Annotated in this window: 48 protein-coding genes and 1 pseudogene (1 of these 49 running past the window's edge); 23 read left to right on the forward strand and 26 right to left on the reverse strand. The window is 67.9% G+C overall.

All coding sequences use genetic code 11. The features are described from left to right. The coding region (gene groEL / locus Q0D93_RS10615) for a chaperonin GroEL (protein ID WP_294393815.1) at nucleotides 1-876 on the forward strand (876 nt) is incomplete at its 5' end. 70 nt (nucleotides 877-946) lie between these two features. Here the strand turns inward: groEL and Q0D93_RS10620 are convergent. Together Q0D93_RS10620 and Q0D93_RS10625 are read right to left on the reverse strand one after the other, a co-directional pair. Continuing rightward, nucleotides 947-1,113 (reverse strand): annotated as a pseudogene (locus tag Q0D93_RS10620) (aldo/keto reductase); the annotation flags it as partial. Nucleotides 1,114-1,461: 348 nt separating this feature from the next. After that, nucleotides 1,462-2,511: a glucose 1-dehydrogenase gene (locus Q0D93_RS10625; protein ID WP_366510275.1), complete on the reverse strand. Its 1,050-nt coding sequence runs from the start codon at nucleotides 2,509-2,511 to the stop codon at nucleotides 1,462-1,464. A gap of 127 nt (nucleotides 2,512-2,638) precedes the next feature. On the opposite strand from Q0D93_RS10625, the gene Q0D93_RS10635 reads away from it, so the two are divergent. Continuing rightward, on the forward strand, nucleotides 2,639-5,731 hold the full coding sequence (locus Q0D93_RS10635; protein ID WP_294393818.1) for a PAS domain-containing protein: 3,093 nt from the start codon (nucleotides 2,639-2,641) through the stop codon (nucleotides 5,729-5,731). A gap of 19 nt (nucleotides 5,732-5,750) precedes the next feature. Further along, nucleotides 5,751-6,104: a response regulator gene (locus tag Q0D93_RS10640; protein ID WP_294393967.1), complete on the forward strand. Its 354-nt coding sequence runs from the start codon at nucleotides 5,751-5,753 to the stop codon at nucleotides 6,102-6,104. A 97-nt stretch (nucleotides 6,105-6,201) separates the two neighbouring features. Here Q0D93_RS10640 and Q0D93_RS14890 read toward each other — a convergent pair whose 3' ends face one another. The 6 genes from Q0D93_RS14890 to Q0D93_RS10665 form a co-directional block, all read right to left on the reverse strand. Then, nucleotides 6,202-6,291 carry a hypothetical protein gene (locus Q0D93_RS14890; RefSeq protein WP_366510276.1) on the reverse strand — a complete coding sequence of 30 codons (90 nt, stop codon included), beginning with the start codon at nucleotides 6,289-6,291 and terminating at the stop codon, nucleotides 6,202-6,204. Nucleotides 6,292-6,506: 215 nt separating this feature from the next. Next, the gene (locus tag Q0D93_RS10645; RefSeq protein WP_294393822.1) at nucleotides 6,507-8,135 is read right to left on the reverse strand and encodes an alpha-D-glucose phosphate-specific phosphoglucomutase; all 1,629 of its coding nucleotides are present in this window, start codon (nucleotides 8,133-8,135) and stop codon (nucleotides 6,507-6,509) included. A 193-nt stretch (nucleotides 8,136-8,328) separates the two neighbouring features. Continuing rightward, nucleotides 8,329-8,673, reverse strand: a complete 345-nt coding sequence (locus Q0D93_RS10650) for a hypothetical protein (RefSeq protein ID WP_294393825.1) — start codon at nucleotides 8,671-8,673, stop codon at nucleotides 8,329-8,331. A gap of 60 nt (nucleotides 8,674-8,733) precedes the next feature. Next, complete coding sequence (locus tag Q0D93_RS10655) at nucleotides 8,734-9,171, reverse strand: GreA/GreB family elongation factor (RefSeq protein ID WP_294393828.1); 438 nt, start codon at nucleotides 9,169-9,171, stop codon at nucleotides 8,734-8,736. A gap of 57 nt (nucleotides 9,172-9,228) precedes the next feature. Further along, nucleotides 9,229-9,513: a hypothetical protein gene (locus tag Q0D93_RS10660; RefSeq protein ID WP_294393832.1), complete on the reverse strand. Its 285-nt coding sequence runs from the start codon at nucleotides 9,511-9,513 to the stop codon at nucleotides 9,229-9,231. Continuing rightward, entirely contained in the window at nucleotides 9,510-10,505 is a 996-nt protein-coding gene (locus tag Q0D93_RS10665; protein ID WP_294393834.1) for an MlaA family lipoprotein, read from the reverse strand. The genes Q0D93_RS10660 and Q0D93_RS10665 overlap by 4 nt, the downstream gene beginning before the upstream one ends. Nucleotides 10,506-10,587: 82 nt before the next feature. On the opposite strand from Q0D93_RS10665, the gene Q0D93_RS10670 reads away from it, so the two are divergent. The 5 genes from Q0D93_RS10670 to Q0D93_RS10690 all read left to right on the forward strand — a co-directional run bounded on the left by Q0D93_RS10670 (nucleotide 10,588) and on the right by Q0D93_RS10690 (nucleotide 18,458). After that, nucleotides 10,588-11,544 (forward strand): metalloregulator ArsR/SmtB family transcription factor, encoded by a 957-nt coding sequence (locus tag Q0D93_RS10670; protein ID WP_294393837.1) that lies wholly within the window; start codon nucleotides 10,588-10,590, stop codon nucleotides 11,542-11,544. Beyond that, nucleotides 11,541-13,574, forward strand: coding sequence for a thioredoxin family protein (locus Q0D93_RS10675; protein ID WP_294393841.1), 2,034 nt, complete (start codon nucleotides 11,541-11,543; stop codon nucleotides 13,572-13,574). Before Q0D93_RS10670 ends, Q0D93_RS10675 begins: the two co-directional genes overlap by 4 nt. A 207-nt stretch (nucleotides 13,575-13,781) precedes the next feature. Next, nucleotides 13,782-15,587: a DUF885 family protein gene (locus tag Q0D93_RS10680; RefSeq protein WP_294393844.1), complete on the forward strand. Its 1,806-nt coding sequence runs from the start codon at nucleotides 13,782-13,784 to the stop codon at nucleotides 15,585-15,587. Nucleotides 15,588-15,803: 216 nt separating this feature from the next. Further along, a complete protein-coding gene (locus tag Q0D93_RS10685; protein ID WP_294393847.1) occupies nucleotides 15,804-17,045 on the forward strand; it encodes an epoxide hydrolase family protein in 1,242 nt (413 codons plus the stop codon). Between the two features lie 258 nt (nucleotides 17,046-17,303). After that, on the forward strand, nucleotides 17,304-18,458 hold the full coding sequence (locus Q0D93_RS10690; protein ID WP_294393849.1) for a glycosyltransferase: 1,155 nt from the start codon (nucleotides 17,304-17,306) through the stop codon (nucleotides 18,456-18,458). Here the strand turns inward: Q0D93_RS10690 and Q0D93_RS10695 are convergent. The 4 genes from Q0D93_RS10695 to rplM form a co-directional block, all read right to left on the reverse strand. Further along, nucleotides 18,430-19,182, reverse strand: coding sequence for a fatty acid desaturase (locus tag Q0D93_RS10695; protein WP_294393850.1), 753 nt, complete (start codon nucleotides 19,180-19,182; stop codon nucleotides 18,430-18,432). The two genes, Q0D93_RS10690 and Q0D93_RS10695, sit on opposite strands and share 29 nt — an antisense overlap. A gap of 102 nt (nucleotides 19,183-19,284) precedes the next feature. Further along, nucleotides 19,285-20,271, reverse strand: a complete 987-nt coding sequence (locus Q0D93_RS10700; protein ID WP_294393852.1) for a phosphatase PAP2 family protein — start codon at nucleotides 20,269-20,271, stop codon at nucleotides 19,285-19,287. A 330-nt stretch (nucleotides 20,272-20,601) separates the two neighbouring features. Next, a complete protein-coding gene (gene rpsI, locus Q0D93_RS10705; RefSeq protein ID WP_294393855.1) occupies nucleotides 20,602-21,171 on the reverse strand; it encodes a 30S ribosomal protein S9 in 570 nt (189 codons plus the stop codon). Beyond that, entirely contained in the window at nucleotides 21,171-21,650 is a 480-nt protein-coding gene (rplM, locus tag Q0D93_RS10710) for a 50S ribosomal protein L13 (protein ID WP_294393860.1), read from the reverse strand. The genes rpsI and rplM overlap by 1 nt, the downstream gene beginning before the upstream one ends. A gap of 215 nt (nucleotides 21,651-21,865) precedes the next feature. On the opposite strand from rplM, the gene Q0D93_RS10715 reads away from it, so the two are divergent. The 11 genes from Q0D93_RS10715 to Q0D93_RS10765 all read left to right on the forward strand — a co-directional run bounded on the left by Q0D93_RS10715 (nucleotide 21,866) and on the right by Q0D93_RS10765 (nucleotide 35,580). Further along, nucleotides 21,866-22,780, forward strand: a complete 915-nt coding sequence (locus tag Q0D93_RS10715; RefSeq protein ID WP_294393863.1) for a sulfite exporter TauE/SafE family protein — start codon at nucleotides 21,866-21,868, stop codon at nucleotides 22,778-22,780. After that, entirely contained in the window at nucleotides 22,777-23,532 is a 756-nt protein-coding gene (locus Q0D93_RS10720; protein WP_294393866.1) for a TIGR02186 family protein, read from the forward strand. The genes Q0D93_RS10715 and Q0D93_RS10720 overlap by 4 nt, the downstream gene beginning before the upstream one ends. A 47-nt stretch (nucleotides 23,533-23,579) precedes the next feature. After that, complete coding sequence (locus Q0D93_RS10725; RefSeq protein WP_294393872.1) at nucleotides 23,580-25,193, forward strand: DUF87 domain-containing protein; 1,614 nt, start codon at nucleotides 23,580-23,582, stop codon at nucleotides 25,191-25,193. A 66-nt stretch (nucleotides 25,194-25,259) separates the two neighbouring features. Then, on the forward strand, nucleotides 25,260-25,946 hold the full coding sequence (gene rpiA / locus Q0D93_RS10730) for a ribose-5-phosphate isomerase RpiA (protein ID WP_294393876.1): 687 nt from the start codon (nucleotides 25,260-25,262) through the stop codon (nucleotides 25,944-25,946). A 113-nt stretch (nucleotides 25,947-26,059) separates the two neighbouring features. After that, nucleotides 26,060-28,126, forward strand: a complete 2,067-nt coding sequence (gene tkt, locus Q0D93_RS10735) for a transketolase (protein WP_294393880.1) — start codon at nucleotides 26,060-26,062, stop codon at nucleotides 28,124-28,126. Nucleotides 28,127-28,130: 4 nt separating this feature from the next. Then, complete coding sequence (locus Q0D93_RS10740; RefSeq protein ID WP_294393883.1) at nucleotides 28,131-30,935, forward strand: bifunctional transaldolase/phosoglucose isomerase; 2,805 nt, start codon at nucleotides 28,131-28,133, stop codon at nucleotides 30,933-30,935. Between the two features lie 17 nt (nucleotides 30,936-30,952). Then, the gene (gene gnd, locus Q0D93_RS10745) at nucleotides 30,953-31,930 is read left to right on the forward strand and encodes a phosphogluconate dehydrogenase (NAD(+)-dependent, decarboxylating) (protein ID WP_294393885.1); all 978 of its coding nucleotides are present in this window, start codon (nucleotides 30,953-30,955) and stop codon (nucleotides 31,928-31,930) included. After that, nucleotides 31,927-33,354: a glucose-6-phosphate dehydrogenase gene (gene zwf / locus Q0D93_RS10750; RefSeq protein WP_294393887.1), complete on the forward strand. Its 1,428-nt coding sequence runs from the start codon at nucleotides 31,927-31,929 to the stop codon at nucleotides 33,352-33,354. The genes gnd and zwf overlap by 4 nt, the downstream gene beginning before the upstream one ends. After that, nucleotides 33,351-34,166 carry a Cof-type HAD-IIB family hydrolase gene (locus Q0D93_RS10755; protein WP_294393889.1) on the forward strand — a complete coding sequence of 272 codons (816 nt, stop codon included), beginning with the start codon at nucleotides 33,351-33,353 and terminating at the stop codon, nucleotides 34,164-34,166. The genes zwf and Q0D93_RS10755 overlap by 4 nt, the downstream gene beginning before the upstream one ends. Beyond that, entirely contained in the window at nucleotides 34,163-34,912 is a 750-nt protein-coding gene (locus Q0D93_RS10760; protein WP_294393892.1) for an HAD-IIB family hydrolase, read from the forward strand. Before Q0D93_RS10755 ends, Q0D93_RS10760 begins: the two co-directional genes overlap by 4 nt. Beyond that, the gene (locus tag Q0D93_RS10765; RefSeq protein ID WP_294393894.1) at nucleotides 34,909-35,580 is read left to right on the forward strand and encodes a phosphorylase; all 672 of its coding nucleotides are present in this window, start codon (nucleotides 34,909-34,911) and stop codon (nucleotides 35,578-35,580) included. Before Q0D93_RS10760 ends, Q0D93_RS10765 begins: the two co-directional genes overlap by 4 nt. Nucleotides 35,581-35,592: 12 nt before the next feature. On the opposite strand, the gene Q0D93_RS10770 is transcribed toward Q0D93_RS10765, so the two are convergent. Next, complete coding sequence (locus Q0D93_RS10770) at nucleotides 35,593-36,384, reverse strand: arginyltransferase (RefSeq protein WP_294393896.1); 792 nt, start codon at nucleotides 36,382-36,384, stop codon at nucleotides 35,593-35,595. A gap of 130 nt (nucleotides 36,385-36,514) precedes the next feature. Next, nucleotides 36,515-37,759 carry a threonine ammonia-lyase gene (locus Q0D93_RS10775; RefSeq protein WP_294393899.1) on the reverse strand — a complete coding sequence of 415 codons (1,245 nt, stop codon included), beginning with the start codon at nucleotides 37,757-37,759 and terminating at the stop codon, nucleotides 36,515-36,517. 108 nt (nucleotides 37,760-37,867) lie between these two features. Here Q0D93_RS10775 and Q0D93_RS10780 point away from each other — a divergent pair, with 108 nt between their 5' ends. From Q0D93_RS10780 to Q0D93_RS10790, 3 genes are all read left to right on the forward strand, one after another. After that, entirely contained in the window at nucleotides 37,868-39,583 is a 1,716-nt protein-coding gene (locus Q0D93_RS10780; protein WP_294393901.1) for an amidohydrolase, read from the forward strand. A 67-nt stretch (nucleotides 39,584-39,650) separates the two neighbouring features. After that, the gene (locus tag Q0D93_RS10785) at nucleotides 39,651-41,531 is read left to right on the forward strand and encodes an ABC-F family ATP-binding cassette domain-containing protein (RefSeq protein WP_294393902.1); all 1,881 of its coding nucleotides are present in this window, start codon (nucleotides 39,651-39,653) and stop codon (nucleotides 41,529-41,531) included. A 282-nt stretch (nucleotides 41,532-41,813) separates the two neighbouring features. After that, entirely contained in the window at nucleotides 41,814-42,560 is a 747-nt protein-coding gene (locus Q0D93_RS10790) for a ParA family protein (protein WP_294393904.1), read from the forward strand. 232 nt (nucleotides 42,561-42,792) lie between these two features. On the opposite strand, the gene Q0D93_RS10795 is transcribed toward Q0D93_RS10790, so the two are convergent. The 12 genes from Q0D93_RS10795 to Q0D93_RS10850 form a co-directional block, all read right to left on the reverse strand. After that, on the reverse strand, nucleotides 42,793-43,854 hold the full coding sequence (locus Q0D93_RS10795) for a carotenoid 1,2-hydratase (RefSeq protein WP_294393910.1): 1,062 nt from the start codon (nucleotides 43,852-43,854) through the stop codon (nucleotides 42,793-42,795). Beyond that, nucleotides 43,854-46,370 (reverse strand): ABC transporter permease, encoded by a 2,517-nt coding sequence (locus tag Q0D93_RS10800; protein ID WP_294393913.1) that lies wholly within the window; start codon nucleotides 46,368-46,370, stop codon nucleotides 43,854-43,856. The genes Q0D93_RS10795 and Q0D93_RS10800 overlap by 1 nt, the downstream gene beginning before the upstream one ends. Next, nucleotides 46,363-47,037 (reverse strand): ABC transporter ATP-binding protein, encoded by a 675-nt coding sequence (locus tag Q0D93_RS10805; protein ID WP_294393915.1) that lies wholly within the window; start codon nucleotides 47,035-47,037, stop codon nucleotides 46,363-46,365. Before Q0D93_RS10805 ends, Q0D93_RS10800 begins: the two co-directional genes overlap by 8 nt. Before the next feature lie 61 nt (nucleotides 47,038-47,098). Further along, complete coding sequence (locus Q0D93_RS10810) at nucleotides 47,099-47,647, reverse strand: TspO/MBR family protein (RefSeq protein ID WP_294393920.1); 549 nt, start codon at nucleotides 47,645-47,647, stop codon at nucleotides 47,099-47,101. Then, complete coding sequence (locus Q0D93_RS10815) at nucleotides 47,644-47,886, reverse strand: glutaredoxin domain-containing protein (RefSeq protein ID WP_294393922.1); 243 nt, start codon at nucleotides 47,884-47,886, stop codon at nucleotides 47,644-47,646. The genes Q0D93_RS10810 and Q0D93_RS10815 overlap by 4 nt, the downstream gene beginning before the upstream one ends. A gap of 76 nt (nucleotides 47,887-47,962) precedes the next feature. Further along, nucleotides 47,963-48,913 (reverse strand): N(4)-(beta-N-acetylglucosaminyl)-L-asparaginase, encoded by a 951-nt coding sequence (locus Q0D93_RS10820; RefSeq protein WP_294393972.1) that lies wholly within the window; start codon nucleotides 48,911-48,913, stop codon nucleotides 47,963-47,965. Between the two features lie 578 nt (nucleotides 48,914-49,491). Further along, nucleotides 49,492-49,677 (reverse strand): YbdD/YjiX family protein, encoded by a 186-nt coding sequence (locus Q0D93_RS10825; protein ID WP_294393924.1) that lies wholly within the window; start codon nucleotides 49,675-49,677, stop codon nucleotides 49,492-49,494. Beyond that, nucleotides 49,674-51,719 carry a carbon starvation CstA family protein gene (locus tag Q0D93_RS10830; RefSeq protein WP_294393973.1) on the reverse strand — a complete coding sequence of 682 codons (2,046 nt, stop codon included), beginning with the start codon at nucleotides 51,717-51,719 and terminating at the stop codon, nucleotides 49,674-49,676. Before Q0D93_RS10830 ends, Q0D93_RS10825 begins: the two co-directional genes overlap by 4 nt. A gap of 129 nt (nucleotides 51,720-51,848) precedes the next feature. Then, nucleotides 51,849-53,987, reverse strand: a complete 2,139-nt coding sequence (locus Q0D93_RS10835; protein WP_294393926.1) for a TonB-dependent receptor — start codon at nucleotides 53,985-53,987, stop codon at nucleotides 51,849-51,851. A 167-nt stretch (nucleotides 53,988-54,154) separates the two neighbouring features. Further along, a complete protein-coding gene (locus Q0D93_RS10840) occupies nucleotides 54,155-55,171 on the reverse strand; it encodes an LLM class flavin-dependent oxidoreductase (protein ID WP_294393929.1) in 1,017 nt (338 codons plus the stop codon). Beyond that, the gene (locus Q0D93_RS10845) at nucleotides 55,171-56,079 is read right to left on the reverse strand and encodes an alpha-L-glutamate ligase (RefSeq protein ID WP_294393932.1); all 909 of its coding nucleotides are present in this window, start codon (nucleotides 56,077-56,079) and stop codon (nucleotides 55,171-55,173) included. Before Q0D93_RS10845 ends, Q0D93_RS10840 begins: the two co-directional genes overlap by 1 nt. Nucleotides 56,080-56,230: 151 nt before the next feature. Next, nucleotides 56,231-57,175, reverse strand: coding sequence for an alpha/beta hydrolase (locus Q0D93_RS10850; RefSeq protein ID WP_294393935.1), 945 nt, complete (start codon nucleotides 57,173-57,175; stop codon nucleotides 56,231-56,233). 223 nt (nucleotides 57,176-57,398) lie between these two features. Here Q0D93_RS10850 and Q0D93_RS10855 point away from each other — a divergent pair, with 223 nt between their 5' ends. Next, nucleotides 57,399-57,671: the 5' portion of an NAD(P)-dependent alcohol dehydrogenase gene (locus Q0D93_RS10855; protein ID WP_294393939.1), read on the forward strand. The gene runs 834 nt beyond the window's last position; 273 of the gene's 1,107 nt are visible here — the first part of the coding sequence; it begins with the start codon at nucleotides 57,399-57,401; the stop codon falls past the right edge of the window.

Raw genomic sequence — 57,671 nt, forward strand, 5'->3', positions numbered from 1 at the left:
CTGGCCACGCTCGTCGTCAACAAGCTGCGCGGCGGCCTGAAGGTCGCGGCCGTCAAGGCGCCGGGCTTCGGCGATCGTCGCAAGGCGATGCTGGAAGACATCGCGATCCTGACCCAGGGCGAGGTGATCTCCGAGGATCTCGGCATCAAGCTGGAGAGCGTCACGCTCAACATGCTCGGCACCGCCAAGCGCGTGTCGATCGACAAGGACAACACCACCATCGTCGACGGTGCGGGTGAAGCCGATGCGATCCAGGGCCGCGTTGGCGCGATCCGTCAGCAGATCGAGAACACCACCAGCGACTATGATCGTGAGAAGCTCCAGGAGCGTCTCGCCAAGCTCGCCGGCGGCGTGGCCGTGATCAAGGTCGGCGGTGCGTCCGAGGTCGAGGTGAAGGAGCGCAAGGATCGCGTCGACGACGCTCTCCACGCGACCCGCGCGGCGGTCGAAGAGGGCATCGTTCCCGGCGGCGGCACGGCCCTGCTCTATGCCTCCAAGGTTCTGGAAGGCATCACCGGCGCCAATGACGACCAGACGCGCGGCATCGACATCGTCCGTCGCTCGCTGACCGCGCTGGTTCGCCAGATCGCGACCAATGCCGGCCATGACGGCGCGGTGGTTTCGGGCAAGCTGCTGGAAGGCAACGACCCGACCATGGGCTTCAACGCCCAGACCGACACGTACGAGAACCTGGTCCAGGCCGGCGTGATCGACCCGACCAAGGTCGTCCGCACCGCGCTCCAGAACGCAGCATCGGTCGCTGGCCTGCTGATCACCACCGAAGCGGCGGTGAGCGAGCTTCCGGCCGACGACAAGGCTCCGGCGGGCGGCATGCCCGGCGGCGGCATGGGCGGCATGGGCGGGATGGACTTCTAAGTCCAACCTTCTCCACACGAAGATCGGGCCGGGGGATCATGTCCTCCGGCCCTTTTCGTATGCGCTTCACATTCTTGAGCGCGCGCCCCACGATCTCCTCCGACGTGCCGTTCGGATAGACGTTGGCGGCGTCGAAGAAGTTGATCCTGCTTCCACCGCCTTACGCAGGATCGGCCTGCTGGCCTCCTCGTCGAGGGTCCAGGCATGATTTCCACGATCGGGGATGCCGTAGGTCATGCAACCGAGGCACAGACGTCACACGTCAAGGCCGGTGCTGCCGAGTTTTACATAATCCGTCATTGTTCTCGCCCGCTCTACTCATGGCCTTAACCAACCGACTGCGGTGACGTCGCAAGCCGCGCCACGAGCAACGATGCATCTGGCCGGCCTGCGGCGACCACGGCAGATCAAACCCGAGAACGGCACCTGAACACATGTCGGTGTCGGCGCCCATTCGGGCCGCTCCGAGTGACCGGTAGTGGGTCGGGCCGGCCGGCACCTGATTTCCTGTTCAAGCCGGAGCTGCCGCGCCTTCCCCTTGTCCCCTCGCGTCCTTGCAACATACTCTTGTCGCGGAGACTGCCTTCACTGTGGCGGCTGACCATTGGAGGCCATCAGCCCACCATCCACCGGCAGGTTCACGCCCGTCACCATGCGCGCGTCGTCGCTGGCCAGGAACGCCATCACCGCCGCGATATCCTCCGGGCGCGCCGGCGTGCCGAGCGGCATGCGCTCCTTGAACTTGGCCATCAGCTCCGGCTCCGCCTGCATGTCCTTGGTCATGCCGCTGTCCGTAAAGCTGGGATTGACCGCGTTGACGCGCACACCGTCCTTTGCGGCGTCCAGCGCCATCGCTCGCGTCATGTTGCTCACCGCACCTTTCGAGGTGTTGTAGGCGAACATGTTCCAGTCGCCACCCAGTCCGGAGACGGAAGACGTCATGACGATGCAACCTCGCGTCTTCACCAGCTCCGGCATGGCGGCCTTCGCCATGTGGAAATAACCGCCAACATTGACGGCCAAGACATGGTCGAAATCCTCTTCACTGGTCTGGACGATGTCACCCTGCGTCGCGATGCCGGCATTGTTGACCAGGATGTCGAGCCTGCCAAACCGGTCCACCGCCGCCTTGACGGCCGTGACCGCCGCATCTTTGCTCGACGTGTCGCCCGGCTGAACCGAAAGGCGATCCTGGGGCAGCTCGGCTGAGGCTTCCTCCAGCTCAGCCCGATCGAGGTCGACGACAACGACGTTCGCGCCCTCGTCCGCAAAGCGACGTGCGGCCGCCCGGCCGATGCCGGACGCAGCACCGGTGACGAGCACCGTCTTTCCCTCAAACCGGGCCATGGCAGCATCCTCGCATTGTGTACGCAACACCAACGGCGGTATCCGGCCCGAGTTGCACGTCAGCACTGAAAGCCGTCCGTTGCGACTGGCTCCGGCAGTGCCAGGCGGGCTACCGGCTAGCGGCGCATGCCTGTTCAGGCGTTTGCCGGTCGGCTCGTCGGCGAGGATCAACTCGGGATCAACGACGATCGCCCGGGCGATGGCAGCGCGCTGCTGCTGGCCGCCGGATAGTTGATGTGGATAGGCTGTCGCAAGGCCATATTCAGCATCGGGACGGCCGATCGACAAGCGCCAACAATCCACCGCCCTTCCTGTAGTGTCGGCAGGATCGCATCGGAACTTGCACGTCACGGCGACCTTACAGGCACACGCGCGTTGACGCTTTATGTCAGATTGGCCTCACGGAACTGGTGAAATGGTCCGCCGCGTCCGGGCGCAAGACTGGGCGGCCACGCCGCTGGGCCTGGTTGCGGCGTGGAGTGAACGTCTGAAGGCGGTTGTCGACCTGCTGCTGGCGGCGGAGCTGCCGATGATCGTGCTCTGGGGCCCCGAGCTGATCCAAATCTACAATGACGGCTACGCCAAGATCATGGGTGTGAAGCACCCAATCGGGCTGGGGCAGCCGACGCGCGACTGCTGGCCCGAGGTCTGGTCGATCAACGCACCCATCTACGAGCAGGTGCTGGCGGGCGGCGCGGTCACCTTCGAGAATGCGTTGTACCCGCTCACGCGTTCCGGCGTGCTGGAGGACGCCTGGTTCACCTTGTCCTACAGTCCGGTGCGGGACGAGAGCGGCGCGGTTGCCGGTGTGCTCGTGACGTTGATCGAAACCACGGGCCAGGTTCTGGCGCGGCGCGAGCGGGCGGAGGTTGAGGCGCGGCAGGCGTTCCTGCTCAAGCTGAGCGATACCCTGCGAGGCGAGCCGGATGCGGACGCGGTCGCGTATCAGTCGCTTCAGATGCTCTTCGACCATCTCCGGCTCGATAGATGTTACATCACCTACTATCGACCCGAGGATGACGAGGCCGACTTTCCCTATCAGGTCGGCAACGATACCGTTCCGCCGCTTCCTGCCAAGGTCCGTCTTTCCGATTTCCCCGATGCGTATGAACAGGTGCTCGAAAAGACGTTCGTGATCGAGGACGATTTCGAGAGGCGCGGCCTGTCGAACGCCGAGCGCGCCAGCAGCACCGCCTTGGGAATGCGGGCGATGTTGGCGTCGACCGTGCGGAGAGGTGAGAAGAATCCGCTCTGCTCGATGGCTGCGGTGTCGTCCCGCCCGCGTCATTGGACTCCTGCCGAAATAGCGCTGGTCGAGGAGGTCGCAGAACGTACCTGGGCGGCGATCGAACGTGCGCGCGGCGAGGGAGCGCTGCGTGACAGCGAGACGCGGTTCCGGGCGCTGGCGACCGCCGGCTCCTACCTGATCTACCGCATGAGCCCCGACTGGCGGCTGATGTATCAATTGGAAGGCGGCGCGCTCGCACCGACGGAAGCGCCCATCGAGGACTGGATCGATAAATACATCCTCCCCGAGGATCTTGCGCAGGTGAACGCGACGGTGGCCGAGGCTATCCGCACCAAATCGATGTTCGAGCTGGAGCATCGGGTCCGTGCCGCTGATGGCGGCATAGCCTGGGTGCTGTCGCGCGCCGTGCCGATCCTGGGAAGCGACGGCGAGATCGTCGAGTGGTTCGGTGCGGGTGCCGACGTGACGGAGCGCCGTCGCGTACAGGAGGCGCTGCGCGAGAGCGAGGCCAGGCTGATTGCCGCCTTCGAGAGCGTGCCTGTTGGTGCGGCGATTATCAACATGGACGGCAACGTCGTGGTTTCGAATGCCGAGTATCGCCGCTTCCTGCCTTCGGGACTGATGCCCTCTCGCCATCCGAAGATCGCCGCACAATGGCGGGCTTGGGACATGCGGGGCCATCCGCTCGAACTCGACGACTTCCCGGGTGCGCGAGCGATGCGTGGTGAGAGCGTCGTGCCTGGTCAGGAGATGGTCTTCACGGACGAAAACGGGCAGGAGACCTGGACCAGTGTCGCCACGGCCCCGACCCGAGATGAAGGCGGGCGCGTGACAGGCGCGGTTTCGGTCATCGCTGACATCGACGTCGCGAAGCGCAGCGCCGACGCCCTGCGCCAGAGCGAAGAACGGTTTCGGCAGTTCGGCGAAGCCTCCCAGGACATTCTCTGGATCCGCAATGCCAAGACGCTCCAGTGGGAGTATCTCACGCCGGCGTTCGAGGTGATCTACGGCGTGAGCCGACAGGAGGCGCTCGCTGGCGAGAACATGCGCAACTGGCTCGATCTGATCGTGCCCGAGGATCGGCCACTCGCGCTGGAGAACCTTCGGCAGGTCCGCGCAGGAGAACAGGTTGCCTTCGAATATCGCGTCAGGCGCCCATCGGATGGCGCGATCCGCTGGCTGCGCAACACCGACTTCCCGATCCGGGACGAGAGCGGGGAGGTGACGCTGATCGGTGGCGTCGGCCACGACCTGACCGAACTCCGCGAGACCGGGCTACGTCTGCGGGCGCTGATGGAGGGCATCCCACAGTTGGTGTGGCGCGCGGTCGATGGGGGGCACTGGACCTGGGCCAGCCCGCAGTGGACGGCATTCACCGGGCAGGAGGAGGCGGATAGCCACGGGTCGGGATGGTTGAAGACGCTCCACCCGGATGACCATGATGTCGCCCGCGATGCCTGGGATCATGCGATGGAGCGCGGCGGCATCGATGTCGAGTATCGCATCTGTACGCGCGACGCCCGCTCCTACCGCTGGTTTCAGACGAGGGCCACGCCTGTTCGAGATGAAGCGGGATCGATCATCGAGTGGCTGGGAACGTCGACTGACATCCATGATCTGAGGCTGCTCCAAGACCGCCAGCAGGTGATGGTGCAGGAACTTCAGCACCGCACCCGCAATCTCATCACCGTCGTCAACGCGCTGTCCAAACAGACGCTAAAAAGCGCCACGTCGCTCAGCGACTTCGATGTTCACTTCAAGGATCGGCTTTCCGCTTTGTCCCGCGTACAGGGGCTGCTCTCCCACCTGTCGGCGGGCAAGCGGGTGACGTTCGACGAGTTGCTGGGGTCTGAGTTGGCGGCGCTGGGTGCGCCTGACGACAAGGTGACGCTGGACGGACCCGAGGGCGTGCCCCTGAAATCGGCCACCGTGCAGACCTTCTCGCTGGCGCTGCACGAGCTGGCCACCAACGCCTTGAAGTACGGAGCGCTTGCCGCCCCGGACGGACATCTCACCGTCCGCTGGGGCGTGATCCATGCCGATCGGGACGGCCCCAGGCTCCAGGTCGATTGGCGTGAAACCGGTGTGGTCATGACCCATGTGAGCGACCGCCCTCGTGTAGGCGGCTACGGGCGCGAGTTGATCGAGCGTGCCCTGCCTTACCAGCTGGGGGCGAAGACCAGCTACGAGATGGCGACCGATGGCGTGCATTGCACGATCGACGTTCCCGCCTCGACGGCTACGGCAGAACCGGACTGAACAGTTGAGCACAGCGTCGTTGCAAGGTCGAAGCATTCTCGTCGTCGAGGACGATTACATGATTGCTCAGGACGTTCAGGATGAACTGGAGGAGGCCGGAGCGACCGTCGTTGGGCCGGTGCCGGCGGTCAGCGCAGCACTGCGCCTGATCGAAAGCGAGCCAATCGACGCGGCAGTGTTGGACGTGAACCTCGGAGAAGAGAGGAGCTTCCCGATCGCGGAGGCTCTGGAAGCCAGAGCGATACCGTTCCTCTTCGCGACCGGCTATAACTCGGCCGATATACCTTCTGAATGGCAGCGTGCGGTTATCGTCATGAAGCCGCTCCGCATCGCCGCAGTCGAACAGCTTCTAGCGTGCGGTGACCCGCGCTAACGCGTCGACAACCTTTGCCGCGTCGATCGGCTTCAAACAGAATGGCACGTCGAGATGTTTGTCGGGATAGTCCCCCGGTCACAGCGACTCCTGCCCGCTAAATGGATCTTGTGTTCCGAATAACTTTGCGTGGATCAAAGTAGCGGTTGGTAAGCAGATAATCCTGCCCCACCGTCCCGTGTAGCACGTTGAGCGCTGTAAGGATCAGTGCTGCGGCGCACCCATCCCCATGCTGAGCAGGCCGCCGACCAGCACCTTCAGGTCGCGCTTGCGCGCCTCACCCGTGGCAATCGCCTCCCGCACGCCGGTATCGGCGGCGGTCATGGTGAGTTCGAGTTTCTTGCTCCTGAGCCCTCAAAGGCTGTTCAGCAAAGCGTCGCAAGGTTCAGGGGGTCAGCCCGGTCAGGTGATGACGGTCGGGGCCTTGCGGCCAGTATGGCGGGTGATGCCGGCGAGGTCATCTGCAGCGTCGACGAGCTCGGCCAGCACCGCCGCAGTGTCCACATCCAGAATGCCGTCCGGCGCCTCGTAGCGTTCGAGATAGACGCGCAAGGTCGCGCCGCTGGTGCCGGTGCCGGACAGACGGAACACGATGCGCGCGCCGCCTTCGAACTGCAGCCGCAATCCTTGGCCGCGACTGAGCGAGCCGTCGACCGGATCCAGATATTCGAACTCGTCCGCCCGGGAGACGGTGAGATTGCCGGTCGTGCGGCCGGGGAGGTCGGGCAGAGCGGTGCGCAGCTCGCTTACCAGTTGCTCCGCCGCGGCGCTTTCGAGCCCCTCATAATCGTGCCGCGCATAATAGTTGCGGCCGAACCGCGCCCAGTGATCGGCCATGATCGCAGCCACGCTCTCGCGTCGCACCGCCAGGATGTTGAGCCAGAGCAGCACCGCCCACAGCCCATCTTTCTCTCTGACATGGTCCGATCCGGTGCCGGCGCTTTCCTCGCCACAGATCGTCGCCATGCCGGCATCCAGCAGGTTGCCGAAGAACTTCCAGCCGGTCGGCGTCTCGTGCAACGGCAGGCCGAGTGCGTGCGCCACCCGATCGGCAGCGCCGCTGGTCGGCATCGAACGGGCAATGCCCTTGAGGCCGCGTGCATAGCCGGGGGCGCGGTGGGCGTTGGCGGCAAGCGCGGCCAGCGAATCCGACGGCGTCACGAAGATGCCGCGGCCAAGGATCAGGTTGCGGTCGCCATCCCCGTCGGAGGCAGCGCCGAAATCGGGCGCATCGGCGCCGAACATCCGCTCGAACAACGCGTGCGCATGGACCATGTTCGGATCGGGATGATGGCCGCCGAAATCCGGCAGCGGCGTGCCGTTCACGACCGTGCCCGCCGGCGCCCCGAGGCGGCGCTCCAGGATTTCGTGCGCATAGGGCCCGGTAACGGCATGCATCGCATCGAAGCTGAGGCGGAAGCCGCCCGCGATCAGGTTGCGGATCGCGCCGAAATCGAACAACTGCTCCATCAGCTCGGCATAATCTGCAACGGGATCGATCACCGCGACGATCATGCCCGCCACCTGCGTTTCGCCGAGGCGGTCGAGATCGACGTCAGGGGTGTCCACCGTCAGGTAGCGGTCAATCTCCTTCGATCGGGCGTAGATGGCGTCAGTGATCTTTTCCGGCGCCGGACCACCATTGCCGATGTTGTACTTGATGCCGAAATCCTCGTCCGGCCCTCCGGGATTGTGGCTGGCGGAGAGGATCAGCCCGCCGAACGCCCCATATTTGCGGATGACGTTGCTGGCCGCCGGGGTCGAGAGAATGCCGCCGAGGCCCACCAGCACCCGGCCGAAGCCGTTGGCGGCCGCCATCCGGATCACCGACTGGATCACCTCCTTGTTGAGGAACCGACCGTCGCCACCGACCACCAGCGTCTGCCCAGAGAAATCGTCGAGCACGTCGAACACCGACTGCACGAAATTTTCGAGATAGTGCGGTTGCTGAAACACCCGCACCTTCTTGCGCAAGCCGGAGGTGCCGGGTTTCTGGTCGGCGAACGGAGCGGTGGTGATCGTCAGGGTCATGACGCCACATTGCCAGACTGAGATGACCGGTAAAGTCTTTAAGGAGAGGCAGCGACCAGTTCGGCCGCCGGTTCGGACGCGTTCAAAGCGGCCTCAGTCCAGAAGATGAACGAACGGTAGAAACTGGGACGCCGCTGGAGCTTGCGAAAAGGGGCCGGGGATCGTCCCGACCCCTTTTCGTCCGCTCGCTGGATCAGCGGCGGACGTCGTTGGCAGCGCGATTGGCGGTGTTGCCGACAGCGTTGAGGCCGTTGGCGGTGGCGTTTGCGGTCGCGTCGCCGGCCCGGTCGAGCGCGGCGCCGGCCTGGTCCGCACCGTTGTCGATCGCGGTGCCGGCACGGTCGAGGCCGTTGCCGATCGCGTCACCCGCCTGGTTCGCGCCCTGTTGCGCATCCGCCGTGGCATTGTCGGTCGCCGTGCTGATGTCGTTGCCGGCCGAATCGACCACCGCCCCGGCATGGTTCTGGGTTTCCTGCGAGCAGGCGCCGAGCGAGAGGGCGGCGGCGGCGATCAGCGGCAGTGCGATGCGCTTGGTCATGGCAAATCCTTCATCCTGTTTACCCGGCGGGACCAACACCGATCGAGGCGGAAAGTGCCGTCAACCTATGCCAATCACCTCGATTGCCTCGCTCTTGCCCCCGAACGGGAGCAGATCGCCCTCGCCAGCACCCAGCAATGCCCGCGCCAGCGGTGCCGACACGCCGAGCAGGCCGGCGGCCGGCTCCGCCTCATCCTCCCCGACGATGTGGACCTTGCGCTCGGCACCGTTGAGGCGAAACGTCACGCGGCTGCCGAAGCCGACCTCATCGACAGGCGCGGCCGGGGCGAGTTGCGCGGTGGCGAGCCGCTGCCGCCAGTAGCGGAGGGTGCGCTTCTGATCGTCGTCGGGCGCAGCCAGCGCCTCCAGTTCGGTGACCCTGGCCTCGATCTGGGCCAGGCCGCGCTCCGTTACCAGATTGGGGCCGGGCGGGATCGGCAGCTCGAACCGGGGTTCCTTATGCTCGTCGTCGCTCTCGCGGCGGAAGGCAACGCTCATGCAGGGCTCCAAAGATGATCAAGCGGGCAGAAGCGCGGATCGCGCCGCCGGGTTCCGTCACGCCCCGTTGAGCGTTTCGGTTTGATCGCCCCCGTCCTCATCCCCGGCCGGTGCGACGGCTGAACGCGCGGTTGCGGCTTCGGCGGCCGGACGCGGCGCGGGCCGGTAGACGGGTGCGGGCCCGCGACTGGCGGCATCGGCCGCCGCCAGGTCCGCCAGCGTCTTGGCGGCAGTGGCCGTGCGCTGGTTGGCGTCGGCGTCCAGCGTCACGTCTGCCACCCCGCCGCGATTGCAGGCGGCCAGCGCCAGCAGCAGCAGCAAGGGCGCGGCGCGGCCGATCACGGGCGCGGCGGCTGTGCCGGGGGCACGTCGTCGCCCGGCATCGGCGCGCTGCTTTCCGGAAGCCCGGCAGCATCGGCGGCCGGCACGGTCCCATCGTCGCCCGGCATGGGAGCCGCGCCTGGCGTGGCCGCGCCGTCCGTCGGCACGGGTTCGTCACCCGGCAAGGGAGCGGCACTCTGCCCAGCGGAGGTGGCCGCATTGGGTGCGGTGCTCGCGTCTCCGGTGGGCGTCGGCACAGCCTCCGCCGCCGGCGCGAAATCGTCGGCCGGGCCGGCGTCCATGCCGTCTTCCTGGTCGAGGATCTGGGCGCGACGCCGCTGGAGATAGGCCGACCGCGCCGCCGCATAGGGATCGAGGCTGGATTTGAGGAAGGCATCGGCGCCGCTGTCGGTCAGGTCCGAGCGCGCGCTGACGATCTGCCCCGCGCGGTAGCCGCGCTTGTACCAGACGTTCACGTCCGCCTGGTTGACGGCCACGTTCACCGGGTCGCCAAACGCCGCCACGCCCGATCCCACGCCGTCGCGCAGGGTGGAGGGGCCGAGCAGCGGCAGCACCAGATAGGGCCCGCCATTCACGCCCCACTTGGCCAATGTCTGGCCCAGATCCTCCGGCGCGGGCTGCACCCCCATCTTGCTGGCGCGGTCGAACAGGCCGGCCACGCCGATGGTGGTGTTTATCACGAAGCGCCGCAGGTTGGTAACGGCCCGCTTGGGCTTGCCCTGCAGCAGATTGTTCACCAGCGACCACGGTTCGGTGAGGTTGGCGAAGAAGTTGCTGACGCCCTGGCGCACCGGACGCGGGGCGACCGTGCGGTAGACGCTGGTCACCGGCTTGATCACCACCTTGTCGGCGGCCTGGTTGACGCCCCACATGGTGCGGTTGAACCCTTCAAGCGGATCGCGCTCGGCCAGCCGGTCCTGGCCGGGCACGGTGGCGCAACCGGCGGTCAGCAGGCAGGCGAGCGGAACCAGCGCAAAATGGGAGCGTGTCATGGCCGCGCCGTGCCATAGCCGCGGCGATGCGACAAGGGAGCGGACGCTTGACGTGGCGCTCCTGTGGACGAACTGTGCGTTCATGGTATCCCCCCTCATCCTGTTCCGGGCTCTCGCCGATCCGACTCGGCTGCGCATCATCGCCTTGCTACGGCGGATGGAATTGTCCGTGGGCGAACTGGCGCAGGTGCTTGGGCAGAGCCAGCCGCGTGTGTCGCGCCATGTCCGCATCCTGTCCGATGCCGCTTTGTGCCGGCGGCGACGGGAGGGCAGCTGGGTGTTCCTGGGGCTCGGCCCGGCGGCGGTGCCGACCCTGTTCGCGACCATCGACGGCTGGCGCGACTCCGCGACGGAGAAGTGGGAACTGGCGGACGCGGCGCGGCTGGAAGCCGTGCAGGCCGACCGGGCGGCGGCGGCGGAGGCTTATTTCGATGCCCATGCGGCGGAATGGGATGCGATCCGTTCGCTCCACGTGGCCGAGGCGCAGGTGGAAACCGCGATCGTCGGCGTACTCGGGGGACAGCCGCTGGGCCGGCTGGTGGACATCGGCACGGGCACCGGCCGCATGCTCACTCTGCTCGGCCCGCAGTCGGACAGCGCGATCGGGATCGATCGCTCACCGGAAATGCTGCGCCTTGCCCGCGCCAGGCTGGGCGAGGCAGGGATCGAGCGCGCCGACCTGCGGCAGGGCGACATGTATGCCTTGCCCGTCAAGGATGCGGCGGCCGATACGGTCGTGCTCCACCTCGTGCTCCATTACGCACAGGCGCCGGCGGCGGCGATCGCGGAGGCGGCGCGGCTGCTGCCCCCCGGCGGGCGGTTGCTGATCGTGGACTTTGCCGCGCACGAGCAGGAAGAATTGCGCGAGCGGGAAGGCCATGCCCGGCTCGGCTTCGATGACGAGCAGATCGCGCACTGGTTCGACGCGGCCGGCCTTGCCTCCGCCGCGACCGAGACACTTGCGGGCGGCGCGCTGACCGTGAAACTGTGGCTCGGCACGCGCGCGGCGGGAGACCGGCGGCTGAAGGCGGTGGCATGATGCGCTGGCTCTTGATCCTGCTGGCGCTGGCCGGCATCACCACCACGCGGGCAGCCGCGCCGACCCACATCACGCCCGCCCTGGTGGCCGAAACCACCGTGCCCCGCGCGGGATCGCGCGTGACCCTGGCCATTGCCATGCGGCCGGATCCGACCTGGCACGGCTATTGGCGCAATCCGGGCGATGCGGGGCTGGAGGCGCGGATCGCCTGGACCGCGCTGGCCGGGCTTCGCTTCGGCCGGTTGGTCTATCCGGTGCCCGAAACCCTGCTGCTCGCCGGGCTGATGAACTATGTCTATGCGCATGATTACGCGCTTCTGGTCCCACTGGACGTGCCGGCCGGGCTGAAGCCGGGCATGGTCCTGCCGGTCAGCGCCAAGTTCGACTGGCTCGCCTGCAATCCGCAGATGTGCGTGCCGGAAACCGCCACGCTGGCGCTGCGGCTGACCGTGGGCGACGGCACGGTCACGCCCGACCGGCGGGCGCAGTTCGACCGCTGGCGGGCCGCTTTGCCCCGGCCGCTCGGGTCCAAAGCGACCTTCCAGATCAGCGGCAAGCGCTTCCGGCTGGAAGTGCCTTTGCCCGCCGGCGCCGCCGCGTCGCAGCCCTATTTCTTTCCGCTGACCGATGGCGTGATCGATTATGCCGCCAGGCAGGTCGCCACCCGCAGCGGCAATCGCCTGGTCATCCAGACGGCGGCGCGGGAGGGTAGCGCAGCGAAGACGGTCCAGGGCGTGTTGCGGCTCGATCCGGGACGCGGCCTCTCGCTCTCCGCCACCGCCGGGACCGTGGCAGCCGTGGCGCCCCTGCCCGGCCGGCAGGATGGCGCCACGGGGCAAAGCGGTGGGAGCGGCTTCCTGCTGGCCTTTGGCGGCGCTTTGCTTGGCGGCCTGCTGCTCAACATCATGCCGTGCGTGTTCCCGATCCTGAGCCTCAAGGCGCTCAGCCTCGCCCGTTCTGGCGAGAGCGAGGGCACGGCGCGGGCGGAGGCGCTGGCCTATACCGGCGGCGTGGTGCTGGTCTGCGCCGGGCTGGGCGCGGCATTGCTCGGCCTGCGCGCCGCCGGTGGCCTCGCCGGATGGGCATTCCAGCTGCAGGATACGCGCGTCATCGGCCTGCTGATGCTGCTGGTGCTGGCGATCGGCCTCAACCTGGCGGGCCTGTTCGAACTGCCGACCTTTGCGGGCGGCGACCGGCTGGTGCGTTCCGGGGGCGCCGCCGGAGCATTCTGGACCGGCGCGCTGGCGGCGTTCGTGGCGACGCCGTGCACCGGTCCGTTCATGGGAGCGGCCTTGGGAGCGGCGCTGGTGCTGCCTGCCCCTGCCGCCGTGGCGGTGTTCGTCGGGCTGGGCGTGGGACTGGCCCTGCCCTTTCTGCTGCTCGGCTTCGTGCCCGCGCTCCGCCGGCTGCTGCCGCGACCGGGGGCGTGGATGGATCGCTTGCGCCGCATCCTGGCGGTGCCGATGCTGGTGACCGCGCTCGGCCTGTCCTGGATCCTCGGGCGTCAGAACGGGGTGGACGGGATGACGGCCGGCCTGGCCGCCGCGCTGATCCTGGGCCTGGGCTTCTGGTGGGCCGGCCGGCGGCAGATGCGGCTGGCGGGCGGGGCCTGGCTGCCGGCACTGGTGGGGGGTGTAGCCGCAGCCGCTCTGGCGACCAACGTGCCGCGCGCGCCCGCGGAGGCGGCACCGCAGCAGGCCGGCACCGAGCGGTTCGACGAGGTTCGGCTGGCGGCCCTGCGCGCCACCGGGCGGCCCGTCTTTCTGTATTTCACCGCCGACTGGTGCCTGACCTGCAAGGTCAACGAGAAAGCGGCTATCGAGCGCGGTCCGGTGACGCAGGCGTTCGCGGCCAGAAAGGTCGCGGTGATGGTCGGCGACTGGACGCGCGGCGATCCCGCGATCAGCCGCTTTCTGGAGGCGCATGGCCGCTCGGGCGTGCCGCTCTACCTGTATTACCCGCCGGGCGGAGGCGAGCCGCGCGAACTGCCGCAGGTGTTGACCCCGACCATGCTCACGCAGCTCGTCTGAAGCGTACCGATCGGCGCCGCCGCTTACCTCCCGCGAGCGCCCTCAATCGAGCGTGCGGGGACCGACGCGCGCAACAGCAATGCTGTGGCGCCCCGATCGCTTGGTCGAACCGGAGATCGCGTTCGACACAACCAAGCCGCACGTGCAAATCGGTGAAGGTCGCGTAGACTTGGGTAAAGTTGTTCAAGTCCATCATCGGGAGCGTTCATGCATCGCCGTCAATTCCTTGCATCCACGGGTCTCCTCTCAGCAGCCGTGGCCCTGCCAGGCTCGGTTCGCGCCGCTTCGGGCGGTCCCGACGCGGAGTTCCGCGCGATGCTGGATCGCTTCTTCTACGCACGGCTGGAGGACAGCCCCGAACAGGCGACCTCGCTCGGGCTCGACACCGGCGCGCGCGCGCGCCTCAAGTCGGTGCTGGACGACACGTCGCGCGCCGGTCAGGCCAAGCAGTTCGCCCGTGCGCGGCAGGAGCTGGCGGCGCTGAAGACAGTGCGGCGCGATGCGCTGAGCGATGCGGCGCGGCTCGACTATGATGTGGTGGAATATGGCCTGGATCGGGTGATTGCGGGGCAACGCTACACGTTCGGCGCCAGTGCCGGCCGGTACGCGCCATATGTCCTGTCGCAACTGACGGGCGCCTACCGCGACGTGCCCGACTTCCTGGCCAACCAGCACAGGGTCGGGAACGCCGCCGACGCAGACGCCTATGTCGCACGGGTGCAGGCGTTTGCCGGCGCGATCGACGCGGAAACCGAACGCCAGCGCGAGGACGCCGCCAACGGCGTATTTGCCCCCGACTACATCCTGGACACCACGCTGAAGCAGCTGGCGGCGGTGCGCGACAAGGCGCCCGACGCGACCGGCCCGGCAACGGACCTCGCCGCCAAGCTGAAGGCCGCCACTCTGCCGCCGGAGCGCGCCATGACCGTGGCCACGCTGATGCGTGAGCAGGTGTTTCCCGCGCTGGATCGGCAACGCGCGCTGGTGGTCGAGCTAAGGGCGCGCGCCCGGCACGATGCGGGCGTGTGGCGGTTGCCCGACGGCGACGCTTATTACGCCGCGGCGGCGAGTGCCGCGACCACGGTGGAGATGACGGGCGACGAGATCCACAGGCTCGGCCTGGCGCAGGTGGCGGAGATCGGCGCGCGCATCGACGGCATCCTCAAGTCACAGGGCATGACCCAGGGCAGCGTGGGCGAACGACTGGTGGCACTGAACAAGCGCCCAGACCAGCTTTACCCCAACACCGATCCGGGTCGCGAGGCACTGCTCCGGCAATTGCGCGGTCAGATCGCCGCCATGACCAAACGCCTGCCCGAGCAGTTCGCCGTCCTCCCGCAGGCGCCGGTCGAGGTCCGCCGCGTTCCCGAGGCGATTCAGGCCGGTGCACCCGGCGGCTATTACCAGTCGGCCTCGCTCGATGGCACGCGGCCAGCGATCTACTTTATCAACCTGCGCGACACGTTCGACCGCCCCAGGTTCGGCCTGGCGACGCTGAGCTACCACGAAGCGGTGCCCGGTCATCACCTCCAGGTCATGTCCGCGCTGGAGAGCAAGGACATCCCGCTGATCCGCCGGCGCGGCTTCTACTCGGGTTACTCCGAGGGGTGGGCGCTCTATTCCGAACAACTCGCCGACGAGATGGGGATGTATGAGGGCGATCCGCTCGGGCAGGTCGGCTTTCTGCAATCGTTGCTGTTTCGGGCGACGCGCCTGGTGGTGGATTCCGGCATGCACGCCAAACGGTGGAGCCGCGAGCAGGCGACGGACTATCTGATCGCCACCACCGGCATCGCGCGCGGACGCAGCCAGGGCGAAATCGACCGCTACACCGTCTGGCCGGGCCAGGCATGCAGCTACAAGATCGGCCATACAGTCTGGGTGCGGCTGCGCGACGAAGCCAAGCGCAAGGCCGGCGCGAGCTGGGATCCGAAGGCGTTCCACCGGATCCTGACCATGGGGGCCATGCCGCTGAGCGTGCTGGAAAAGGTCGTGCGCCAGCAGATGGCATAGACGGCGGCTGCGCTGGAGCCCGACTTTCAGGCGTGGCGCGCATGGCCGCCGTCGGGCGACTGCCGACAAACGGCGTCGGTGGCACCAACCGGTGCCGTTCTCCCATCGCTACACCATCATAAGTGCCGGGCACCATGAACGCAGTTGGCGGACGCGCGTTAGGGGACAGGCTCCGAGCGGAGGAGCGCGATTTTTACGTCCTGGGAGAAGTCCGACATGGCAGAGCCTTTCACCATTGCCGTGCCGGACGAGCGGCTCGCCGCGATCCGCGCAAAGGCGGAGGCATTCGATTGGGTCATGGTACCGGACGCAGGGTCGTGGCAATCTGGCGTAGGCCTTGAGGATCTCAAGCGCCTCGTCCGGCATTGGCTGACGCGCTACGACTGGCGCGCACAGGAACGCCGCCTCAACACCATGCCGCAGTTCACGGCCGATATCCTCGGCCAGCGGCTCCACTTCATCCACATGCGCGGCGATGGTTCGCGCATGCCGGTGCTGCTGCTCCATGGCTGGCCAGGCTCCTTCCTCGAATTCGAGGGGCTGATCGCGCCGCTGGTCGCGGACGGGCACGACGTCATCGTCCCGTCCCTTCCAGGCTATGCATTTTCGGGCCGGCCGGCGGCTCCGATCGGACCGAAGCGGACCGCCGACCTTATGCATCACCTGATGACCGACCTGTTCGGCGAAGAACGTTACCTCGTCCAGGGCGGGGATTGGGGTGCCGCGATCGGGGCGTGGATGGCGCACATGCACCCCGATGCCGTCGCCGGGCTCCACCTCAACATGGTGCTGGTCCAGGCAGAGGATGCAGTTCCCAAGAAGGCGGAGGAGCTTGCCTGGGCGGCACGGCGTGCCGAGTTGGCCAAGGAGGAAACCGGCTACGCGCAGGAGCAGGGTACGCGACCGCAGACGCTGGGCGTCGCCATGTCGGACAGTCCGGTGGGTGTCGCGGCCTGGATCCTGGAGAAGTTCGGCGCCTGGGCGGACGTGCCGCGCGACGAACATGGCAAGCCCGATCTATGGCAGGCATTCGACGAAGACCTGCTGCTGACCAACATCATGCTCTACCTTGTGGAAGGCGCATTCGTGACATCGACCTGGATGTATCGCGGTCGCGTGCTGGAGGGATCGGGCCAGTTACCTGCCGGTACGCGGATCGACGTGCCGACCGCTGTCGCGGCCTTTCCCGACCCGGTCTTTCCTGCGCCGCCGCGGTCGCTGGCCCGCAAGACCTATCGAATCAAGCAATGGACCGACATGGCCGAAGGCGGGCACTTCGCGGCGCTGGAGCAGCCCGAACTGCTGCTTGCGGACATGCGCCGCTTTTTCGCGTCACGGGCGGTAAAACGCCGATTGCCGGGACGTCTGGCGACGCTTGGCAAGGGCGGCCTGATCGCGGCCGCATTGGCGGCCACTGCTTATGGTGCCCGTGCCGCGAGCAAACGCCCAGGTCGGTAAGCGTTCACCTGCCGGGCCCGCCGGGTTGCTCGCGTTTCGCCCGTACCGCAATGGGCTCGCGCGCCAAGGTTCACCGGGCTGCAAGGAGGCCGTCGGCATGGCTGGGCCATTGCAACATGCGGCAGTCCGCAGTCGGACCATGACGGTGTCGATGTCAGGGCCGGGAGGGTCGGCGTGAGCACATCACCGCGCCATGTCGCAATCATTGCGCCGCCGACCGCCGGTCACTTAAACCCCCTTCAGGTCCTTGGAGCCCAGTTGGCCCGCGCCGGTCACGCCGTAACCGTCGTCCACACCGGCGAGGTGGCTCGCTACATCCACGAACCGGGCGTGTCGTTTGCGCCGCTGCCGGACGATGCGGTGGGGGCATCGCTCGACACCTACCTGGCCCGGCTGGCCGCTCCCACGGGTCTGGGCGGCCTGACCCGCATGATCTCGGCAACCGCGGATATGACTGCACGGCTGCTCGACGGCGCGCCGGCAGTGCTGGACAGGATCAAGGTCGACGCAGTGATCGCCGACTCCGCCGAACCCGCCGGCGCCTTGATCGCGCAGCACCTGCGCATTCCGCATGTCGTCAGCGTCACCGGCTTGCCGCTCTTGCGGGAGGACGACGTTCCTCCGCCTTTCGTGAGGTGGCGCTACCGGCCGGATCGGCTCGGGCGCTTCCGCAATCGCGGCGGATATGGCGTAGCCAACCTGCTGATGCGCCCGATCGACGCGGTGGTCCGAGGGCGCAGGCGCGACTGGAACATCGACGACGCTGTCCAGCCACTGGCCTATGTCGCGCAATGCCCCCGCGGGCTGGATTACCCCCGGCGCGATCTGCCCGCGCATTTCCATTACGGGAGCCCCTGGCGCGCGTCCGCGCGCGCAGAGGTCGACCTGCCCATCGGTGACCGACCGCTGGTCTTCTGCTCCCTGGGCTCGCTGCAGGGCTCACGCAAGGCGCTGTTCGCGAGCATGTCGGCGGCGTGCGCGGCGATCGGGGCACGCGCCGTGATCGGCCACGGTGGCGGCCTGACCCCCGCGGACGAGGCGGCCTTGCCGGGACAGCCGCTGGTGCGTGCCTTTTGGCCGCAGGAGGCGGTGTTGCGCCGTTGCTCGGCGGCCATCTTGCACGGCGGGTTCAACACCGTTCTCGACGCGCTTGCCGCGGGAGTGCCGATCGTAGCCGTGCCGATCGCGTTCGAGCAGCCGGGAACCGCCGCGCGGCTTGCGCGGATCGGCGCCGCGCAGGTAATCACGCCGCGCCAGCTGTCGGTCACCCGGCTGGCCCATGCCCTGCGGCACGTCGTCGTGGACCCCGGCTATCGGCAAGCGGCTATGCGCGTCGCAGCGGAGATGGACGCCGTGGGCGGTGCCAGGGCCGCGGCCGCGATCGTCAGCGCTGCGCTTGCGAGCGCGCCCTGACCCGCGGCAGCTGCCACCATGGCATGTGCGGGCTCAGATGGTGCTCGTGATGGTAGGCGCCGAAGTGGAAGCACGTCAGCAAGGAAGCGAGCGGCGACCAGCCGTTGCTCCTGGCGTGATGGCCGTCCACGAATGCCGCATCCTCGTGCCTGTGCGGCAGGTAGGTGCCGAACACGAACAGCTGACCCAACGCCAGCAGCGCCGGCACGGCCCAGAATGCCACGATGTTGAGCAGGGAGACACCAAGCAGCATGTAGACGATGGCGGCGGCCGTGATCCGCAGGATCTGCGCATGCGTGTAATAGCCGGTGAAGAAGCGGACGAACCACGGCCATGCGCGCCGGGGCTCCGTGGGATGGAAATCGGGGTCATCCTCCGTGCCCGGCGCGCGATGGTGGGCATGATGCTTGGGGTAAAGCACACGGTAGGACAGGCCGGCATAAGCGGCGAGGCACAGAGTGCCGACCAGCGTGTTCAGTCTCGGCCACCTCGGCCCGAACGATCCGTGCATGCAGTCGTGCGCGATGATGAACAGCCCGGTGCTCAGCCAGGTTTGCGCCACGATGAGGGCCACCGCAATCGGGGCCGTCTGCACGCGCCATTCCCACAGGAAGATGCAGCCGATGTGGATCGCCAGCCAAGCGGACCCGATCGCCGCGGCGAGCAGCAGGTTGGCACCCGCATCGCGAGCGGCCGACGTCATCGCGCGGCCGGCCCGGGCCATTGCCGCGTGATCCCGGCTGCGCGCTGTGCCGACAGGAAGCCGATACCGCCGCTGCCGCACCGCTGATGAACGAGCATGTCGTGCACGACCAGGATGCGCCTTTCAATCCAGGACATCGATTGTGCCCGATACAGGCAGTCCGCGATCGCTGAAAGCGCTTATCGGGCGGGCAGTCCGCTGGCGAGCGGCATAGGCCTGCGCACAAAGCGTAGCCAGATGTTGCCATATGCCGGAGGATGCCATCGCCAGCGCCGCCGGGGCCAGGGCGATGCCAGCCAGAACGTCTACGCCATAATGCCCGCCGAACAGCGGTGTGGCGAGGATGGTCAGGCCGGCCCAGATCGGCGCGATCACGCGCAGCCACGGCACGTCGCGTTGCGCCCAGGCCAGAATGATGGGCAAGGCCGCATGGTAGCTGGGGAACGTGACGATCCCCCACAGGTGGGTGAGGTCCAGCGTGCGCAGGCTTCCATCCCGCAGGCCGGCGATCATGTCGCGCTCCATCCAAGCCACCGATGGCCAGAGCAGCCTGTAGCCGGCCGGATCGAAGACATTGCCCATCGCGGGCGTCAGGCCCGAGATCAGGATGGTTGCAAAGCCGCTCATGATCGCAGCGGCGACCGCTGTTTCCAGCGGCTTCACGCGTCCCGTGCCGCTCAATGCCACGATGCAGACGATCATCTGAAGCGGCAGGCTGTGATAGGCGACTCCGCCGATCCAGACGGACGCCGGGGCATTGTCGGCGGCATCGAACACGGCCGGCCAATCGAAGCCAAGTTGCCGATCGATCCGCGCGAGGGCGCCATCCCAGACCATGCCCCCGCGTGCCGCCAGGGCGTAGGACAGGACAACGCCCAGGATGGTAAAGAGCGTCATCAGCAGAAACGCACTCGCCCCCGCATAGAGCCTGGGACGCCCGGTCGACCGGCCGACGATCGAACCCGCGGCCAACAGCAGCACAGCGACGCCCGGCACGGCCAATCCGCCGAAGCGAAAGCCCAATCCGTAGCAGGCCAGAAGGCAGGCAGTCGCGACCGCCACGATCAGCGCCCACGATCCGGCATAGCTTCCCGTGGGCGTCCGTGACATCAAGGGCTCAACGCGGTTCTGCTGTGCCGGTGCCGTCATCTCGCAAATACCATGATTGCCTATCGCGTGGTGACAGCCGACATCAGCCAACTCGTTTGCAAGGCCCGGTCGCCCCGCTGCCACGGTCAGCCGCGCCCTGATGTCGGCCCTTCAGCGCCGTCAAAGCGCCGCTCGAACCGGACGCCGATTCATCCGGGTGCCGTCCGTTCCGTCGCCGGCCGACAGGCGAGGCTCGATCGCTGCCCGGCAGGATATACCGGGCAAGACCAAAGAAAAAGGGCGGCCCGATCGCTCGGAGCCGCCCCTTTGGTCGCAAGATCTGCGAGGCGCTTAACGCTTCGAGAACTGGAAGCTGCGGCGGGCCTTCGCCTTGCCGTACTTCTTACGCTCCACCGCGCGGCTGTCGCGGGTCAGGAAACCGGCCAGCTTGACGGGTGCGCGCAGCACCGGCTCGTAGCGGGTCAGCGCCTGGGCGATGCCGTGCTTGACCGCGCCGGCCTGGCCCGAAAGGCCGCCGCCGGAAACGGTGGCGATCACGTCATACTGGCCCTCGCGCTCGGCGATGCCGAACGGCTGGTTGATGACGAGGCGCAGCGTCGGGCGGGCGAAGTAAACTTCCTGATCGCGACCGTTGATCGTGATCTTGCCCGAACCCGGCTTCAACCACACGCGGGCGACGGCGTCCTTACGACGGCCGGTTGCATAAGCGCGGCCCTGCTTGTCGATCTGCTGTTCGCGCAGCGGCGTGGTCGGCAGGACCGGGACGTTGACGACCGGCGCTGCATCGTCGGCCGAGTCGACTGAAGCGGCGGGGGCAGCGGCAGTCGGCTGCGCGGCGGCGGGCGCCTGCTGGCCGGTGAGGTTCGCCAAGTCGGCGAGGGACTGACGGGTGTCGGACATTATGCGCCCACCTTGTTCTTGCGGTTCAGCGACGCAACGTCGAGAACCTCGGGATTCTGCGCGCCATGGTCATGCTCAGCGCCGTTGAAGATGCGCAGGTTGCGCATCTGCTGGCGGCCTAGCGGACCGCGCGGGATCATGCGCTCCACGGCCTTTTCCAGCACGCGCTCCGGGAAGCGCCCGTCGAGCACCTTGCCCGCGGTGATGCCCTTGATGCCGCCCGGATAGCCGGTGTGCTTGTAATAGACCTTCTGGTCCAGCTTCTTGCCCGTGAAGCGGACCTTGTCCGCGTTGATCACGATGACATTGTCGCCGCAATCGATGTGCGGCGTGAAGCTCGGCTTGTGCTTGCCGCGCAGGATGTTGGCGATGATCGAGGCAACACGGCCGACGACCAGCCCCTCGGCATCGATCAGATGCCACTTCTTCTCGACCGTAGACGGCGTCGCCGACTTGGTCTGCTTTGACAGCGTCCGCATGGACTTGACCCTTGATCTGGAGGGCAGCCACGTGCGGCCGGCCCGAAAACAATCACGCCGCCCCAAGCGGGACGGCGCTGACCGCCGCCAGATGCGAGTTGAGGGGCGGAAAGTCAAGAAAAACCGCCGGAAACGCGTGTGGTACCTGGATACCGCATGGTTCCTGGGCGGATTGGGGTTGTCGCGGGCGGTGCGAGGGGGTCTAACCCGCAACCATGCACCTCTACCTTCCGATCGCCGGCCTGCCGGTCAACGTGCTGGTGATCGTGCTGCTGGGCGGCGCGGTGGGCGTGCTGTCGGGCATGTTCGGCGTGGGTGGCGGCTTTCTGACCACGCCGCTGCTGATCTTCTACGGCGTGCCGCCGGCGGTGGCGGTGGCATCCTCCGCCACGCAGATCACGGGATCGAGCGTGTCGGGCGTGATCGCGCACAGCCGCCGGCAAGGCGTCGACTTCCGCATGGGCGGGGTGCTGGTGGCCGGCGGCGCGATGGGCGCGGTGGCGGGCGGCGTCGTGTTTCGGCTGCTGCAAAAGACCGGGCAGATCGATACGGTGGTGGCGCTGCTATATGTGGCTTTGCTCGGCTGGATCGGCACCACCATGCTGCGCGAATCGGTGCGCGCCTATTTCGCGCGACGCCAGGGCGGGAAGCCGGACAGCCGGCTGGGCCGCCGCCCGAAATGGATCGCCGCTTTGCCCTTCCGCTGGCGCTTCTACGGCGCTGGCCTGTACCTGTCCCCGCTTGCGCCGTTGCTGCTGGGCTTCGTGTCGGGCCTGCTGACCGTGCTGATGGGAGTGAGCGGCGGGTTCATCCTGGTGCCTGTCATGATCTACCTGTTCGGGGTGTCGTCACGCGTGGTGGTGGGCACGTCCCTGTTCCAGGGGCTGTTCGTCACTGCGGCGACAACCATGGTCCATGCCCTCACCACCCATGCGGTGGACCTGGTGCTGGCGGCCTTGCTGCTGGTGGGATCGGTCACCGGCGCGCAGATCGGGTCGCGGATGGTGCAAAAGGTTCAGCCCGAAATTGCCCGCATGTTCCTGGCGGTGATCGTGCTGTTCGTGGCGTTCCGCATGGGCATCGGCCTGACCTGGCGACCGGAAGCGATCTACACGGTACAGCCGCGATGAGGGCGCTGCTGCTCGGCCTGTTCGCCCCCCTTCTGCTGGGGGCCGCGCAGCCGCGGCTGGTGACCGACGTGTCGGAAACCACGATCGAGATCGCCTACAGCTTCACCGGCGCGGAACTGCTGCTGTTCGGCGCGATCCTCTACCCGCCGCGCCACAAGCCGCGTCCGGGCACGGAAGTGGTGGTGGTGGTGAAGGGTCCGCCCGAAACGGTGGTGCTGCGCGAAAAGGCGAAGGTCGGCGGCATCTGGATCAACCATGCCACCGCGCGCTTCCGCGATGCCCCGACCTTCTACTCGGTCGCCAGCAGCCGGCCGGTGGACGCATTCGTGCCTTTCCCGGTGGCGTGGCGCCATGGTCTGGGCGTGGCCAACCTGCCGTTGCACCAGGAAGGGAGCAGCGACCTGGCCGAGCGGCAGCGTTTCCGCGAAGGCTTTCTGAATCTCAAGCTCGACAGCCAGCTCTACAGCGAGCATCCGGACGCCGTGTCGATCCGCGAGGACGTGCTGTACCGCGCCCTGATCCCCCTGCCCCCGCGCGTGCCCACCGGGCGATTCACCGCGGAGACCTTTCTGGTCCGCAACGGCCAGGTGATCGCAGCGGCAACGCGCCACATCGTGATCGACAAGACCGGGTTGGAGCGACTAGTCGCCGGCGCGGCCGTGCGCCGCCCCTTCCTGTACGGCGCGCTGGCCGTCACCTTGTCGCTGCTGCTGGGGCTGGCCGCCGCCTTGCTGTTCGGGCGGCGCCGCTAGGCCGCACGGTCAGCAGTTCGTTAACCCTGGCCCGCTATGCTGCGGCCATGGGGATGCATGAACGCTTCGTCTCGGCCATCACCGCCGGTGACGCGATGGAACTGGGCCGACTGGTCGCGATCGGAGGCCATGCCGCCGAGATCACGGTCGACGTCCGGATGCTGCAACTGGTGCGCGGGAGCGGCGGCGGATCGATCGGCAGCCACGTCAAGCTGCGGCTCGGCCGACGCTGGGTGGTCGGCCAGATCCGCACGCTCCGGCTGTCCGAGGCGGATGGCGACCTGGTGGTCGGCACGCTCGAATTCTGTGGCGAAGGCGACGATGTCGAGGGCGAGTTGCGCAACTTCCGGCGCGGCGTCACCCGCCTGCCGCTGCCCGGCTGCGCCCTGCATGGCGTGTCGGCGGACGAACTGTCCCGAATCTTCGCGCCGGACGGACGGCCTTATGTCGAGATCGGCGACATCGCCGGCGCCGAAACGCAGCGCGCGTGCCTGACGATCGATCCGCTGCTCGGCCGCCATTTCGCCGTGCTGGGTTCGACCGGCACCGGCAAGTCGAGCGCGACCGCGCTGATCCTGCACCGCATCCGCGACGCCGCGCCGCGCGGCCATGTGGTGATGATCGACCCGCATGGCGAATATGCCGCCTCGTTCAGCGATTCGGGCGCGATCTTTGACGCAGCCAACCTGGCCACGCCCTATTGGATGATGAACCTGGACGAACATGCGGAGGTGCTGCTCACCTCCAGCGGGAACGAGCGCCAGGTCGATCGCGATGTGCTGGCCCGGGTGCTGCTGGCCGCACGCGCCAAACATCGCGCGGCTGATGGCATGACGCGCATGACCGCCGACACGCCGACACCCTATCTGCTGTCGGACTTCGGCGCGATCCTGCAACAGGAAATGGGCCGGCTCGACAAGGGCGGCGTGGGGGCCGCGCCCTATCTGCGGATCAAGGCGCGGATGGACGAGGTCAAGGCAGACCCGCGCTATGCCTTCATGTTCTCGGGCATGCTGGTCGGGGATACGATGGCGGACGTGCTGCAACGGCTGCTGCGGCTGGACAAGGACGGCACGCCGATCGCGATCGTCGACCTGTCGGGGATGCCGTCGGAGATTACCGGCGTGATCGTGGCCCTGCTCGGCCGCCTGATCTTCGACCACGCAATGTGGTCGCGCGGGCTGGATCAGCGCCCGGTGCTGCTGGTATGCGAGGAGGCCCATCGCTACATCCCGGCGGAAGGGCCCGGGCCTGCCCGCGCCGTGCTGGAACGGATCGCCAAGGAAGGCCGCAAATATGGCGTGGCCCTTGGCCTGGTGACGCAACGCCCGTCCGATCTCGCGCCGGGCGTGCTGTCGCAATGCGGCACGATCGTCGCCATGCGGCTGAACAACGACCGCGATCAGGCGCATGTCCGCGCCGCCATGCCGGAAGGATCGGGCGGACTGGCCGATGCGATCCCCGCGCTCCGCAACCGCGAGGCGGTGATCGTGGGCGAAGGCGCCCCGCTGCCCATCCGCGTGTGCTTCGACCCGCTGGATGCGGACCGCCTGCCGGCCTCCTACGACCCCGTCTTCTCGCAGGCCTGGGCGGCGGACGGCAGGGACGAACGGCTGCGTACCGAGCGTGCCGTCCACCGCTGGCGGACTCAGGGGCGATAGTGCCGCTATCGGCGTGCCAGCCCAAACGGGATTGAGTTTGCGCGGCGGCGGGGGCAATCCCCGCGCATGTCGCAGAATGAAGACAAACGCCTTGCCGCCCTTGCCGCCGCCGATGAGGTCAGGGACGGGATGCTGGTCGGCCTAGGCACGGGATCGACCGCGGCCTTTCTGATCGACGAGCTGGCGCGTCGCGCGCGCGACGGCCTCCGCATCGAGGCGGTCGCCACCTCGCTCGCCAGCGACGCGCAGGCAAAGGCCGGCGGCTTGACCGTGCGGCCGTTCGAGGATGTGGCGGCGATCGACCTTTGCATCGACGGCGCGGACGAGATCGATGGCGCCTGCCGCGCGATCAAGGGCGCGGGCGCGGCGATGGTGCGCGAAAAGATCGTCGCCACCGCCGCCACCCGCATGGTGGTGATCGCTGATGGCTGCAAGAAGGTCGCCCAACTCGGCGCGGCCCCGGTGCCGGTCGAGGTGCTGCCCTTCGGCCGCGCCTTTGTCGCGCGCGCTCTGGCGGAACTGGGGGGCAAGTCCACGCTGCGTCCGCGTGGCGACGCGCCCTACCTGACCGATCAGGGCAATCTGATCCTCGACACGCATTTCGGCCTGATCGCCGATCCCGCCACCTTGGCGCGGCACCTGTCGCTGGTGCCGGGCGTGGTGGGGCATGGCCTGTTCATCGACGAGGTGGACGCCCTCTACCTGGCCGAAGGCGGAACGGTCACGCGGATCGAACGCTCCGCCGCGATTTGAAACCTGCCCGTAACGAAAGGATCGGAAGCACGGTGCCAACCGTTGCGCGTCTGTCCTGTTCAGGTTTATCCGCCACCCGAACCTGCCGCTGACACTTCCAGGGAAGGAAACCCATGTCGACCCAGCCTGCTTCCTCCACTTTTCATGAGGACGGCTCGCCCGACCGGCTGGCGATCGATACGATCCGCACGCTGTCCATGGACGCGGTGCAGAAGGCCAATTCGGGGCATCCCGGCACCCCGATGGCGCTTGCCCCGGTGGCGCATACGATCTGGACCAAGTTCCTGCGCTACGATCCGGCCGCCCCGGACTGGCCCAACCGCGACCGCTTCGTCCTGTCCGTCGGCCATGCCTCCATGCTGCTCTATTCGGTGCTGCACCTGGCCGGCGTCGACGAGATCGACGAACATGGCAACAAGTCCGGCCGCAAGGCGGTGACGCTGGAGGATATCGAGAACTTCCGCCAGCTCGATTCCAAGACGCCGGGCCATCCCGAATATCGCTACACCACCGGGGTCGAGACCACGACCGGCCCGCTGGGTGCCGGCTGCGGCAATTCGGTCGGCATGGCGGTGGCCGAACGCTGGCTGGCCGAACGGTTCAACCGCGACGGTTTCCAGCTGTTCGACCATGACGTCTATGTGCTGTGCGGCGATGGCGACATGATGGAGGGCGTGTCGGCGGAAGCGGCATCGACCGCCGGCCACCTGAAGCTGTCCAACCTGTGCTGGATCTACGACTCCAACCACATCTCGATCGAGGGTTCGACCGAGCTCGCTTTCTCCGAAGACGTCGGCAAGCGTTTCGAGGCCTATGGCTGGAACGTGATCCATGTCGATGACGCCAACGATACCGAGGCGTTCGGCAAGGCGCTCGACACGTTCAAGGCCACGGACGACCGTCCGACCTTCATCGTCGTCCACTCCGTAATCGGCTGGGGTAGCCCCAAGGCCGGCAGCGAAAAGGCGCATGGCGAGCCGCTGGGCGCCGACGCGATCAAGGCCACCAAGCAGGCCTATGGCTGGCCTGACAAGGACTTCTACGTGCCCGATGGCGTGGCCGAACGCTTCCAGGGGGCGATGACCGCGCGCGGCGGAAAGCTGCGCGAGGAATGGGACGCCAGCTTCGCCCAATATCGCGAAAGCCATCCCGATCTAGCAGCCGAGCTGGACCTGATGCGCCAGGGCAAGCTGCCGGACAATTGGGATGCCGACCTGCCGACCTTCGACACGGACGCGAAGGGCATCGCCAGCCGCGATTCGGGCGGCAAGGTGCTGAACGCGCTGGCCCAGACCGTGCCGTGGCTGGTCGGCGGCGCGGCCGATCTGTCGCCCTCCACCAAGACCGACCTCAAGAATTTCGGATCGTTCGAAGCCGGTAGCTATGGCGGCCGGACGATGCATTTCGGCGTGCGCGAACATGCCATGGGCGCGATCGTCAACGGCATGGCGCTGAGCTACCTGCGTTCGTTCAGCGCGACTTTCCTGGTGTTCGCCGACTATATGCGCCCGCCGATCCGGCTGGCCTCGATCATGGAGCTGCCGGCGACCTTCATCTTCACGCACGATTCGATCGGCGTGGGCGAGGACGGGCCGACCCACCAGCCGATCGAGCATCTGGCCAGCCTGCGCTGCATCCCCGGCCTCGACACGATCCGCCCGGGCGACGCCAACGAAACGCGCGAGGCGTGGAAGGCCGCGATGCTGAAGACGTCCAGTCCGACGGTCCTCGTCTTCTCGCGCCAGGCGTTGCCGACGCTGGACCGCACCAAATATGCCCCGGCCGAAGGGCTGCACAAGGGCGCCTATGTGCTGGCCAGCGCCGACGAGCCGGAGGTGATCCTGATCGGCACCGGCTCCGAAGTCGGGCTGGTGGTCGCGGCGTATGAAAAGCTGACCGAAAGCGGCGTCAAGGCACGCGTGGTGTCGATGCCGAGCTGGTATTTGTTCGAGCAGCAGGACGACACCTACAAGGATTCGGTCTTCACCCCCGGCGTCGAGGCGCGGATCGCGGTGGAGCAGGCGGGCTCGATCGGCTGGGACCGCTATATCGGCGCCAGGGGCCGCACCGTCACCATGCCGACCTTCGGCGCATCCGCCCCGATCGCCAAGCTCCAGGACAAATACGGCTTCACCGTCGACAATGTGGTGAAGATCGCCAACGAATTGCTCGGGAAGTAAACACATGACCAGCAAGCTCGAACAGCTCCGCGACAGCGGCCAGGCCCCGTGGCTCGACTTCGTCGACCGCTCCTTCCAGGCGCAAGGCGGCCTCAAGAAACTGGTGGAGGAGGATGGCCTCACCGGCGTCACCTCCAACCCCGCAATCTTTGAAAAAGCGATGGGCCAGGGCGACGCCTATGACGCCGAGTTCAAGAGCTTCGTGGAGGCGAATGCCGGCGCCACCATCACCGATACCTATGAAGCACTCGCCATCAGCGACATTCGCGACGCCGCCGACACGCTGAAGCCGGTCTATGAGCGCACGGACGGCCTGGACGGCTATGTCAGCCTGGAAGTGTCGCCTTATCTGGCCGACACGACCGAGGCGACGGTGGAGGAAGCGCGCCGGCTGCACGCCATGGTCGATCGCCCCAACCTGATGGTCAAGGTACCGGGCACCCAGGCGGGCGCGCCGGCGATCCGGCAGCTGATCGAGGACGGGCTGAGCATCAACGTCACCCTGCTCTTCAGCCAGGAGAGCTATATCGCGGTGGCGATGGCCTATGTCGAAGGGCTGGAGGCGCGCGTCGCCAAGGGCGAGCCGATCAACCGGATCTCCAGCGTGGCGAGCTTCTTCGTCAGCCGCATCGACGCGCAGATCGACAAGAAGATCGACGCCCGCGTGAAGGACGGCGACGCCGAGAGCGATGCGTTGAAGGCGGTGCGCGGCAAGGTTGCGATCGCCAATGCCAAGCTGGCGTATCAATGGTTTCTCGACTTCGTGAAGTCGGACCGGTGGCAGGCGCTGGCGGACAAGGGCGCCAATGTGCAGCGGCTGCTGTGGGCCTCCACCGGCGTCAAGGATCCCGCTTACCCTGACACGCTCTATGTCGACGGGCTGATCGGGCCGGACACGGTCAACACCCTGCCGCCCAAGACGATGGATGCGTTCCGCGACCATGGCACGCTGGCGCGCACGCTGGATGCCGACATCGATGACGCGAAGCAGGTGTTGGCCGAGGCCGATCGCCTGGGCCTCGACCTGGCGGGCGTGACCGAAGCCCTGGTCAACGATGGCGTGAAGCTGTTCGCCGATGCCGCCGACGCCCTGCTCGGCGCAGTGGCGTCCAAGCGCGCGCTGCTGGCCGGTGACAAGCTGGCCGGCATGGCGCCGCATCTGTCCGAAGCCCTCGACAAGGCGGTCGCCGACCGGCTGGAACAGGCCCGCGCCGATGCCTGGTCGCGTCGCCTGTGGGCCAAGGATGCCAGCCTCTGGACCGGTGGGTCGGAGGCCAAGTGGCTCGGCTGGCTGGCGGCGGGCAAGGGCGAGCAGGTCGATCATGCCGCGCTGAAAGCGTTGGCGGAGAAGGCCAGGGGCCACAAGGACGTGGTGCTGCTCGGCATGGGCGGCTCCAGCCTGGGGCCCGAGGTGCTGGCCGAGATGATCGGCGCGGCGCCGGGCCATCCCACCGTCCACGCGCTCGATTCGACCGATCCGGGCCAGATCGGCACGGTGGCGTCCAGGATCGATCCCACGGAGGCGCTGTTCCTGGTCGCGTCCAAGTCCGGCTCGACCATGGAGCCGGAGTTGCTGCGCGCCTATTTCTGGGATCTCGCCGGACAGGACGGCAGCCGCTTCGTGGCGGTGACCGATCCCGGCTCCAAGCTGGAAAAGCTCGCCCAAGAACATGGCTATCACGCCATCTTCCTGGGCGATCCGGAGATTGGCGGGCGTTATTCGGTGCTGTCCGTGTTCGGCATGGTGCCGGCCGCGATGATGGGCATCGATGTCGAGGATTTCTTCGCCAAGGCGGCGCCGATGGTGCAGGCCTGCGGCCCCGATGCCCCGCCCGCGACCAATCCGGGCATGCATTTGGGCGTCATCATGGGCGAGGCGGCGAATGTCGGCCGCGACAAGCTAACCATCCTGACCACCCCCGAACTGGAGCCGGTCGGTGCGTGGCTGGAGCAGTTGATCGCGGAGTCGACCGGCAAGCATGGCAAGGGCATCGTGCCCGTCGATCTTGAGCCGCTGGCCCCGGCGGAGGAGTATGGCACGGACCGCATCTTCGCCGTGCTGAAGCTGGCCGGCGACGAGGATGCCGACCTGGATGCGCATGTCGAGGATCTGATCGCCGCGCGCCAGCCGGTGGTCGTGATCACGCTGGCGGACAAGGACCTGATCGGCCAGGAATTCTTCCGCTGGGAGGTCGCGACCGCGATCGCCGGCGCGGTGATCGGCATCGATCCGTTCGACCAGCCCGACGTGGAAGACGCCAAGGTCAAGACGCGCGAACTGGTGGACGCCTATGAAGCATCCGGCAGCCTGGCCGAAGAGACACCGTTCCACGAAGACGCGGACATGGCCTTCTTCGCACCCGGCGATCACACGCTGGCGGCAAGCGACCCGGTGCAGATCCTGCGCACTCATTTCGCCAGCGCCAACCCCGGCGATTATGTCGGCTTCCTGGTCTATCACGAACGCAACGAGGAGCATGAGGCTTCCGTCGCCCGGATGCGCGAGGCGGTGGTGCAGGCCCATGCGGTCGCCACCGTCGCCGGGTTCGGCCCGCGTTTCCTCCACTCCACGGGTCAAGCCTACAAGGGTGGGCCGAAGACCGGCCTGTTCCTGGAAATCACGCGTGAGGCGGATCCCGACCTACCCGTGCCCGGCCGCAAGGCCAGCTTCGGCGTGGTGCAGGTGGCGCAGGCGCGTGGCGACCTGGACGTGCTGGTGGAGCGGGGTCAGCGCACGTTGCGCGTCCACCTGAAGAATGGGGATCTGGCGGCGCTTGAGACGCTGGTGATCCAGGCCCTGCAAGACTGATCGGAGAGTATCGTACCATGCGTATCGCAATGATCGGCCTCGGCCGGATGGGCGCCAACATCGTTCGTCGCCTGATGAAGGCCGGGCACGAGGCCGTGGTGTTCGACCGCAATACGGAGGCGGTCGGGGCCCTGGTGAAGGAAGGCGCGGTCGGCGCCGCCGGGCTGGACGACCTCAAGGGCAAGCTGGAAAAGCCGGCCATCTTCTGGGTGATGCTGCCCGCCGGTGAGCCGACCGAGGATACGATCGCCACGCTTGCCGAACTGGCCGGGCCCGGCGACATCATCATCGACGGCGGCAACACCTTCTACAAGGACGATATCCGCCGGTCCAAGATGCTGGCCGAAAAGGGCATCCACTATGTCGATGTCGGCACGTCCGGCGGCGTGTGGGGGCTGGAGCGCGGTTATTGCATGATGATCGGCGGGCCCGACGACATCGTCCGCCACCTCGATCCCATCTTCGACACGCTGGCCCCGGGCCTCGGCACGATCGAGCGGACGCCCAAGCGCGAGGCCTATGATGTCCGCGCGGAGAAGGGGTATATCCACGCCGGTCCGGCCGGCGCGGGCCACTTCGTCAAGATGATCCACAACGGCATCGAATATGGCCTGATGCAGGCCTATGCCGAGGGCTTCGACATCCTGAAGTCGAAATCGTCGGAGAAGCTGCCGGAGGACCAGCGGTTCGACCTCAACCTGACCGACATTGCCGAAGTCTGGCGGCGCGGTTCGGTGATCTCGTCCTGGCTGCTCGACCTCACCGCCAGCGCGCTCGCCGGCAGCCCCCAGCTGTCCAACTTCTCCGGCCGCGTGGCGGATTCGGGCGAGGGCCGATGGACGGTGGAAGCCGCCATGGAAGAGGCCGTGCCGGCCAACGTGCTGACCACCGCCCTCTTCTCGCGCTATCGCAGCCGGGTGGAACATACCTTCGCCGACCAGGTCCTGTCGGCGATGCGGTTCGGCTTCGGCGGCCACGTCGAGATCCCGCAATGAGCGCGGCGGCGCTGCCCCCCGCGCCGCCGTCGACCCTCGTCATCTTCGGCGGCACTGGCGACCTGACCCGCAGACTGCTGGTGCCGGCGCTGGCCAATCTGTGCGGCGACGGGCTGGTCGGGAATGATCTCACCATCATCGCCATCGGATCGCGCGAAGGCGACGACGAAAGCCTGCGGGCAGGCCTGGACGAATTCGCGCCCGACACGGATTGCTGGCGTGCCCTGCGCGGCCGGATTACCTATCTGCAGGGCGACTTCACCCAGCCGGACGTGTTCCAGACGCTCAAGCAGCGATTGGGCGACGGCAATGCCGCTTTCTACCTCGCCACGCCCGCCCAGTTCTTCGGACCGATCGTGGACGCCCTGGCCGATGCTGGGCTGATGGACGAGGTGGAGGGCCGGTTCCAGCGGGTGGCGATCGAAAAGCCGTTCGGCCACGACCTCGCCTCCGCCCAAGCCCTGAACCGTCAGATCCTGGCGCGCGTGGCCGAGGCGCAGGTGTATCGGATCGACCATTATCTGGGCAAGGAAACGGTCCAGAACATCATGGTCGCCCGCTTCGCCAATCCCTGGATCGAGGCGGTGTGGAACAACCGCTACATCGACCATGTCCAGATCACGGCGGCGGAGTCGATCGACGTCGGCACGCGCGGCAGCTTCTACGACGCAACCGGCGCCGGCCGGGACATGGTGCCCAACCACCTGTTCCAATTGCTTGCCATGATCGGGATGGAGCCGCCCAACGATCTGTCGGCGGACGCCATTCGCGGCGAGAAGGCCAAGCTGCTCGGTGCCGTGCGCCCCCCTGACGATGCCGGGGCGGACGGCGTGCGCGGGCAATATGAAGGCTATCGCGAAACCGCCGATGTGTCGGCGGACAGCACGACTGAAACCTTTGTCGCGCTGAAGCTGCATGTCGACAGCTGGCGCTGGGGCGGCGTGCCCTTCTACCTCCGCACCGGCAAGGCGCTGACGGCGCGCGATACGGAGGTGGCGATCGTGTTCAGGCAGGCGCCGCTGGCCCTGTTCCGCGATACCGACCTCAACAACCTGCCGCCGAGCCAGCTCGTGCTCCAGCTGCAACCGGACGAGGGGATCGTAATGCGGTTCATGGTGAAGCAGCCCGGGCCGGAGCTGCGCGCGGTGCCGGTCCAGCTGGACTTCCATTATGCCGAACGCTTCGACATCAAGGGACGGACGGGCTATGAAACCCTGCTCTACGACATGCTGATGGGCGACCAGACCCTGTTCCAGCGCGCCGACCAGATCGAGGCGGGCTGGGCCGCGGTGCAGCCGTTCCTGGATGCCTGGGGCGGACGCCCGGACGCGATCGAAACCTATGCGCGCGGCAGCGACGGACCCGCCGGGGCCACGGCCCTGATCGAACGCGACGGGCGGGCCTGGAACCCGATCGGCGCATGACGCTGCGCCTGGTCATCAGCGACGTCGACGGGACGCTTGTCGATCATGACAAGAACCTGGCGCCGGAAACCGTCGCGGCGGTCCGCCGGCTGGAGGCGCGCGGGATCGGCTTCTCGCTGATCAGCGCCCGCCCGCCCTCCGGCATCGCCCACCTGATTGATGCCTTGCGGCCGAACACGGCCGTGGGCGCGTTCAACGGCGGCACCATCCTGGACCCCGACGGCACGGTGGTCGAACGCCACCTGCTGCCGCGTGACGTGGTGGAGGGCAGCTTCGCCCTGGCCGAGGGGACGGGCGCGGAGCCGTGGCTGTTCGCGGATGGCGCATGGCATGCGCCCAACAGGGACAATCCGCACGTGCCGCGCGAAATCCTGTCGTCCGGCGTGCAGCCGGTGATCGGCCGCGACATGACCGCCCTGTTCGACCGCGCCGACAAGCTCAGTTGGGTGAGCGACGATTACCCGCTGCTGGAGAAACTGCAGAACGCGATGCGGGACAGGCTTGGCGACCAGGCGACCATCGCCTTGTCCCAGCCCTATTTCCTCGACCTGACGCACGCCAACGCCAACAAGGGCGCGGGCATTGCCACGCTGGCGCGGATGGCGGGCGTCGACCTGGCCGACGTTGCGGTGCTGGGCGACCAGCATAACGACCTGCCGATGTTCGCCCGTGCCGGGCTATCGATCGCGATGGGTCAGGCGCCAGACGCGGTCAAGGCCGCCGCCACCTATGTATCCACCAGCAACGACGCGCATGGCGTGGCACACGCCATCGACACGATCCTGCTGCCGATGGTGGAGGCACAGGCGTGAAGACGCTGGTTGCGTTCGACCTGGACGGGACCCTGGCCTTGTCCAAACAGCCGCTGGACGATGACATGGCGGACCTGCTTGCCCGCCTGACGCAGGTGGCGATGGTGGACGTGATTTCGGGCGGCGACTGGCCGCAGTTCGAGAAGCAGGTGGTCGGGCGGATGCCGGACCATGCGCGCCTGTCCAACCTGGTCATCCAGCCGACCACCGGAACCAAGCTCTACCGGCATCGGGATGGCGACTGGCAGCGTGTCTATGCCGACCTGTTCGACCCGGAGGAGAGCGCCAAGATCAAGGATGCACTGAAGCGCGCGGTCGCGCAGGCCGGCTATGCGGGCGAGCATGTCTGGGGCGAGCAGATCGAGGATCGCGGCAGCCAGATCACCTTTTCCGCGCTGGGTCAGCAGGCGCCGCTGGACGCCAAGAAGGATTGGGATCCCGATCATGCCAAGCGGGAGACGTTGCAGGCCCTGCTGAAAAGCATGCTGCCGGACCTGGCGATCAACATCGGCGGCACGACGTCGATCGACATCACCCGCAAGGGTATCGACAAGGCCTATGGCCTCAAACGCCTGAGCGAAACGGTGGACGTGCCGCTGGACCGCATGTTGTTCCTGGGTGACGCCATCTTCCCCGGCGGCAACGATTATCCCGCCAAGACGCTGGGGCTGGACACGGTCCGGGTGCGGGACGTGGACGAAACCAAGGCGATCGTCACGGCCGTGATCGCCTGTCTGCACGCGTGAGCGCCGCGCCGCCGATCATCGTCGCCACCGGCTTCACCCGCGAGGTCCGCACGGTCCCCGGACCGGGTATCGTCGCGATTGCGGGCGGAGGGCGCGCGGCCAATCTGCAACGCGCGCTGGAACAGGCAGCCTCCGCCGGGGCCAGCGCCATCCTCAGCTTCGGCCTGACCGGCGGCCTGGTGGACGGGCTGCGCATCGGTGACTGGGTGGTCGGCAGCCGGCTGACCGGCGCGATCGAGCAGGATTGCCACGCCGGCTGGGCGCGAGCGATGGCGACGGCGCTGCCCGGCTCCAAGATCGGCCCGTTCTTCGCCGATGGCCGCATGATCGACACGGTGGCGGAGAAACGCCGGCTGGGCGAGGTTCACGGCGCGCTGGCGGTCGATATGGAGAGCCATGTCGCGGCGCGGGTAGCGCGGGCGCATGGCCTGTCCTTCGCCATTGCGCGGATCGTGTCGGACGAAGTGGGGCATCTGCTGCCGCCCGCCATTACCGTGTCGATGCGGCCGGATGGCGGGTTCGACCGAGTCGCGATGCGCCGTTCGCTGGCTGCTATCCCCGAACAGCGGGCGGACGTGGTGCAGACGATGCGGCAGTTCCTGACCGGCTTTCGCGGCCTGCGTGCGGCGGCACGGGCGCTGGGACCACGGCTCGCTTTTCCGGGCTGAACCAGTTGCTGCCTACAATTTCGGGAACTTGAGGCCGCCATTCATCGGCGGAGGTCCGGGCTCCAGCTCCGCCTCCTCGAACCGGCGCCAGCCATTGGGGCCAAGCCGCTCGATCGGCCTGAACCGCACCTTGTACTGCATCCGCGCGGAACCGTTCACCCAATAGCCGAGATAGACGAACGGCAGCCGCGCATCGGACGCGCGCTGGATATGATCCAGGATGATGAAGGTGCCGAGGCCGGGGCGATGCTCCAGATCCGGCTCGTAGAAGCTGTAGACCATCGACAGCCCGTCCGACTGCTGATCGGTCAGGCACACGCCGACCAGCCGGCCGGGGCGGCCATCCTCCGCCGGCTCCCGATATTCAACCATATAGGTGGTGACGGGCGTCTGCTCGACCATGTCGGCGAAGTCCAGCTCGTCCATCTCCGCCATGCCGCCGCCGGGATGGCGCGCCGACAGGTAGCGGCGCAGCAACGCGAACTGCTCCTCCGTCGTCCACGGCTGGCATGCTTCCACCGTCAGGTCCGAATGGCGCTTCAGCAGGCGGCGGTGGGTGCCGTTGGGCTTGAACTCGGCCGCGACCACGCGCACCGAAACGCAGGCCTGGCAATCGATGCAGCTGGGGCGATAGGCCACGCCCTGGCTGCGGCGAAAACCGATCCGGCCGAGCGCCTCGTTCAGCTCCGCCGCATGGTTGCCCGACAGTTCGGTGAACACCTTCCGTTCCGTCCGGCCCGGAAGATACGGGCACGGCGCCGGAGACGTCACGAAGAAGCGCGGAAATTTGAACTGCGCACTCACCGCCCGCTCGCACCCTTCGCGCTGCTGCCCCGGCCGGCGTTATGCCCGCCGATGGAAAAGATGAAAAGGTGCTTTACCATCTTTGATAGTTAAGGGGCAGGAAGTGTCGCAGCCGTAACTTCTGCGGGCGTCAGGCAAGCTCGACCGGGCTTACTTCATAGCCTTCCGCCTGCAACGCCTCCATCAACCGGGCGAGATGCGCCGCGTCGCGCGTTTCGCACTCGATGTCGGTGATGAGGCCCTTGGCCGGCAGGGTGGAAAAGACGCGCTGGTGGTACACTTCGATGATGTTCACCTGCTCCTGATCGAAGATGCGGGCGACATTGTAGAGCGCGCCCGGCCGATCCTGCAGCTTGATCCGCAACCGCGCCAGTCGGCCCGACCGGGCCAGGTCGCGCAATAGCACGTTGGCGAGCAGGCGCGGGTCGATATTGCCGCCACACAGCACGATGCCGATCGTCTTGCCGGCGAATCGCTCCGGGAATGCCAGCATGGCGGCCAGGCCGGCGGCACCGGCACCCTCCACCACCGTCTTTTCGATCTGGAGCAGCAGGGACACCGCCCGTTCCAGATGCCGTTCGGACACCAGCACGATGTCGTCCACCACCTGCCCGATGATCTCGCTAGTGATGGAGCCGGGCTCCTTCACCGCAATGCCCTCCGCCAGCGTATCGCCGTGGCAGGGCAGGGCCGTACCTTTCACCCGGTTGTACATGGAGGGGTAGAGTTCGGCCTCCACACCGACCACCTCGATCCCGCCCAGCGCCTTGGCCACCGTGCCGCAGCCGGAGATCAGGCCGCCACCGCCGATCGGCACGACCAGCGTGTCGATGGCGGGCGCGTCCTCCAGCATCTCGACCGCGACGGTGCCCTGGCCGGCGATCACCTGCAGGTCGTTGAAGGGGTGCACGATGGTAAGCCCCCGCTCCGCCGCCAGTTCGCGCGCATGGGCCAGCGATTCGTCCACATTCTCCCCATGGAGGATGACGCTGGCGCCGTGGCCCTCCGTCTGGCTGACCTTCACGTTGGGCGTGGTGCGCGGCATCACGATGGTGGCGGGGATGCCGAGCCGCCGGGCGTGATAGGCCATACCCTGCGCGTGATTGCCGGCGGACGCGGCGATCACGCCGCGCGTACGGGCGCCCTGGTCCAGCTGGAGCAATTTGTTGAGCGCGCCGCGTTCCTTGTAGGCGGCGGTGAACTGGAGATTCTCGAACTTCAGATAGACGGTCGCGCCCAGCAGCGCGCCCAGCGTCTGGCTGATCAGGGTCGGCGTGCGAATAATGGCGGACGCTACACGGTCATGGGCGGCACGGACGTCGTCGAGCGACACGGGCAGCGGATCGGCCGCTGCGGCCATGGATAGCGTAGCCATGAGCCAGCCCTACGCGTCTCCTGCGCCTTTTTGAACCCCGGTGCTGGCGCGGTGCAAAGGCGGGCCTTATTGCCGCCGGTCATGGCCAATATCGCATTTATCGGAACCATGGATCACCGGGCAGCGCGGCCGGCACGGCGGGCCCTCACCCTGGTGCTGCTCGCCACCGCTCTGGTCGCCGCCCCCGCGCACGCCCGCAAGCGCCAGCCCGCGCCCGAGATCCCGCTGACCGAACAGGGGTTGGTCGACAACGTCAACGGTTACACGATCGACAACAAGGGCGCGCTGCTGCGCTTCAACGGGCTGCTGGTCGATCGACAGGGCAAGGTCGCCAAATTGCTGCATGAGGGCGATGCCCGCCCGCAGCGGCCCGACTTCCGGCTGGATGGACAGGGGCGGACATTGCTGCCGGGCCTGTTCGACGCGCATGGCCATGTGTCGGGCCTGGGCTTCCAGGCGCTGACCCTCGACCTTACCGCCACCACCAGCCTCGCCGACGCGCAGTCGGCGCTGGCGCGCTATGCGGCCGAGCATCAGACCTCCGCCTGGATTCGCGGCGGCGGATGGAATCAGGAAAAGTGGGCGCTCGGCCGCTTCCCCACCGCCGCCGACCTGGACCGGATGGTGAAGGATCGCCCGGTGCTGCTGGAGCGGGTGGACGGCCATGCCGTGCTCGCCAATTCGGCGGCGATGGCGGCAGCGGGGATTACGGCCAAGACCCCCGATCCCGCCGGCGGCAAGGTCGAGCGCGACGCCAGGGGCAATCCCACCGGGCTGTTCGTGGATGCGGCCCGCACGCTGGTGGAGCGTGCCGCCCCCGCCCCGCTGCCGCGCGAACGCGACGCGGCGATCGCCAAGGCGCAGGAGATCATGATCGCGGACGGCGTCACCGCCACCGCCGACATGGGCACCAGCGTGGAGGATTGGGAATCGATACGGCGGCTGGGCGATACCGGACGGTTGCGGATGCGCATCACTTCCTACGCGCATGGCATCGACACATTGCTGACCGTCGCCGGATCGGGGCCGACTCCGTGGCTGTATGACGGCCGGCTGCGGATGATCGGGGTGAAGCTTTATGCCGATGGCGCGCTCGGCTCGCGCGGGGCGTGGCTCAAGCAGCCGTATAGCGACATGCCGTCGACGCGCGGCCTGCAATTCCTGGACGATGCCAAGATCCGCAACCTGATGAGCCGGGCGGCGATGGACGGCTTCCAGACGGCCGTCCACGCGATCGGCGATGCCGCCAATGCGCAGGTGCTGGGCGCGATCGCCGAACTGTCCGAAACTTATGGCGGCGACCGGCGCTGGCGGATCGAACATGCGCAGATCGTCGATCCCGCGGACCTGCCGCGCTTCGCCAGGAACGGCATCATCGCGTCGATGCAGCCGACCCATGCCACGTCGGACCATGCGATGGCGGGAACGCGGCTCGGCACGGCGCGGCTGGCGGGCGCTTATGCGTGGAAGACGATGCTGGACAATCATGTGCCGCTCGCCTTCGGGTCCGACTATCCGGTGGAGGACCCCAACCCCTTTCCCGGCCTGGCTGCCGCCGTGACGCGCGAGGACAAGGCCGGCGATCCGCCCGGCGGGTTCCTGCCCGAACAGAAGATCACGCTGACGCAGGCTCTGGCGGCCTTCACCACCGGCGCGGCCTATGCCGCCAAGGCGGAGGATCGGGTCGGCAGCCTGGAGCCCGGCCATTATGCCGACTTCATCCTGCTCGACCGCGATCCCTTTGCAATCGATCCCCGCGCGCTGCGCGATACCAAGGTGACCGAAACCTGGATCAGCGGCGCCCGCGTCTATGTCCGCAAATGAGGCTTGAGGTCGGCGGAGCATCGGCTCCGCTGACTTGAGGCACAGGCCGTGCTAGGCGCGCGGCATCATGCTCAACATCAACGGCATCACCGTCCGCCTCGGCGGCCGCACCATCCTCGATCGCGCCAGCGCCACCCTGCCGCCCAAAAGCCGGGTGGGCCTGATCGGCCGCAACGGCGCGGGCAAATCGACCCTGATGAAGGTGCTGATCGGCGCGCTGGATGCCGATGACGGATCGATCGACATGCCGCGCGGCGTCCGCATCGGCTATATCGCGCAGGAAGCCCCGCACGGCAGCGCCACGCCGATCGACACGGTGCTGGCCGCCGACACCGAGCGTGCCGCGCTGCTGGCGGAAAGCGAAACGTGCGAGGATGCGGACCGCGTGGGCGAAATCCACGAGCGGCTGGGCGCGATCGATGCCTACACCGCCCCGGCGCGCGCGTCCCGCATCCTGGTCGGCCTGGGCTTCAACGAAGAGATGCAGCAGCGACCGCTCGACAGCTATTCGGGCGGGTGGAAGATGCGGGTGGCGCTGGCCGCCCTGCTTTTCTCACAGCCCGATCTGCTGCTGCTGGACGAACCGTCCAACCACCTCGACCTGGAAGCGACCTTGTGGCTGGAAAGCTTCCTGAAGAGCTATCCGGCGATGATGGTGGTGATCAGCCACGAACGCGACCTGCTCAACAATGTGGTGGATCATATCCTCCACCTCGAACAGGGGCATGTCACGCTCTACACCGGCGGCTATGACGCGTTCGAGCGGCAACGTGCCGAGCGGGCCGCGCAACTCGCCGCCGCGCGCGCCAATCAGGAGGTCCAGCGCGCCAAGCTGCAGGATTATGTCGCCCGCAACAGCGCCCGCGCCTCCACCGCGAAACAAGCCCAGTCGCGCATGAAGATGCTGGCCAAGATGCAGCCCATCGCCGCCTTGGCCGAAGATCCGACCCTGTCGTTCGACTTTCCAAATCCGGACGAGCTGCGCCCGCCGCTGATCACGCTCGACATGGCGAGCGTCGGTTATGCGGCGGACACCCCGATCCTGCAGCGGCTGGATCTGCGCATCGATCCGGACGACCGGATGGCGTTGCTCGGCCGCAACGGCAACGGCAAGACCACGCTCGCGCGGCTGCTGGCGGCGCAGCTGGCGCCGATGGACGGCGGCATGGCGGCATCCGGCAAGATGAAGGTCGGCTATTTCACCCAATATCAGGTGGAGGAGCTGGACGGCGGGGACACGCCGCTGGAGCATATGGCCCGCGCGATGCAGGGCAAGACGCCTGCCGCGGTACGCGCGCAGCTCGGCCGGTTCGGCTTTTCGGGCGACAAGGCGACGACGCAGGTCGGCAAGCTGTCGGGCGGCGAACGCGCGCGGCTGGCGCTGGCGCTGATCACCCGCGACGCGCCCCACCTGCTGATTTTGGACGAGCCGACCAACCACCTTGATGTGGATGCGCGCGAGGCGCTGGTGCAGGCGTTGAACGCCTATTCCGGCGCGGTGGTGGTGGTCAGCCACGACCGCCACATGCTGGAGCTGACGGCCGACCGGCTGGTGCTGGTCGACGACGGCACCGCCCGCGAGTTCGACGGCAGCATGGCCGATTATACGTCGCTGATCCTGTCGCGCGACGGTGGCGGCGGTGGCGACAGGTCGGCCGCGGCCAAGGCCAACCGCAAGGAGGAACGCCGGGCGGCGGCGGATGCGCGCGGCAAGAGCCAGGCGGCGCGCAAGGAGTTGAAGACGGTGGAGACGGAGGTGGCGCGGCTGACCGTCCAGCGGTCCGCCGTGGACCAGGCGATGTTCGACCCCAGCGGGGCCGAGCCGGCGCTGGCCAAGCTGACCATGACCGCGCTGATGCAGCGCCGGGCGGAACTGACCAGCGCCCTGGCCAAGGCCGAGCAACGCTGGCTGGAACTGAGCGAGGCGTTGGAAGGCGTACCGGCCTGATCGATGGTGCGCGGTCGCGCCCCGTCGCGCGGCCGCCACAGTATAGATTGATGTAAATGCCTGTGCGCCGGTGCGGATCGCGCGCCGATACTTCGGGCGATCCCGGCCGCTGTCGATGCCATTGCGTGCCGATCCTTGCCAAATGGTGGCGGAAACGGTTTTATCCTGCCTTATTCATGAAGGGATGGGCCGCCGCTGTTCGCCACGATCATGCGACATGGCGGACCGAGGTGATGGGCCACGGCTGGTGAACGACCGAAGCAACTCCGTACGAGCGTCCGCATGGCCGCGATAGCAATCTACAGCCCCAAGGGCGGCGTCGGAAAGACCACCCTGTCGGTCAACCTGGCATGGGCGGCGGCAACCTTGTCCAGCCGGCGGACCTTGTTGTGGGATCTGGATGCCCAGGCGTCGGCCAGCTTCATCCTGGCGCCCGATCGCAAGGCCGCCGATCCGGCCCGCGCCGTGTTGGAACGCGACGTCGCGCCCGAACGGCTGATCGTGCCGACCAATGTGGCGCGACTGGACCTGTTGCCCGCCGACACGTCGCTGCGCGCACTGGATCATCTGTTCGGCGGGATGGAGCAGAAGAAACGGCTGCGGCGGCTCACCACCGCGTTGCAGCAACGCTACGACCGCATCCTGATCGATTGCCCACCCGGGATCGGCCCCACGACCGAGCAGATCATTCGCGGCGTGTCGCTGATCGTGGTGCCGGTGATCCCCTCGACCCTGGCGCTGCGCACCGCGCGGGAGCTGACGGCGCACCTCCACGGTCGCAAGACCATGCCGGCAGTGATGCCGGTGTTCAACCTGGCCGACCGGCGGCGCGCGGGCCATCGTGCCGCGCTGGCCGAAGCACCCGAACAGCCCGTCATTCCCATGACCAGCCTGCTCGACCAGATCGCCGACCGGCACGCGCCCTTGGGCGCCTACGCCCCGCGGTCCCCCGCCGCTGCCGCGATCGCCGACCTGTGGCGCCGGATCGAGGCGACGCTGGCCCGCTTGCCCCCGGACCAACGGTCGTAGGAGTGGCAGAGCGCGTCAACGAACTGATCGGCGCGGGCAACCCAGCTATACGCGCACCTTCCGCAGCGCAGGCGACGCGGTCGGCGGCCCCCAGATCGTCGTCCAAGGCGCCGACCCGCCCGACGTAAAGCTGAATCGGCCGCTACCGGCGCCCGCATCCGCGCCGGCCAGGCCATCGCTCACGCGGCCGCACCGGTGGGCGGGACGGAACGGCACGCCTGATCGCGGCGCCTTACATCGTCAGCTTGGCGGCGTAGCCGGTCAGTTCCAGATAGCCGCGCCCGCCGGGCGTTCGCACCGCGCCCTCCCAATAGACCGGCTGGCCGGCACGGCGCGCGTCCAGCTCCTGGTCGGAAAACAGCGGCCGCAGCGGGAAACGGCGCACCCCTTCCGGCAGCCGCACCGCCACGTCCAGCGCCACCGGATAGGTCGCGCCGGTCCGCGCCGATCGCCAGGTCCTGAGCGGCGTGAAGGTAACATCGCCCGGGCCGAGGCGGGTGATCCGGCCATCCCTGCGACGATAGGATCCGCCGGCCCACAACGCACCGCCCGCCTGCCGCCGAATGCGAAAGGCCATCAGCGCCGATCCGTCATCCAGGTTGAGGCCGGTCCAGTCCCAGCCGGAGGCGGTGGCCGCGAGATAGTCGGACGACCATTCGCGATCCAGCCACGCCTCGCCGCGCACCGTCTCGCGCCGCCCGCCGCGCAGGATCGTCCCCGTCACGGCAAGGTGCGGGACCGAGTAATAATAGCTCGCCTGTCCGGGCTTCGGCCCCTTGCGGCTGTACCCGTCATCGCCCTGCGGCAGCGGCGGCTGGGTCGCGCGGAAGGCGAGGTCCAGCGCGAAATCGCGCGCCGTCACGCGGCTGGCGAAGCGTCCGTCGGGCAGGCGGCGGAACGACCAGCCGGCAATCCGAACATCCGCATCGCCGGTCGCCGCTCCGGCCAGGCCGAAGCCGGCGCGGGCCGCTGTCTCGCCATGCAGGATGCGGCCGACCGCGCTGTCCGACACGGCGGCATGGGCGAACAGCAACTGGCGCGGCGCGAAGCGGCTGGGATTTGCGGGATCGGCATGCGGATTGACCCGGAAGAAGGTGATCTGGAAACCAATGTCGCGCCCGTCCTGCGCCTTCAGCCATCCCGTCACATACCACCATTCCGTCCGAAACGCCGGGTGCGCGCCATGATCCGCCGGGAAGGCCAGGCGGATGCCCGGCCGCACGACCGGGTAAGGCGGACGAGGCGGGCTTGCCGCCAGCGTCGCCAGTGCCGCTACCGCCAGCAGCCGCTTCATCACCAATCCTCCCGCACGGCGATCACGGCCTGGGTCGCGGTGGCGCGGCGACCAGCCAGCATGGCGGTCAGCGCCGCCGCGCCGATCAGCGCCGCCATCACGCCCAGGATGGTTCCTACCGGCCACAGGGTGGTCATGGTCCAGTTGAAGGATTGGGGGTTGATGACGTGGATCAGCACCTGCCCCAGCAACGCCCCCAGCGCCACGCCCGCGACCCCACCGATCAGGCCGAGCAGCGCGCCTTCCGTACCGAGCATCGCGATGATCTGCCGCTTGGATACGCCCAGGTGGCGGAGCATCCCAAACTCCTTGTTGCGGCCGATGGTCTGCGCCGACATGGTGGCGGCGACCCCGGCCAACCCGACCAGAATGGCAGCGGCCTCCAGCACATAGGTGACGGCGAAACTGCGGTCGAAGAGTTGCAGCGCATAGCCGCGCAGGGTCTGCGGTTCGGCCACGGACACGCCGGCGGGCAGCAGCGGCGCCAGCGTCCGCCGCAGGGCAGCGGCATTGGCGCCGGGTGCCAGCGTGATGGCGGCCTCATCGCGGTCCCGATCGCCGGTCAGGCGGGTATAATCCCCGCCGCGGATCACCACCGCACCCTGCTGGCGCGCATAGTCCCGCCACACGCCCGCGACCCGGAAAGCATGACGACCACCACCGATCGGCAGCACGACATCCGTGCCGGCCCGCCAGCCGTAAAGGCGCGCGGCCGGCTCCGACACCCAGATGGGCGTCCTTCCCACCGCAACCGGGGCCTGCTGCAGCAGCACCAGCAGCGGATCGCCCGCCTGCCGCGTCACCGGCCGCGCGATCAAGGTCACCGGCGGCCGATCGGGCGCGACCGTCAGCGGCAATTGCCGGCTGAAGGCGATGCGGGCGATCCCCGGCGTCGCGGCCAATCGCCGCTGAAGCGCGGGATCGAAGCCGCTGCCGCCTTCGTCGCGCAGGTACAGGTCCGCCGACAGCACCTGGCCGAGCCAGGTGTCGACCGCGCCGCGAAAGCTGGTCACCATGGTGGCCATGGCGATCATCAGCGCGGTGGACGCGACGATCCCGCACAGGGCGACGGCGGCCTGCCCCGGCGCCCCCTGCACATGGCGTACCGCGAGCAGGCGGGGCACGGACGCGATCGCCCGCTCCCGCCACGGCGACAGCAGCCAGCGGACGAGCCACGGCACGCCCGCCACTCCACCCGCGAGCAGCAGGGCCATGCTGACGAAGCCGAACAGGGGCAGACCGCCCATCGCCGGCAGCAGCGCCGCAAGGCCGCCCAGCACCATCAGGATCAGCGCCGGCCGGACCGGGGGCAATGCGCGCGGGTCCAGCATGTCACCCGCATTCCTGAGCGCCGCCGCCGGTGCCGCGCGCGCGGCGGCACGGGCCGGCAGAATGCTGCCCAGCAGGGCCGCTGCCAGGCCGAGTGCGAAGAACGCACCGGCCGCGCCCGGCTGAAACACGATGCGCGCGCCGCCACCCTGGAAGTATCCCGCGCCCAGGTCTCCCCCGAACAGGGACAAGGCCAAAGCGGCGAACCCGTAGCCCAGGACAAGCCCCAGTCCGGCGCCGATCACGCCGATCAGCAGGCCTTCAACCGCGACGGCGGCAACGATCCCGCGCCGTGGCAGGCCCAGCGTGCGGATCAGGGCAAAGGCGCGCAGGCGGCGCGCCACCGACAAAGATTGCGCGGAAAAGACCAGGAATCCGCCGGTCAGCAACGCCACCAACGCCAGCATGTCGAGATTGACGCGGTAGGCGCGGCTCAGCGCATCACCCTGTTGCGCCTGGCTTTCCCCGCTGGCGATCAGGGCGTCGGCGGACAGGCGCTGCGGCAGCGACCGCTCCGCCAGGGCGCGGTCGGCCAAAGCGAGGTCGAGCCGGTCGAGCCGGCCCAGCCGCCCGAAGCGCCATTGCGCGGCGGCGATGTCCATCGTGCCGATCGCCTGTCCTTCCGGCACACCTGGCAGGGTGCCGGCCACCATCAGGTCGGCCGTGCGGCCGTTGGCGGCGACCTCAACCCTCTGGCCGATGCGCAGCCCGGTGTCGCGCAGCGCCGCGCGCGACAGGAACAGGGCATCGCCCGCGAACACCGCGTCGCTGCGCGCGTCGGGGCCCGCTGGTGCCAGCCCGACCAAGCCCGGCGTCACCGATCCCGCGCGGATCACGTCCAGCCCCAGCAATGTGAAGCGGCCGCGCCCGGCGCGGGCGGACAGGGTCACCACCGGGCTCGCATCCGCAACGCCTGCCGCCGTCGCGACCCCGGGATAGAGCCGCTCGTCGAACCCGAGCGGGGTGCGGGCGCGGATCTGGAGGTCGGCGGCGCCGTTCACGCCCGCAACCGCCTGGTCGAACGATGCCAAGGCGGAACCGTTGATGAGGTGGACGGCGAAACCCAGCGCCACCCCTACGGCGATCGCGATCGCGGTGGCCGCGAAGCGTGCGGGATGCCAGCGCCACTCGCCCGCCACCGACCAGCGGAGCGCCAGCCGCGACTGCCACAGGCCGGCCTCAGCCATGGCCGGCGACAAGCCCGCTCCTGGTCAGGGTCAGCAGGCGATCCGCAACCGCCGCCGTCGCCGCCGAATGGGTCACGATCACGGCGGCGGCATTTTCCGACCGCACCGTGCGCGCGAACAGATCCAGGATGCGGTTGGCGGTGTCGGGGTCGAGGTTCCCGGTCGGCTCGTCCGCCAGGATTACCGCCGGGCGATGCACCAGAGCGCGGGCGATGGCGACCCGCTGCAACTCACCACCAGACAAATCGCGCGCATAATCCGCGCCGCGATCGCCCAACCCCACATCGGCCAGCATCGCCCGCGCACGCGATCGCGCCGCGGTCGCATCGGGCGAAATCAGGGCCAGCGGCAGCGCCACATTCTGCTCCAGCGTCAGATAAGGCAGGATGTGGAAGGCCTGGAACACGAAGCCGATCCGTTCGCGGCGGAGCCGGGTGCGGCCGGCCTCGTCCAGCGGTCCAAGCGCTGTGCCTTCGATCCGGACCTCGCCCGTATCGGCATCGTCCAGTCCGGCCAGGATGTTCAGCAGGGTAGACTTGCCGACGCCGGATTCGCCCACGATCGCGACCACCTCGCCAGGGGCCACGGCCATGCGGAGGTCGCCGAACAAGCGTCGTCCCGCGCCGACCGTCTTCGCCAGATCGACCGTTTCGATTGCGTGCATCATTGCCCAACCGGCGGGCGGCGCGCTTCGCTCCCGCAGAACGCGGCCGGGACCAAGCCAGTGGTCACGGCCGCGACGCCACCGCGTCCCCCGCATCCGGATTATGCTGCCACACGCGTTCCGCCAGCAAAGTCGCAAAGGCTACCCATGCGACAAAGGGTAAGGCCAAGATCGCCGCCACCGGATCGACCTTTCGGGCCGCGACCGCATAGCCCGCGCCGCCCACCACCATCGCGCCCGACGCCGCCGTGCTCGCGCCCAGCGCATGCTTGCGGAAGAACAATTCCGTCCAGCCGCCGATCATGCCGGTGTTGAGCAGCCACAATCCCACCGCCAGGTTGCGGCGCGTGCCCGCCGGCTGCCGCAGCAGTCGATAGCCGCCGACCGCCAGCCCGGCCTCCAGCGTCGGCCAGACCGCGCCGAATGCCGCATCGGGCGGCGTGTAGGACGGCTTGTCCAGCCTTTTGTACCAGCGGCGGATGGCGCCGTGCGATCGATCCGGCGCATTGCGGCGCCCGAGCAGGGCGCTGGCGCCCAGCACGCCGGCGACGATCGCCACCGCCGCCGGGCGCGACAGGCCGCGTACCGCGCCCTCCGACCTCGGCGGGCTCATGCCGCCAGATACCGTTCGAGATCGTCGCTGCCGCCGATCCGCTCGCCATCGATGAACACCTGCGGCGTGGTTGCAACGCCCTGCTCATCCTCGAACGCCTCCACCTCGTCACGCGACGACAGGATGCGGTCATCGACCTGGAAGCCCGCATCCTCCAGCATCTGCTTGGCGCGGACGCCGAACGGACAGGTGTGATCCGGCAGGATCATGCGGTACAGGATTGCGCTCTTCTCGGCCATGGCGACACTCCATCATCGGACAGGCATGTCCGCAGGCAGGTAGAGCGCAGCACCGCCCCAGCCGTTCCGCGCCGACCTATTCCGACCGTGCGAACAGGCTTCTCGCCGGCAGCACCTCCGTCCTGCCCGACTGGCGGGTGACGGCGTAGGTAAAGCCGCGCAACAGCGCGAACGCCCCCACGTCGCCGCTTGCGCCAAGTGCCAGGAACCCGACCTGCAATCCCGCAATCGCGTCGCCGCGCAGCTGGGCGATGTGCCTGACCGCTTCCTCGCACGCGGCCTGCGGCGAGAGGCCGGCGCGCATCGACGCGACCACGCGCGCGGTGCCGGCAATGCGCGTCACCTCCTCTCCCACCCCGGTCGAGGCGGCGGCGCCCACCCCTTTCTCGATAAACAGGCCGCAGCCCGCCAGCGGCGAGTCACCCACCCGCCCGCGCATCTTGAACGCCATGCCCGACGTGGTGCACGCGGCCGCCATCCGCCCGTCGCCGGCGCGCGCCATGATGCCGATCGTGTCGTGGTTCAGCGCGGAGCCGGGCGGCCCGGGCAGCTGGTTCTCGATATTGGCGATCGGCCTGTAGCGGTGGGTCTTTAGCCACTCGCGCCACGCCGCCTCGGCCGCAGGCGTCAGCAGCTTGACGCGCGGCATCCCCTGGTCGAGCGCGAAGCGGGTCGCGCCCTCGCCCACCAGCATCGTGTGCGGCGTCTTTTCCATCACTGCCCTTGCGACGGAAATGGCGTGCACCACGTCCTCCAGCGCGGCGACCGCGCCTATCCGGCCGTCCTGGTCCATGATGATCGCGTCCAGCGTCACATGACCGTCGCGGTCGGGATAGCCGCCATAGCCGACCGAATGGTTGTCGGGGTCCGCCTCCGGCACCTTGGCGCCCGCTTCCACCGCGTCCAGCGCCGTACCGCCCGCGCGCAGGGTGGCCAGTGCCGCCTCATTCGCGGCCTTGCCGAAATCCCAGGTCGACAGGACGGCCACCGGATCGTCGCTGGCGGCATGGGCGACGCCGGCAAGCATGGCGGCGGTGCCCAATCCGATGGCTCCGCGTCGCGACACGTCGTGGTTCATGCTGGTCCTTTTCGTCTGGTCGGTTCGGCCGAACGCTACTGTCGGACGGCGGTGCAGATCAATCCGGTGCATCTTGCGCCGCGCGTCCCCTGCGCGTCCGTGCCCGGTCGCATATCGCCTGTTCGTCCGGGAGGCGGGCAAACAGCGTGCACCCGGATGTTGATCGCGTCGGTGTCTCGATAAGAGACCTGGCCGGGCAGGTTCGTTGGGGCGAGGTCCGCGCCGGCTTGGCGCAAGTCCGGTCGCTGCCATCAGGCACGGTGCGGCTGGAAAGTGCGCCGCTGGCCGGCCGCCCGTACCTTGTGGCCGTGCATTCCGGCGGCGCGCTGATCCGCGTGGTCGACCACAACGGGCGCGGGTTCCGCTGGCTGCGGGACGGGCTGCACAGCCCGGACCTGCCCATGCCGCACGCCCGTCCGCCGCGCGACCTGATCATCCTGCCGCTGCTCGCCGCCGTGACCCTGGTGTGCGCAACCGGAACCTGGATGGGCTATCGCAAGGTGGCGCGCGATGTCAGGCGGGTGCCGTCAGCAGCAGCGCCCGCCGCCCCGCCCGCCATAACGCGCATCCTGCCGCGCGTTGAAGAAGGCGGACGCGCTCATCACCGGCTCGCCGGGGTGATGCGCCGCCATGTGCTGGCAATAGAGCCGGTAGGAGGGCACGCCGACGATCAGGCGCACCGCCTCCGCCAGCCGGGCGAGCCGCGCCCTCATCGTACTGCTACCCCGGCGGGCAATTCGCTGACGGAAAGCGATGGGATGCGCCGCGCCGCCAGGCAGGTGCGCACCGCGTAGACCAGGATCGACAGCACCACCGCCAGGAACAGCACGCACAGCGCCGCATCGATGCGGTCGTTCATCAGAATGGCGCGCATCTCGCCGAGCGACTTGGCGGGTGCCAGTGTCTCGCCCCGATTCAGCGCGTCGGCAAAGCGCCGCGCATGAGCCAGGAAGCCGACGCGCGGATCGGTGGAGAATAGCTTCAGCAGCGCGGCGGTAATCGTGCAGGCCAGCAGCCACGCCGCCGGCACGCACGTGACCCATGCGAACCGTTCCCGCTTCATGCGGAACAGCACCACGGTCGCCAGCATCAGTGCCACCGCCGCCAGCATCTGGTTGGAAATGCCGAACAGGGGCCACAATGTGTTCACCCCGCCCAGCGGATCGGTGACGCCCTGGTAGAGGAAGAACCCCCATGCCGCCACGCACAGCAGGGTTCCGACCAGTGCCGGCCCGAACGTGGTCGCATTGCGGAAGCGGGGCACGGCCAGCCCGATCAGGTCCTGCAGCATGAAGCGCCCGGCACGCGTGCCGGCATCCACTGCGGTCAGGATGAACAAAGCCTCGAACAGGATCGCGAAATGGTACCAGAAGGCCATCATCGCGCGCCCGCCGATCAGCTGGCTGAAGATGTGCGCCATGCCCACCGCCAGTGTCGGCGCGCCGCCTGCCCGGTTGATGATCGTCTGTTCGCCGACATCGCAGGCGGTGGCGGCGATCGTGTCGGCGTCGATCGGAAAGCCCATCGCCGTCACCGCCCGCGCCGCGCTGGCGGCGTCCGTGCCGACCACGGCGGCGGGGCTGTTCATGGCGAAATAGATGCCGGGATCGATGATGGACGCCGCGATCAGCGCCATGATCGCGACGAAACTCTCCATCAGCATCGCGCCATAGCCGATCAACGGTGCATCCCCTTCCGACGCAATCAGCTTGGGCGTCGTGCCGCTGGCGATCAGGGCGTGAAAGCCGGACACCGCCCCGCAGGCGATGGTGATGAACAGGAACGGAAACAGCGATCCTGACCATACCGGCCCGCTGCCGTCGACGAAGCGGGTCAGCCCCGGCCTCCGCAGCGGCGGCGCGGTGACCAGAATGCCGATCGCCAGCGCGGCGATCGCCCCGATCTTCAGGAAGGTGGACAGATAGTCGCGCGGCGCCAGCAGCAGCCATACCGGCAACAATGACGCGACCGCGCCATAGCCGATCAGGATCCAGCACAGTTGAACCGGCGTGTAGCTGAACCACGGCGCCACCGTGGGCGACGCCGCCACCGCCTGACCATAGACGATCGCCAGGACGAGCCCCACCAGCCCGATCAGCGACGCCTCCCCCACGCGGCCGGGGCGGATCCAGCGCATATAGACGCCCATCACCACCGCCAGCGGGATGGTGGCAGCGACGGTGAACATGCCCCATGGGCTGCCCGCCAGCGCGCGCACCACGATCAGCGCCAGCACCGCCAGGATGATGATCATGATCAGAAAGGCGCCGAACAGGGCGATGGCGCCCGGCACCTGCCCCAATTCCATCCGCACCAGCTCGCCCAGCGAGCGCCCGTCGCGCCGCATGGAGATGAACAGCACCATGAAGTCCTGCACCGCGCCCGCCAGCACCACGCCGGCCAGGATCCACAACATGCCCGGCAGGTAGCCCATCTGCGCCGCCAGCACCGGCCCGACCAGCGGCCCCGCCCCGGCGATCGCCGCGAAATGGTGGCCGAACAGGACGTTGCGGTTGGTGGGAACGAAGTCCAGTCCGTCGGACAGGCGGACGGCGGGGGTCGGCCGCGCCGGGTCCAGCGCCGCCACCCGGCTGGCGATGAAGCGGGCGTAGAAGCGATAGGCGATCAGATAGACCGACACAGCCGCGATCACGATCCACAACGCGCCGACCGCTTCACCCCCCGCACTGGCCACCACGCCCAGGGCAAGTGCCCCGGCCAGCGCCAGCAGCAGCCATCCCAACCGGCTCACCATGTTTCCGTCCCCTGCCATTTCCCGGCTGTTTAGCCGTCCGGGGGACGCGACGATATGGATCAGGTTTGATTTGCCTGCGACGGTCGCGATGGAAGCCCGGAGCATAGCCCGGGGCTCCCTGGCATGGCGTCAGAAGCTGGTCCGCGCAGTGATGCGGAAATCGCGCCCGGCGAGCGGTGCGAAATCCTTCAGGAAGGACGCATGACGACGCGCGTTCACATCGAAGATGTTGTTGGCGGACAGCGCGAAGCTGACCGGCCGCTCGCTGCCCCACGGGCGGACGTTCACCTCCGCATTGGTCATGGTGTAGCCGCTGGTGGGCGTTTCGAAACCGGATACCCGGTCCTGATCGTCCACCCACTCGACCTCGCCGCGGACATCGACCTTGGGCGTAGTCAGGCCGAGGCCGCCGAGCAGCCGCAGCGGCGGGATGCGGGGCGACGGGCCGACGCTCCTGATCTGCGCGTGGACATAGTCGGCCAAGCCATCCGCAACCAGCCTGGCCGCGCCGAACCGGGCCACGGTGACCGATCCCTGCACCTCGAACCCGTAATAACGCGCATCCGCCTGACGGATCTGGTAGACCGGCAAGCCGTCCTCGATCGCGCCCGTCTGGTCTTCATAGATGAAGTTGTTGAACCAGTTGTAATATGCCGAGGCTTCAAGGGTGTAATTCTCGCCCCGGCCGCGCAGCACGCCTTCCACGCCCCACGATTTCTCCTTGGCGAGATCGGGATTGCCGATCTCGAAGGCCTCGGTGCCGGCATGGGGGCCGTTGGCGAACAATTCCTCACCCGACGGTGCGCGCACCGAGCGGGAGGCATTGGCACCGATCCGCCATCCGTCGGTGATGGCGTAGGATGCGCCGGCGGACCCGGACAAGGCGTCGAACGTGCGCCGACCGGTGAAGAATTGCGACTGCTCTCCGTTCGGCTGCGCCTGGAGCCGTGCATGTTCGTAGCGGGCGCCGGCTTCCAGCTTGAGCGCGCCGTAATCCAGATGCTGCAGCGTGAACACGCCCAGTTGCTGCGTCTGGTTCTTGGGAAGGAAAGCCTCCTCCCCAACCACGTTGAAGTCGCGCGAGAAATATTGGACGCCGCTGGCCCCCTTCCACGCGCCATGGTCGGCCTGTACCAGCTCCAGGCGGCCTTCCATGCCCTTGTTGTAGAAAGCGGTGCCGACCTCGCCATTTTCCTCCAGTTCGAAGTGGCGATAATTGGCATAGCCGAAGCGGGCGCGGATCGTCTGGAGCAGGTCGCCACCGGTCTGGATCTCGGCGCGCGCATCCACCCGGTTCTGCCTGAGGTCGAGCCGGGGGCCTTCCTGTTCCTGCCCCGGGCCCGTCGCATACCGCACCGGCACGCCGTAGAGGCTGTCATAATGGCTGTAGGAGAGACCGAAATTGCCGGTTTCGGTGATCAATGCCGCGCCGACGCCCGCCGTCCACGTCTTGCTGGCCGAATTGGGCAGCGTGCCGCGCAGGCCGGCATTGGCGGCCAGGTCGATCCCATCGGCCTGCTGGTCCTCATCCTCCGTGCCGGCATTGGCCAGCGCGGTGGCGCGCGCCTGGCGCGAAAGGACGTGGCCGCCAATGTCGAGATTGCCGGTCTTCTGGTAGCTGCCGTCGGCGTGGACGACCAGCTTGCTGCCGACCGGCGCATCCACCGCCCCGGCAATCGAGCGTTCGTTGGCGGCGCTGGCATAGGTGCCGATCGCATCCACATGGATTGGTTCGGTCGGCACGGCGCGGGGAATGCGCTTGTCGATGACGTTCACCACGCCGCCGATCGCGGACGAGCCGTACAACAAAGCCTCCGGCCCGCGCAGCACCTCGATCCGCTCCGCCAGCAGCGGGTTGATCACCACCGCATGGTCCACGCTGGTGTTGGACACGTCGATGGAGCCGATCCCGTCCGTCAGCACGCGAACCCGCTCACCCTGGAGGCCGCGCAGCACCGGGCGCGACGCATTGGGGCCGAACGACGTCGCCGACACACCCGGCGTGCGCGCCAGCGTCTCGCCGATGGTCGGACGCAGCGCCTGCGTCAAAGCGCCGCCGCTGAGCACGGACACGCCGGACAACAGGTCCTGACGATCGCGCTGGAACGGGGCGGTGACGATCACCTCCTCCGATGGCACCCGGTGATAATCCTGCCCGCCGGCGGGTGACGTATCGGCGGCAGGGCCGGCGGCGGTCTGCGCGGCCAATGGCGATGCGGCCAGCGCAACGGCCATCGCGCAGCCGGACAGAAGGAGACGATCACGCATCGATATCACCCTGAACTGATATGTTATAACGGATTGCTGGCAATCACGGCGGAGCCGCAGACGCGCTTCTTCTAGCGGGTGCCGCGTGAGGTTACAACATTACAAAAGGGCAAGGTTCGGAAATCGATGCCACCGGCGAACCGTTGCGGGTGGCATCGCCACCTCGATCAGGCGGTACCCATCACCTGCGCGGCGAACCGCTCCATCTCCTCCGCCTGCGGGCTCATCTGAAGCAATAGCAGATGGAGCCCGGCCTCCTCATATTCCGCGATCCGCTCGCGTAGCTGCTCGGGCGTGCCGACCAGATTGGGGCGCAGGCCACGATTGGAGACGGAATATTCCTGGATCTTCAGTTCGCGTTCCAGCTGCGTACCCGACAGCCACTGGTCGAAATTGGCATAGCCGGCAGGCAGGTCGGTGACGGTGGTGATGCGGTCCAGCTCGCGCCTGGCCTCCGCCTCACTGTCGCGGACGATGGCATAGGCCGCCATGCCGAACTGCATGGGTGCGCCGCCCACAGCCTCCCGCCGCGCGCGCATGTCCGCAATCTTGGGAGCGATCGCCGCGACGGGATCGCCATGCATGACATAAGCGTCGCATTGCGTAGCGATCATGGTCTTGGCCTTCTCGCTCTCGCCACCGGCATAAACTGTCGGCCGCTTGACCGGCTTGGGCGCGCAGATCGCCTCCTCGGTCCGGTAGAAATTGCCGGAAAAGCTGAACCGGTCATGGGTCCACAGGCCGTCCACCACCTTCAGCCATTCCTCGGTACGGGCATAGCGATCATCATGCTGGTCGAACTGCAGGCCATATTGCCGCGCTTCGTCCGCCCACCAGGAGGAGACGACGTTGAGCGCCAGCCGCCCACCCGAAATACGGTCGATGTTGGCGGCAGCCTTGGCGAACAGGGCCGGGTGGTGGAAATTGGGCCGGACGGCCACCATCAGCTCGATCCGCTGGGTTACCGCCGCCAGCGCCGCCGCCGTCGACCAGGCGTCCAGCGCGGGCTGCTCCACCCCCTTGATGTCGTTGAGGTTGAGTTCCGCGATGAGCGACAGGTCGTAGCCCCATCGTTCGGCGTCCAGCGCCAGCTGCCTGGCATAGGCCCAGCTTGCCTCCATCCCTTCGTCGGGCACGTTGCGCAGCCATCCGCCAAACACCGGCATCCAGTAACCATAGCGCATCAGCGCGTCTCCTCGATCCAGGCGATCAGGCGATCGACCAGTCGCGCGTGCGGGTCCCACCCCAGCACGTCTAGCGGCCGGGCGACGAAGTTGGACAAGGCATTGATGTCGTAGAAGCGGGCGACGCCGTCGCGATCGTCGACCATTACCTCCACACCGCCCAGATCAAGGCTGGCCGCGCGCGCGATCGCCTCGGCGGCATCGCGCAGTGCCCGGTCCGGCTCGACCGCGGTCATGGTGATGGTGCTTCCCGGCACCTGGCAGGCATCCGCCGGGCACAGGTCGAACGCGCCACCGCCTTCGACCTCGATCGCGTACAGAAAGCTGCGATCGAGCGTTTCCATCCGGGTGACGGTGCCGTTGCGCGCGGGCACATAGTCCTGCACCAGCAGCACGCCGTCGATGCTGGTCGGCAGCGTGCCGTCGGCCACCGCGGCCCGCAAGGCGTCGCGATCGTCGAACCGCACGATGCCCGCGCCCGCGCCGCCGATATTGGCCTTCACCACCAGCGGATAGCCGACCGATTCCGCCGCCGCCTCCACATCCGCCGCGCGATGGACCACGCGCGTTTTGGGAATGGCGAGCCCCAGCCGCGCCAGCAAGGACAGCTGCCGCGCCTTGGACGTATCCACCGCCAGCGCCGCCGTGCCGTTCAGCACGCGCGCGCCGGCCCCTTCCCATTGCGCGATCCGGGCGCTGCTCCAGAAGATCGGATGCTCGGCATCGCGCAGAAAGGCCGACATGGCGATGCGGTTGAGGATCAGCGGCGCGGGCGCGACCGTCTCCGCCGGATCGAATGCGCCGTGCGGCTGCAAGGTCGCGTAACCCACGCCGCGCGCGTCCAGCGCGGCGAACAGCGGCATGAACCAGGCGGGATGTTCGTAGAGGATGGCGAGATCAGCGACCATATGCTCCACCCGACAGCGGCACCGGAAGGTCGGACATGAAAAGGCGGTACTCCGTTGAAAATGCTGGCGGACGCGGCGTGCGACGAACCCTGCTTAGCTGGCGCCGCGGGGCCGGAAAGGCAATCGGCCTTCGGATCGGACAAGCTGCGCTTTAGCCGCGATCGTGAGCAGGCGGCTTGCCATGCCCGGGCGACAGGTCCGGCGGATCATTCGGCCCGTCGCCCAGAAAGGAGATGATGCGCGCGGTGATGCGCGCGGGCTGCTCGATGTGGAGCCAGTGGCTTGCCCCCTCCACCACCTCCAGCCGGCCGTCGTCGCACAGTGCCAGCCCGGCCTCCGCGACATGCTGTTCCAGGAACATGTCGTTCCCCGCCCACAGGATCAGCGTCGGCGGGATCAGGCGCGCGGGCTGCTCGGTATGCGGCCGCTCGCGCAGGGCGCGGTAATAGTTCAGCATGGCGGTGATCGATCCCGGATGGCCCCAGGCTTCGGAATAATGGTCCAGGGCGCCGGGCTCGAACGTGTCCACCTTGGCGCTGCCCTGCATCATCGCCTTCAGCCCGGCATGATCGAACGCGCCCAGCGCCGTTTCCGGAACCCAGGGCAGCTGGAAAAAAGCGACATAGGTGCTGCGCAGCGCCTGCGTCGGATGGGCGATCGCCTGCTTGCCCCACACGTCCGGATGGGGCCCGTCCATCAGCACGACGCGGTTCAGCCGTGCGGGATGGCGCGCCGCCACCCACCAGCCGATCACCGCGCCCCAGTCATGCCCGACCAGGTGGACGCGGTCGGCGCCGAACGCCTCGGCCAGCGCGACCACGTCCCCCGCAAGGATGTCGATCGTATAGGCCGATACGTCCTGCGGCGCATCGCTCCGGTTGTAGCCGCGCATGTCGGGGACGACGACATGGTAGCCGGCCTCCGCAAGCGGCGTGATCTGGTGCCGCCACGACCACCAGAATTCGGGAAAACCGTGCAGCAGGATCAGCAGCGGCCTGCCGACCTCGCCCGCCTCCACGACATGGAGGTTGACGCCGTTCACGGTCCGCGTCGCCTCGCGCCAGCCATGTTGCAGCAGGGTATCGGACGTGGGCACGGTTATTCTCCTGGACGAAGCGACCGGGCGGCCAGTTGCGACCCGGAACAGGTCCATCCGGTGAGAGCGGGAACCCGCCAGGGCGGGCCATGTTCCGAGGGCGGACCTTGCCCCACGCGCGCTATTTTCCGCCATTTCCTTGTGGGTAGCGGATAGACTCGGCCGGCACGGCGTTGTGGCATGGACGTCGCGTCTCGCGGCACCTGCGCAACGAGGAACACCCATGACGATCAAGGCGATCGGCTATGCCGCCAACCATTCCTTCTCGCGTCTGAAGCCCCTCGCCTTCGAGCGGGACGAGCCGGGCGCGGGCGAGGTGCAGATCGACATCCTCTATTGCGGCGTGTGCCATTCGGACATTCACCAGGCCGAAAACGATTGGGGCAACACCGTCTATCCGTGCATGCCCGGGCATGAGATCGTCGGCCGGGTCGCGCGGGTCGGGGCCGGTGTCGCCCGGCATGGCGTCGGCGACCTGGTCGGGGTCGGCTGCATG

This window comes from uncultured Sphingomonas sp., from assembly GCF_934560975.1.
Taxonomy (GTDB): domain Bacteria; phylum Pseudomonadota; class Alphaproteobacteria; order Sphingomonadales; family Sphingomonadaceae; genus Sphingomonas_I.

Bases quoted from the DNA above. Each gene is read 5' to 3' on its own strand.
- Q0D93_RS10635 (WP_294393818.1), top strand. From the start codon at position 2,639: ATGGTCCGCCGCGTCCGGGCGCAAGACTGGGCGGCCACGCCGCTGGGC.
- Q0D93_RS10645 (WP_294393822.1), bottom strand. From the start codon at position 8,135: ATGACCCTGACGATCACCACCGCTCCGTTCGCCGACCAGAAACCCGGC.
- Q0D93_RS10650 (WP_294393825.1), bottom strand. From the start codon at position 8,673: ATGACCAAGCGCATCGCACTGCCGCTGATCGCCGCCGCCGCCCTCTCG.
- Q0D93_RS10655 (WP_294393828.1), bottom strand. From the start codon at position 9,171: ATGAGCGTTGCCTTCCGCCGCGAGAGCGACGACGAGCATAAGGAACCC.
- Q0D93_RS10665 (WP_294393834.1), bottom strand. From the start codon at position 10,505: ATGACACGCTCCCATTTTGCGCTGGTTCCGCTCGCCTGCCTGCTGACC.
- Q0D93_RS10670 (WP_294393837.1), top strand. From the start codon at position 10,588: ATGGTATCCCCCCTCATCCTGTTCCGGGCTCTCGCCGATCCGACTCGG.
- Q0D93_RS10675 (WP_294393841.1), top strand. From the start codon at position 11,541: ATGATGCGCTGGCTCTTGATCCTGCTGGCGCTGGCCGGCATCACCACC.
- Q0D93_RS10680 (WP_294393844.1), top strand. From the start codon at position 13,782: ATGCATCGCCGTCAATTCCTTGCATCCACGGGTCTCCTCTCAGCAGCC.
- Q0D93_RS10685 (WP_294393847.1), top strand. From the start codon at position 15,804: ATGGCAGAGCCTTTCACCATTGCCGTGCCGGACGAGCGGCTCGCCGCG.
- Q0D93_RS10695 (WP_294393850.1), bottom strand. From the start codon at position 19,182: ATGGCCCGGGCCGGCCGCGCGATGACGTCGGCCGCTCGCGATGCGGGT.
- Q0D93_RS10700 (WP_294393852.1), bottom strand. From the start codon at position 20,271: ATGTCACGGACGCCCACGGGAAGCTATGCCGGATCGTGGGCGCTGATC.
- rpsI (WP_294393855.1), bottom strand. From the start codon at position 21,171: ATGTCCGACACCCGTCAGTCCCTCGCCGACTTGGCGAACCTCACCGGC.
- rplM (WP_294393860.1), bottom strand. From the start codon at position 21,650: ATGCGGACGCTGTCAAAGCAGACCAAGTCGGCGACGCCGTCTACGGTC.
- Q0D93_RS10715 (WP_294393863.1), top strand. From the start codon at position 21,866: ATGCACCTCTACCTTCCGATCGCCGGCCTGCCGGTCAACGTGCTGGTG.
- Q0D93_RS10720 (WP_294393866.1), top strand. From the start codon at position 22,777: ATGAGGGCGCTGCTGCTCGGCCTGTTCGCCCCCCTTCTGCTGGGGGCC.
- Q0D93_RS10725 (WP_294393872.1), top strand. From the start codon at position 23,580: ATGGGGATGCATGAACGCTTCGTCTCGGCCATCACCGCCGGTGACGCG.
- rpiA (WP_294393876.1), top strand. From the start codon at position 25,260: ATGTCGCAGAATGAAGACAAACGCCTTGCCGCCCTTGCCGCCGCCGAT.
- tkt (WP_294393880.1), top strand. From the start codon at position 26,060: ATGTCGACCCAGCCTGCTTCCTCCACTTTTCATGAGGACGGCTCGCCC.
- Q0D93_RS10740 (WP_294393883.1), top strand. From the start codon at position 28,131: ATGACCAGCAAGCTCGAACAGCTCCGCGACAGCGGCCAGGCCCCGTGG.
- gnd (WP_294393885.1), top strand. From the start codon at position 30,953: ATGCGTATCGCAATGATCGGCCTCGGCCGGATGGGCGCCAACATCGTT.
- zwf (WP_294393887.1), top strand. From the start codon at position 31,927: ATGAGCGCGGCGGCGCTGCCCCCCGCGCCGCCGTCGACCCTCGTCATC.
- Q0D93_RS10755 (WP_294393889.1), top strand. From the start codon at position 33,351: ATGACGCTGCGCCTGGTCATCAGCGACGTCGACGGGACGCTTGTCGAT.
- Q0D93_RS10775 (WP_294393899.1), bottom strand. From the start codon at position 37,759: ATGGCTACGCTATCCATGGCCGCAGCGGCCGATCCGCTGCCCGTGTCG.
- Q0D93_RS10780 (WP_294393901.1), top strand. From the start codon at position 37,868: ATGGATCACCGGGCAGCGCGGCCGGCACGGCGGGCCCTCACCCTGGTG.
- Q0D93_RS10785 (WP_294393902.1), top strand. From the start codon at position 39,651: ATGCTCAACATCAACGGCATCACCGTCCGCCTCGGCGGCCGCACCATC.
- Q0D93_RS10790 (WP_294393904.1), top strand. From the start codon at position 41,814: ATGGCCGCGATAGCAATCTACAGCCCCAAGGGCGGCGTCGGAAAGACC.
- Q0D93_RS10795 (WP_294393910.1), bottom strand. From the start codon at position 43,854: ATGAAGCGGCTGCTGGCGGTAGCGGCACTGGCGACGCTGGCGGCAAGC.
- Q0D93_RS10800 (WP_294393913.1), bottom strand. From the start codon at position 46,370: ATGGCTGAGGCCGGCCTGTGGCAGTCGCGGCTGGCGCTCCGCTGGTCG.
- Q0D93_RS10805 (WP_294393915.1), bottom strand. From the start codon at position 47,037: ATGATGCACGCAATCGAAACGGTCGATCTGGCGAAGACGGTCGGCGCG.
- Q0D93_RS10810 (WP_294393920.1), bottom strand. From the start codon at position 47,647: ATGAGCCCGCCGAGGTCGGAGGGCGCGGTACGCGGCCTGTCGCGCCCG.
- Q0D93_RS10815 (WP_294393922.1), bottom strand. From the start codon at position 47,886: ATGGCCGAGAAGAGCGCAATCCTGTACCGCATGATCCTGCCGGATCAC.
- Q0D93_RS10820 (WP_294393972.1), bottom strand. From the start codon at position 48,913: ATGCTTGCCGGCGTCGCCCATGCCGCCAGCGACGATCCGGTGGCCGTC.
- Q0D93_RS10825 (WP_294393924.1), bottom strand. From the start codon at position 49,677: ATGAGGGCGCGGCTCGCCCGGCTGGCGGAGGCGGTGCGCCTGATCGTC.
- Q0D93_RS10830 (WP_294393973.1), bottom strand. From the start codon at position 51,719: ATGGTGAGCCGGTTGGGATGGCTGCTGCTGGCGCTGGCCGGGGCACTT.
- Q0D93_RS10835 (WP_294393926.1), bottom strand. From the start codon at position 53,987: ATGCGTGATCGTCTCCTTCTGTCCGGCTGCGCGATGGCCGTTGCGCTG.
- Q0D93_RS10840 (WP_294393929.1), bottom strand. From the start codon at position 55,171: ATGCGCTATGGTTACTGGATGCCGGTGTTTGGCGGATGGCTGCGCAAC.
- Q0D93_RS10845 (WP_294393932.1), bottom strand. From the start codon at position 56,079: ATGGTCGCTGATCTCGCCATCCTCTACGAACATCCCGCCTGGTTCATG.